We start from the raw sequence: 55,555 nt of genomic DNA, 5'->3' as shown, positions 1-55,555 counted from the left end.
GAGCCGACCTGCTCTGGGAGGCGTACCAGGCCGACCTCGGCGGCGAGGACTGAGCCGGGGGAACCGGCCGGGACGGGCACGCGTCCAACCCCGTATGCGTCGCGTGCTCGCCCTCCTCGGGATCCCGTTGCTGGCCCTCTCCGCCTGCGCCACGCCCGGCGCCGATCCGGGGGTGGCCCCGCCTGCCGGCCCGGATCAGCGGCCCGCGTTCACCGAGCGGGCGCAGGAGGTGGCATCCGGCTGGCGGCCCGTACCGGGCTGGCACGACGGGTACGTCCCGCTCCAGGACGCCACTGTGCTCACCGGCGACCCGGGCACCACCGCGGAGACGAAGACGGCGTTCAACGCCGGCTGGTACCGGGACCAGATCCCGATCCCGGCAGACGTGCCGAAGGACGGCACGATCCGGTTCCCCGACGGCACGCTGCGGGTGCCGCTGGTGAGCGCCGCCGACGCGTACGCCCAACTCCACCAGGGCGATCCGCCGCCCTGCGACGGGCGTCCAGCCGCACCGGATCCGGCACCGACCGGGCGACCCGGCCCGAACGACCCGGTGTCGACCTCGGCGCCCGGCGCGTGCGTGGCGCTCACCGTGACCGGGGTACGGCTGGGCAGCGCGCCGGTGTGGACCAGCCGAGGACGTGCCGAGGTGCCCGCCTGGCTGTTCACCGTGGAGGAACTGGCCGTACCCGTGGCCCGGGTCGCTGTCGCGCCGCGCGTGACCGGCCGGGTGTCCGGCGGCACGGTGCCGAGCAGACCGCTCCCGGCGGGCCTGGCGTCCGCGCAGCAACTACGGGCCGTCGAGGGCAACCGCATCGACTACGTGCTCGGCGTCGGCGCCTGCGACGGCCCGCCCACGCCGCTGGTGCTGGAACGGCCGGACGTGGTGGTGATCGGCGGCGCCGTGGTCTCGCCCACCGGCCCCTGCACCCAGCAGCTCGTGCTGAAGCCGGTCAGCGTCACGCTCGCCGCGCCGGTGGGCGGGCGCGTGGTGCTCGACGCCGGCAGCGGCGCCCCGCTCGTCGTCCAGCCCGGCTGAGGCTCACAGGATCCGCGGCACGTCGGTGCTGATCGCCACCGGCAGCACCGTCGGCCGGTCCGCGCCGAGCGCTGTGGCGAGTGCCGCGCCGAGCCCGTCCGGCGTGGTCACCTCAGCGGCGCACCCGTAGCCGTGCGCCACCGCCGTCACGTCCAACCCGGGCAGGTCCAGCGCCGGCACGCCAGGGGTGTGTTTCAGGTCGGCGAACGCCTTCAGGATCGCGTACTGCTGATTCACCGGGACCACGACGGCGAGCGGCAGCCGCAGCCGCGCCGCCGTCCACAACGCCTGCACCGAGTAGTGGAACGAGCCGTCGCCGACCACCGCGACCACCGGGCGGCCGCGCCCGGTGTCGCGTTCGGCGAGCGCCAGGCCGACCGCCGCGGGCAGCCCGAAGCCGAGGCCGCCGCTTGCCATGGTGAGGTACGAGCGCGGCCGGTCGATCGGCAACCGGCGGCGCAGCGCGGCCAGGTTGGACGGCGACTCCTGCACCAGCACCCCGTCCGCCGGCCACGCGGCGGCGAGCGCGGCGAACAACGCGTCGGCGCTCGGTGGGTCGGCCGGCTCCGGCGGGGCCGGCTGCGGGCGCGGTGACGGCGCCGCCCGGCCGGCCGGCGGCAGCAGCTCGCACAGCGCGGCCATGGTCAGCCCGGCGTCACCGAGCAGACTCTCCCCGACCGGGGCGCGGGCCGCCTCGTCCGGGTCGTCGGTGACGTGCAGCAGCCGCGCGTCGCCGGGCAGGTAGTCGCCCGGGACGTGCGGGTAGTAGCGGAACACCGGCGCGCCCACCACCAGCACCACGTCGTGGCCGCGCAGCGCCTCCGACAGCGGCCCGATCGCGTACGGCAGCACGCCCCGGAAGTGCGGGTGGCGCTCCGGGAAGACGGCTCGCTCCGGCGCCGGGGCGGCCCAGACCGGCGCGGCCAGGCGCTCGGCCAGCGCTACCGCGTCCGGCCAGGCGTCCGACCGGTCCACCGCCGCGCCGAGCACCAGCGCCGGGGCGTGGGCGGCGGCCAGCGCCTCGGCGAAGCCGCGCAGCCGGTCCGGGTCCGGCGCGATCCGGGTGGCGACGGTACGCACCTGCGGCGGCGGGTCGGCCGGACGGTCCCAGTCGTCCATCGGCAGGGAGAGGAAGACCGGCCCGGCCGGTGGCTGCACCGCCGAGGCGTACGCCCGCATGAAGGCCGCCGGGATGTCCTGCGCGCGGGCCGGCTCGTGGGCCCACTTGACGTACGGCTGGGCCAGCTCGACCGCCCGGGGGCTGGCCAGGCGCGGCTCGATCAGCAGCATCTCGCGGGTCTGCTGACCGGCGCTGACGATCAGCGGGGTCCGGTTGTGCCAGGCGGTGACCAGATTGCCCATGCCGTTGCCGGTGCCCGGCGCGGTGTGCAGGTTGACGTGCGCGGGCCGGCCGGTGCCCTGGGCGTAGCCGTCCGCCATGGCGACCGCCGACGCCTCCTGGAGCGCGTGCACGTACTGGAAGTCGTCCGGGAAGTCCTGGAGGAACGGCTCCTCGGTCGAGCCCGGGTTGCCGAAGACAGTGGTCAGGCCGAGCGCGCGCAGCAGGTCGTAGGTCGCCTCCCGCACCGTCGCCATCGCCGGCTGCCTCCGTTCCGCACGCGGATGCCGGAGCCGGCCCGGTGCCCAGTCTCCCGACCAGCCGAATCTATCGGGCCGAAGGCGACTTTTCGGGCGCTTCCCGCGCTCAGGGCAGCGGGAACGGCAGCTTGATCCCGTCCAGGGCGCTCCGGCACCCGCACTCCCGCTCGGCAGGCAGCGCGGCGACGGCGTCCAGCAGCAGCCCGCGCAGCCGGTCGGTGTTCTCCGCGAAGACCCGGAACACCTCCTCGTGGGTGACCGACTCGCCCGCCTCGACACCCGCGTCCAGGTCCGTCACCAGCGCGATGGACGTGTAGCAGAGGGCCAGCTCACGGGCCAGCACCGCCTCCGGGTGACCGGTCATGTTGACGATCGTGCCGCCCATCGAGGCGAACCAGCGCGACTCCGCCCGCGTCGAGAAGCGCGGACCCTCGACCACGACGACAGTCCCGCCGTCCACCGCCGGCACGCCACGCCCGGCCGCCGTGTCGAGCAGCGTGCGCCGCCCGGCCGGGCAGTACGGGTCGGCGAACGACACGTGCACCGCGCCCCTGTCGTAGTACGTCTGCGTGCGCCCGCTCGTGCGGTCGATCAACTGATCCGGCACCACGAACGTCCCCGGACCCAGCTCCGGCCGCAGGCCGCCGACCGCGCACGGCGCCAGCACCTGGCGTACGCCGAGCGACCGCAGCGCCCACAGGTTCGCCCGGTACGGGATCAGGTGCGGCGGGTAGCGGTGATCGCGCCCGTGGCGGGGCAGGAACGCCACCCGGCGACCGCCCACCTCGGCGACGGTGATCGGGCCCGACGGCTCGCCGTACGGGGTGTCCACCACGTGTTCCACCCCGTCGAGCAGGGCGTAGAGCCCCGACCCGCCGATCACCGCCAGCTCGGCCTGCGCCGCCATCCGGCCCTCCCTCGATCCGTCGTGATCACCCGCCCGTCAGACCTTAACCAGCGGGCCGGGTGCAGGCTATGGTGCGTGACATGGCGTTGACAGGGTGGACGGTCGACGGCCGCGGGCCCGTACGGGCGCACGGCTGACGGGTGTCGGACATGCAGAGTGAGGGGCAGGCGATCGGTGGCCGAGCCATGGAGTCGATGACCGGACGACTGCTGGTCGCGACACCAGGGCTCAAGGATCCGAACTTCGACCGTACGGTCGTGCTGCTCGTCGCCCACGAACCCGGCGGTGCCCTCGGGGTGGTGCTGAACCGGGCCACCGAGGTCTCGGTGGCCGACGTGCTCGGCGACTGGAGCGACCTCGCCCGCGACCCGGCGGTGCTGTTCGAGGGCGGCCCGGTGCAGCCCGACTCCGCCATCTGCCTGGCCCGGATGCGGCACCCCGTCCGGCCGGTCAAGGGCTTCCACCGCGTCTCCGGCGCGGTCGGCACCATCGACCTCTCGGTCGACCCGGAGAAGCTGCGCGAGGCGGTCGGCGGGATCCGGGTGTTCGCCGGCTACTCCGGCTGGGGTGCCGGGCAGGTCGAGCGCGAGATCGAGGAGGGCTCCTGGTTCGTGTTCGACGCGCTGCCCGGTGACGCCTTCGTCGACCGACCGGATGATCTCTGGCCGATGGTGCTGCGCCGGCAGGGCGGCATGATGGCGGCGGTGGCCCACTTCCCGCCGGACGTGGCGCTGAACTGACCCCCTCGGCGGGGGACCCCCGCGAGATGACCATGCGGGGCGGCGTGTGTATAGTTCTCTCCGTGCCCGGGCGACCGGGGACGACCGCAAGGGGCCGTGGCGCAGCTGGTAGCGCACCACACTGGCAGTGTGGGGGTCAGGGGTTCGAGTCCCCTCGGCTCCACCCTTGGAACAGCAAACCAGCAGCCTGGTCGACGATTGCTCGACCAGGCTGCTGGTTTGTTTCTCCGGCTGTCGTGCAACCGGATCCTCGGGAAGGGCGGCCTGTGCCGCCAGCAGCAGCCGTCACGGTCGGGACGCCGTCGTCAGGGGCGCAACCTAGCTTCAGCCGTAGCCGGTGGAAAGCTCCAGATGCTTGCCCGCCTGCCGGTCGTAGGTTCTCTACGGCGAGTTGCATGACGACGGCACGCAGACCGCCTTGAGGGCCCTGCCCCTCGGCGAGAGTCCGGTACCTCATTCGTAGTGGTAGCGGCACTGTGCGATCTGCACTGTGTCGTCCATGATCCGGTATACGAGGCGGTGTTCCTGGTCGATGCGTCTCGACCAGAATCCCGCCCAGTTTCCGCGGAGCTGCTCCGGTTTGCCGATGCCTTGGTGGCCGTGGCGTCGGATGTCCTCGATCAAGGCGTTCACTCGCTTGAGCATTTGGCGATCTCGTTGCCAGGTCAGATAGTCTTCCCAGCCTTTGCCGGCGAATTGGACCTTCACGCTGCCGACGTCTCGCCTGAACTGGCGTCGGGGTCGATCAGGTCGTGCATCTCCCCACCCCCGTTGCGCAGCTCTTCGACGGCTTCATTCAGGCGGCGCGCGTTGGCAGGGCTGGCCATCAGGTAGGCCGTCTCCTTCAACGACTCGTACTCGCGTAGCGAGATGATGACCGCGGCCTCCCGGCCGGAGCGGGTCACCACCACCTCCTCGGCGTCGTCCACGACATGGTCGAGCATCTTGGCCAGGTTCTGCCGGACTTCCGAGTAGGGAACGGTGCGCATGTTGCTGCCTCCCAAGCGTTACGTACAATAAATTGTACAAGTTTGCCGGGCTGCTTGTCAGGTGGTCCAACATCTGACCTTGAACTGTCGATCAGGTTCACACGCGGCCTCTGGGCGCGTCCACGGCGGGACGAGCAGCGCACCAACATCTGGATCGCCCCGTGCGCCGCCCACACCATTGATGCAGGCGTCGGAACACTTCACAACGCACTTGTCCCGGCCGGCGACTGACCGATGCGAACCGAGGCACGAGGAGGCCGGTAGTGGGGAGCCCGTTCGGCTGGCGAGAGTTGAAGCTGGTCCTCGCGGTTGTGCTGGGCACCCTCCTGATCGGCGGGGGGATGCTGCTCACCGGTCGGCTGAACGAGGCGATCGACGAGCGGATTCGCGTCGGCGCCGAGACGACAGGCGAAGTGGTCCACGTCGAACGGTTCAGGATCACCCGTTCGTTCTCCGCCAACAGGCTGACTGTGGACTACACGTTCGACGGCGTGCGGCACCGGGAGCGGTTCTCCAGCGAACTCGACGAGAGTGAGTTCCGCGTCGGGGAGTTACTCGATGTACGCGTCGACAGGACGGATCCGACCCGGGCTGCCACGCCTGACGGGTACGCGACGGAGGATCTGCTCCTGCAGGCGCCGACCGTCCTGGCGGGCCTCGGCATCGTCGTGATCGTGATCTCGCTCGCGCTGATCAGAACGGGCCCCCGGCGCGATTAGGTGGGCCGGCGGGATCCGACTGCCGCCCCGACACTTGGGAACCCTCCCCAGGTGTTTGTTGTCTTCCGGCCTCCTCGATGCAGGCATAGTGAATGCATGCAGATGCAGGTTCGGCGGCGGTTCTGCGGCGGCGCAACACAGTCGCCCTTGCCCGCTTCGCCGGCCGATCGGACGGCACGCGCTCCCTGCCCGGCGAGAGTGCCGCCGAGCTGAACGACCAGCGGAAACAGCGCGGGCCGCAGTTGAGCGCAGCGTGATCGTGGGGGATGCGCCGTACCGGCCGACGCCCTGATCGAGGACGGCCCGAAAGTCGGATCATGGGGTGACGCCTTCCGGGGATGATCATGATCGTCCGCCCGTGATCCGACCGTGAGGAGAACACCGTGAACGACGCCATCCGCATCCGCCAGGCTGGTCCGGACGACGCGGCCGTGGTGGACGCCCTGGTCCGGGAGATCGCGGCCCACGAGGGGGAGAGCGAGCATGTCGGCGCCACCCCCGAGCGGTGGCGCGAGGTGCTGGGCCGCGCCGACGTGACGGTCCTGCTTGCCGAGCGGGACGGCGAGGCGCTGGGCTACGTCTCCGCGCAGCGGCGCCTGCACATGTGGAGCGGCGTCGACATCCTCGCGCTCGACGACCTGTTCGTCCGTGCCGAGGCTCGGAACGGTGGCGTGGGCCTGCGGTTGATGACCGCCTTGGCCGAGCGGGCCGCCGCCGAGCGGCTCGTCATCCGGTGGGAGGTGAAGCCGGAGAACGAGGCGGCGCAGCGCTTCTACCGGCGGCTCGGCGGGACGCTCTTCCCGAAGGTGGTCGTGCGCTGGCTGCCGGAGAGCTACCTGCCGTTGGTCGACGACAAGCCGTAGCCGCTCAACCCGTCGCGCGGCCCGCGAGCACCAGCGCCCAGCACAGCGCGCCGAACCCCGCAGTGCTCGCCAGCGCCCGGACCACGTTCCAGGTGACCCAGGCGGACTCGAAGCGCTCGCGTGCCGCAGCCACATCGGCCGTGCCGGCCGCCGCGAGCGCGTCGTTCAGCGGCACGTTCACCGCCACGGTGACGACGAACATCACCAGGTAAAGCGCGAGCCCGGCGACGATCCACGGCAGCGCCGGCCGCGCCGGACCCCGCCACGCCAGCACCGCCGCGAGCGCCGCCAGCACCGGCGTACCCAGGAACGCCAGCAGGAACCAGCCGTTGACGATCGTGACGTTGATGCGCTGCATGGCGTCCACGAACGTGCGGTCGTCCGCGCCGCGCAGCGCCGGCATCACGGCGTATGAGAAAGCGGCGAACAGGCCCGCCATCAGCCCGGCCCCGACTGTGGCGCCGACCAGCGTCAGTTGTTGAACGAGTCGCATGTCCTCATCGAACCGCCGCGCGGTGAGACGGCACATGGTCAGGGCGCGCGATCCTGTGTTCAATCGTCTCGTGGACGCCGTCTCCGGCCTGCTCGACGGTCCCCGCGCGCGGGGTGCCTTCCTGCTGCGTTCGATCCTCACCCCGCCCTGGTCGATGCTGATCCGGGACGAGGCTCCGCTCACGCTCGTCGCCGTGGTGCGCGGGGACGGCTGGATCGTGCCGGAGGAGGGGCAGGCCGCGCGGCTGACCGGCGGTGACGTGGCGATCGTGCGCGGGCCGGCCCCGTACACGGTCGCGGACGACCCGGCCACGGCGCCGCAGGTGGTCGTGCACCCGGGCCAGCGCTGCACCACGCCGGACGGGCGCGAGCTGTTCGCGATGACACGCTGGGGCGTACGCACCTGGGGCAACGGGCCGGACGGCCGGACCGTGCTGCTCACCGGCACGTACCCGGTGCGGGGAACTGTCGGACGGCGGCTGCTGGAGGCGTTGCCGCCGCTCGCGGTGGTCCGGCGCGAGTCCTGGGACACGCCGCTGGTGCCGCTGCTGGCCGCCGAGATCGTCAAGGACGACCCCGGCCAGGAGGCGGTGCTCGACCGCCTGCTCGACCTGCTGCTCATCGCCGCGCTGCGGGAGTGGTTCGCCCGGCCGGGTGCCGCCGCGCCCGCCTGGTACCTGGCGTACGCCGATCCGGTGGTCGGCCGCGCGCTGCGGATGCTTCACCACGACCCGGCCCGGCCGTGGACGGTGGCGTCGCTCGCCGCCGAGGTGGGTTTGTCGCGGGCGGCGCTGGCCCGGCGCTTCACCGCGCTGGTCGGCGAGCCGCCCATGGCGTACCTGACGGGCTGGCGGCTGGCGCTCGCGGCCGACCTGCTCCGCGAGCCCGGCGCCACAGTCGGCGCGGTGGCCCGCCGGGTCGGCTACGGCAGCTCGTTCGCCCTGAGCACGGCGTTCAAACGCCGGTACGGCGTGAGCCCGCGCCGGCACGTCGACCCGGATAGATTGGCCGGATGACTGTCGACCTGTTCGCCGGCGTCCCGGTACGCGATCTCGCGGTGGCGACGGACTGGTACGAGCGGCTGCTCGGCGCCCCACCGCAGTTCCGGCCGAACGACAGCGAGGCGGTGTGGGAGCTGGCCGAGCACCGCTACCTCTACGTCGACGTGCGGCCCGAGCACGCCGGTCACGCCATGCAGACGGTCTTCGTCGACGACCTCGACTCCCGCGTCGCCGCGATCGCCGCCCGGGGCCTGACGCCGACAGCGCAGGAGACCTACGACAACGGCGTCCGCAAGGTGATCTTCCACGACCCGGACGGCAACGAGATCGGCTTCGGCGGCGGCCCGGCCTGACGGTCCGGCCGGGCCGCGTGGATTCGCGGCCCGGCCTGCGACGTCAGCGGGGACGCCGGGTCTTCGGCAGGTCGAACTGGTCGGCCCGGCGGCAGTCCTTCGGGCCGCCGATCGCCTGCGGGCCGACCTCGTCGAGGGCCTTGCGGGCGCGCTGGCGGCCCAGGTTCCAGGCGTACCAGGGGTCGGGCTCGGCGAGGTCGTCGGCGATCCAGCTCAGCGTGCACCGGCGGACCGGGTCGGGGAGCTTGGCGAGTGCCGGGGTGGCGTCTGCGGACAACGCCCGCAGGTACCAGGCGTCGATCTTGCCGGTCTGCTCGTACCGCAGCGTGTTGCGGCGGGCGACGTAGTCCTCCGGGTTGAGCACGGCCAGGCCGAGCAGCATCGCGACAGCCAGCGCGAGCGTGGTGCCGGGGATCCACCGGCCCCGCCACTTGACGCCGGCCGCGATGATCATCAGGAAGACCGTGCCGAGCAGCATCTCGAACGCCATCACGAAGATCCGCTCGCCGGTGAAGCTGTAGACCTTCTGGTACGTCCACATCCGGGACAACGCCGACGCCACGATCACCACGCTGAGCGCGCTGATCAGCCCGAGCAGCACGCGCAGCATGATCCGCTCGACCGGCTGCTCCCGGCGTGCCCAGCGGCTCACCCCGCCGAGCACCGCCACCGTCAGCAGCGTGACGAAGAGCAGCTGCCAGAAGCCGCTGCGCGCGTACTCGGCGTAGCTGAGCCCGGCGACCCGCTGCACGTGCTGCTGCCCGCCGAAGAGCGTGGTGAACTGCACCACCACGAACCCGGCGAACAGCAGCGTGAGCGCGCCGATGGCCGGGGCCCACTCCAGCAGGCCGAGACGGCGCTCACCCTCGCGATCCACGGTGGACAGGTCGGGCGGCGCGGCGAGCGTGTAGAGCGCGGCCACCGCGATCAGACCGCCCACCACTGCGAGGAACAGCCAGCCGAACACCGTACCGATGTTGATCTCGGGGACGAGCGAGCCGAGCGCCTCGGAGAACGCCGCGTCGGCCGACGCGAGCAGGCTGCCGAAGACCACGAGCACCACGACCGTGGCGACCACCGAGACGGTCACCTTGCGTACCGTCGCCTCCTGCGGCGAGGCGGTGATGTGCCGGCGTACCCACGGCAGGCCGCGCAACGCCGCGAACGGCGTCGCCACCAGGCCGAACAGGACCGAGCGCACCAGCCGCCCGCCGATGATCGCGAGGGTGGCGCAGCCGAGCGCGCCGAGCACGCAGAACGTCACGAGCCACCAGGCGTTGCGGAACGCCGGCACGGCGATCAGGGCCAGCGCGGCCGCCGCCCACCCGGCCCGGATGAGCTTGTCGGCGCGGGGCAGATCCGCGGTCCTGGACCGGACCGCCAGCACCACCGCGAGCGTGAGCGTGAGCCAGCCCAGGAACCAGCCCACGCCGACGCGGCCCAGCGGCACGAAGACCGCGCTGCCGACCGCGGCGGCCAGCACCGCGAGCGGCACGGCCCGCCCGGTCGCCGCCTTCGGGCCGGGCCACCGCGCGCCGAGGAATGAGGTCCGCGGCACCTGGGGTCGCGGCGTCCACGTCGGCGCCTGCGGGTGGCCACCCCACCCCATTCCGGGGTACGGCGGCGCGGGCGTCGGCCCACCGCCGTGCGGAGGCGGCGTGCCCGGAGCGCGCTGAGTACCCGGCGCGGGCGGCGGCCCGGAGGTCGGCTGCGCGCCCGGCGCGGTCCATGCCCCGGAGGCAGGCTGCGCACCCGGAGAGGGAACAGGCGTCTGCGCACCGGCGGTAGGCGCCTGCGTGGCGCCGGACGGGCCGGTAACCGCTGGCGTGCCGGGGGAGCCGGCGGGAGTCTCCGGGCCGGCATCCGGGGTGGACGATGCGGCGTCGCCGGTGGCCGGGGCGGCGCCCTCCGCCGGGGAGCGCTCGGCGGCGGGCGCCGTCGCCTGGGCGGGCACCGCCGCCGTCGGGTGGCCGGGCGCCGTCGGCTGGCCGGGCGCGGGGACCAGCGGGAGGAACAACGCGTACCCCTGGGTGCCGGGCGGCACGGTGACCGGAATGGCCCAGCCGGGCTGCCCCTCGGCGCCCGGCCAGGGAGCCGGCGCGGGAGCGCCCTCCATGGTGGGCAGGACCAGCAGGTACGGCTGTGCGGGGGCGGGGACGTCGCCCGGCGCGGACCCGGCCGCGGGGGCGGCGCGGGACGGCTCGGGAGACGGGGCCGGCTCGGACAAGGGACGCTCCTCGATCACAGGGTTTCGTCACTGTAGGGCCCCTCCGGCTTCCGTCGCCGCCCCGGTTGTCCGTTCGGTCATGTCCCCTCGGCCGATCGGCGCGGATCGAACCTTTGGCGGCTCGCGGCCGTACCAGTGCGCGGGAGGTCGATCACATGGCCGCACGTCGCGCGCTCGCCGCGCTCGCCGCCGTCGCCGCGACGGTGCCGCTGGGCGCCGCGCCGGCCGCGGCGCACGGTGCGCCGACCAGTCCGCTGAGCCGGGCCGCCGCGTGCGGGCCCGAGGGTGGCCGGGCGCAGACGCCCGCCTGCCGGGCCGCGATCGCCGCCGGAGCGGCGGTACGCGAGTGGGACAACATCCGGGTGGCCCGGATCGACGGGCGGGACCGGGAACGCATCCCGGACGGTGAGCTGTGCAGCGGCGGGCTGTCCGCGTACCGGGGACTGGACCTGGCGCGCGCCGACTGGCCCGCCACCACGCTCACGGCCGGTGCCCGGCACACGTTCCGCTACCGCACCACCATTCCGCACCGGGGCACGTTCCGGTACTACGTCACCACCGGCTCGTACTCGCCGAAGCGCGTGCTCACCTGGGCGGATCTGGAGGAGAAGCCGTTCCTCGAGGTCACCGACCCGCCGATCCGCGCGGGCGCGTACGAGATGCGGGGGAAGCTGCCCGCAGGGCGTACCGGCCGGCACCTCGTCTACGTCATCTGGCAGAACTCGGACACCCAGGACACGTACTACTCCTGCTCGGACGTGATCTTCCGGGCCGCACGCGGTGAGTCGGATCCGCCGCCGGCAGCGCCGAAGGCGAGCGCGTCGCCTCCGCGTACCCTCGCCGTGCCGGCGGCCGACGACGAGCCGGCGGTGCCGGTCGCGACGGTGACCGACGGCGGACCGCTGTCCCGGCCCCTCGTGCTCGGCGCGGCGGCGCTCGTCGTCGCGCTGCTCGCGGCGGCGGTGGTCGGACTGCGGCGGACCGGCGGGCCGCCGCCCGGGCGGCCGTGCGGTGTCCGCAACCACCGCGCCGGGCGGCGCCGCATCTGGTGACTCAGCCGAGCAGGCTCTCGACTTCGGCCAGGTCGTCACCGGCGAGGTCGAGGTTGTTCAACGCGGCCACGTTGCCCTCCAGTTGCCCGACGCTGCTCGCGCCGATGATGAGGCTGGTCATGCGCGGGTCGCGCAGCGCCCACGTCAGGGCGAGCTGCGCGAGGGTCTGCCCGCGCCGCTCGGCCACCGCGGCGAGCCCTCGGACCGTCGCCATCGTCTCGTCGTCGAGGTCGCTCTCGTCCAGGAAGACGCTCGTGCGCACCCGCGAGTCGGCCGGGATGCCCTTCAGGTAACGGTCGGTGAGCAGACCCTGGGCGAGCGGGCTGTAGGCGATGCAGCCGGCACCGACGCGCTCCAGCGTGTCCAGCAGGCCGTCGTTCTCGGTCCAGCGGTTCATCATCGAGTACGACGGCTGGTTGATCAGCAGCGGCGTACCCAGGTCGCGCAGGATCGCGGCGGCCCGCTCGGTCTGCTCCGAGTCGTAGTTGGAGATGCCCACGTAGAGCGCCTTGCCGGAGCGGACGATCGCGTCGAGCGCGCCCATCGTCTCCTCCAGCGGGGTCTCCGGGTCGAACCGGTGCGAGTAGAAGATGTCGACGTAGTCCAGCCCGAGGCGGCGCAGCGACTGGTCCAGCGACGAGATCAGGTACTTGCGCGAACCCCACTCGCCGTACGGGCCCTGCCACATCAGATAACCGGCCTTGCTGGAGATCACCAGCTCGTCCCGGTACGGCTTCAGGTCGCCGGCGAGCAGCCGGCCGAAGTTCTCCTCCGCCGAACCGGGCGGCGGGCCGTAGTTGTTCGCCAGGTCGAAGTGGGTGATGCCGAGGTCGAAGGCGCGGCGGACGATGTCGCGCTGCCGCTCGAAGGGGCGGTCCGGTCCGAAGTTGTGCCACAGGCCGAGGGAGATCACTGGCAGCTTCAGCCCGCTGCGGCCACTGCGCCGGTAGATCATCTCGTGGTAACGGTCGTCGCTGGCGAGGTAGGTCACCAGGCCATTCTGTCCGGACCGGAGTGCGCACGCAGCAGCCCGGGTACGTTCGGCCTCATGCGTTACGTGCGGCTCGACACCCCCAAGCCCATTTCCAAGATCGGCCTCGGCACCTGGCAGTTCGGCTCCAAGGAGTGGGGCTACGGCCCCGAGTACGAGCGCCGCGCCGCCGAGATCGTCCGGCGGGCGCTCGACCTGGGCGTCACCCTGTTCGACACCGCCGAGCTGTACGGCTTCGGCCGCAGCGAGCGCATCCTCGGCGCGGCCCTGGGCGACGACCGGGCCAAGGTCGTGGTCGCCACCAAGATCTTCCCGCTGCTGCCGGTCGCCCCGGTGGTGCAGCAGCGCGCTGTCGCCTCCGCCGCCCGGCTCGGCGTCGACGGCATCGACCTCTACCAGGTGCACCAGGCCAACCCGGTGGTCGCCGACACCACCACCATGCGCGGCATGCGCTCGCTGCAGGACGTCGGGCTGGTCGGCGAGGTCGGCGTCAGCAACTACGGGCTGCGCCGGTGGCGGTTCGCCGAGGCCGCGCTGGGCCGCCGGGTGCTGAGCAACCAGGTCCGCTACAGCATGATCGACCGCGGGCCCGAGGAAGACCTCATCCCGTACGCGGAGCAGGCCGGCCGCATCGTCATCGCGTACTCGCCGTTGGCGCAGGGTTTCCTCTCCGGCCGCTACGACGCCACGAACCCGCCCGCCGGGGCGGTACGCCGGGCCAACCCGTACTTCCTGCCGGAGAACCTGGAACGCGGCACCGCGCTGATCGCCACGCTGCGCGAGGTCGCCGACGCGCACGACGCCACGCCGAGCCAGATCGCGCTCGCGTACGTGCTGCGGCACCCGAACGTGGTGGCCATCCCCGGTGCCTCCGGGGTCGAGCAGATGGAACGCAACGCCGCCGCCGCCGAGATCGACCTCGCCGACGACGAGTACGCCGCACTGGTGGCCGCCGCGCACGCGTTCCGCCCGGTCACCGGGCTGGCCGCCGTACCCCGGATGGTCCGCGCCCGCCTCGGGAAGTGAGCGGCGCTCCGGCGGCTTCCCTTGTCGCGACATCGACGACGGAGGCCGCCGGCCGTCGGAGCGCGCTAGCGTGGGTCGGGTGACCGCTCCCAACCAGGTTTCCCCGGTCCCGCCCGCCGACCTGCCGAGCACGCTCGGCGAGCTGCGCGCGACCGGCCACCGCTACCGCACGGTCAAACAGGAACTCCGAGACAACCTCCTCGCCCGGATGGGCTCCGGCGAGGAACGCTTCCCCGGCATCGTGGGCTACGAGGACACGGTGCTGCCCGAGGTCGAGCGCGCGCTGCTCGCCGGGCACGACATGGTGCTGCTCGGCGAGCGCGGACAGGGCAAGACCCGGCTGATCCGCTCGCTCGGCGCGCTGCTCGACGAATGGACCCCGGTGATCCCCGGCTCGGTACTCAACGAGCACCCGATGCACCCGCTCACCCCGGCGTCCCAGGCGCTCGTCGACTCGGCCGGTGACGACCTGGCGATCGGCTGGCTGCACCGCTCGATGCGGTACGGCGAGAAGCTCGCCACGCCGGACACCAGCGTCGGTGACCTGATCGGCGACGTCGACCCGATCCGCCTCGCGCAGGGCCGCACGCTCGGCGACCCGGAGACCATCCACTTCGGGCTCGTACCGCGTACCAACCGGGGCGTCTTCGCCGTAAACGAGCTGCCCGACCTGGCCGAACGCATCCAGGTGGCGCTGCTCAACGTGCTGGAGGAGCGCGACATCCAGGTCCGCGGCTACCAGCTGCGGCTGCCGCTGGACCTGCTGCTGGTGGCCAGCGCCAACCCGGAGGACTACACCAACCGGGGCCGGATCATCACGCCCCTGAAGGACCGGTTCGGCGCGGAGATCCGTACCCACTACCCGCTGGACCTGGACCTGGAGCTGGCACTGATCCGGCAGGAGGCCGACCTGGTCGCCGTCGTACCGGAGCACGTGCTGGAGGTGCTGGCCCGGTTCGCCCGCGACGTGCGGGAGTCCCCGTCGGTGGACCCGCGCTCCGGCGTGTCCGCCCGGTTCGCCATCGCCGCCGCGGAGACGGTCGCCGCCGCCGCGTTGCGTCGTTCGGGTCTGCTGGCAGGTGCTGCTGTCTCTGCCTCTGCCTCTGCGGGCGTCGGTGCCGCTGCCTCGGCTGGTGGCGCCGGGGCGGCGTCCCGGCCGGAGGCGCCGGTGGCCCGGATCGGGGACACCGTGTCGGTGACCTCCACGCTGCGCGGCAAGGTCGAGTTCGAGAGCGGCGAGGAAGGACGCGAGATCGAGGTGCTCGCGCACCTGCTGCGTACCGCCACCGCCGAGACGTTCCGCGCCCGGCTCGCCGGGCTCGACCTGTCCGGCTTCACCGCGATCGTCGCCGAGGGCGGCGCCGTCGAGACCGGCGAACTGGTCTCCTCGTCCGAACTGTTGCGCCAGGTCGGGACCGTGCCGGGGCTGGCCAAGGTGCTCGACCGGCTCGGGCTCGGCGACGCCCCCAGCCCGGAGGAAGCCGCAGCCGGCATCGAGTTCGTGCTGGAAGGGCTGCACCTGACCCGCCGGCTCGGCAAGGACGTCACCGAATCCGGGCGCACCGTCTACGGGGACCGGGACTGACAGTGGCCGGCGGCAACCGCTTCCGGTACGGGCAGTGGCGCGGCGGACCCGACCCGCTCGCCCCGCCGTACGACGTGCGCGCCGCGGTGGACGCGGTCGGCTCGGACGTGCTCGCCGGCGGCAGCCTGCGTGAATCGCTGCGCGAGCTGCTGCGACGTGGCCCGCAGGGGCGCGGCGGGCTGGACGACCTGGCCGCCCGCGCCCGCCGCCTGCGCCGGGAGGCGCTGCGCCGCGGCGACCTGGACGGCGCCGTCACCCGGGCCCGGGCGCTGCTCGACCAGGCGCTCGCCGCCGAACGCGACGAGCTGCGCGGCCGCGACGGCGACGACGCCCGGTTCGCCGAGGCCGTGCTCGACAACCTGCCCCGCTCCACCGCCCGCGCGGTGTCGGAGCTGTCCGAGTACGACTGGGCCAGCGCCGAGGCGCGGCAGACGTACCAGCGGATCCTCGACGGGCTGCGCGGCGACGTGCTGGAGCAGCGGTTCGCCGGGCTGCGCGACGCTGCGCGAGCCACCGCCGACCCGGCCGTCCAGCGGCAGCTCGCCGAGATGATGCGCGACCTCAACGACCTGCTCGCCCGGCACGCCCGCTCCGAGGACACCACCGACGCGTTCGCCGAGTTCATGCGCCGCCACGGCGAGTTCTTCCCGGAACGCCCCACCGACGTCGACGAGCTGATCGACGTACTGGCCCGGCGGGCGGCCGCCGGCGAGCGGCTCATGCGGTCGCTGTCGGACCGGCAACGCGAGGAACTCGCCGGACTGATGCGCCAGTCGCTCGGTGACCGGCTCGCCGGTGAACTGTCCCAGCTCGACGCGCACCTGCGGTCGCTGCGGCCGGACCTGAACTGGCAGCGCGGCGAGCGGGTCCGCGGCGACGAGCCGCTCGGCTACGGCGAGGCCACCGGCGCGCTCGACGAGATCGCCGAACTCGACGAGCTGCTGGACTCCCTCGACCACGACCAGCCCGGCGCCACACTCGACGACGTCGACGTGGAGGCCGTCGCCCGCACGCTGGGCCGGGACGCCGCCGACGACGTACGCCGGTTGCGGGAGCTGGAACGCGAACTGCGCCGCCAGGGCTGGGTCACCCGCGACGCGGACGGGCTGACGCTCAGCCCCAAGGCGCTGCGCCGGCTCGCGAGCACCGCGCTGCGGCGCGTCTTCTCCGACCTGACCGCCGGCCCGCGCGGCCAGCACGACCTGCGCACGGCGGGCGCCGCCGGCGAGGTGAGCGGGGCGTCACGCCCCTGGGAGTACGGCGACGAGCAGCCACTGGACGTGGTGCGCACGCTCACCCGGGCGGTACGACGGGCCGGTCCCGGAGTGCCGGTGCCGCTCGCGGTCGAGGACTTCGAGGTGGTGGAGACCGAACGGCGGGCGTCGGCGGCGGTGGTGCTGTGCGTCGACCTGTCGTACTCGATGATCTCGCAGGGCCGGTGGGGTCCGATGAAGCAGACCGCGCTGGCACTGTCGCACCTGATGGCGACCCGGTTCCCGCAGGACGCGCTGCAGATCGTCGGCTTCGGCCGGGAGGCGATGCCGCTGACCCAGCAGGAGCTGGCGGCGGTGGAGCCGGACATGCAGCAGGGCACCAACCTCCAGCACGCGCTGCGGATCGCCGGACGGCACCTGCGCCGCCACCCGGGTGCCGAGCCGGTGGTGCTGGTGGTCACCGACGGTGAGCCGACGGCGCACCTGGACCCGGAGGACGGCGAGGCGTACTTCCACTGGCCGCCGCTGCCGGAGACCATCTCGGCGACGATCCGGGAGGTGGACCGGCTGACCCGGTACGGCGCGACGCTCAACCTGTTCATGCTGGGCGACGATCCAGGGCTGCGCCGGTTCGTGGACGCGGTGGCGCGACGTTCGGGTGGCCGCATGTTCACCCCGGACTTGGACGACCTGGGCGAGTACGTGGTCTCCGACTACTTACGCTCCCGCCACGGCCGCCGCTGACAGCCGGCCGCCCACGGTCGGTTCCTGCGCGACTCGGGTATCGCTCCGGACGCGGTCGACGTGGCCACCCCGCTCCAGCTCGACCGGGCCGCGCGGTGGCCGGCGGTCACGAGTGGGTGACCGCCCACGCCGTTACACCACAGCGCTCTCGACGATCACAGCGCGACCGCAGGCTCTTCGGCATAGGCGGCGTGCAGAATGCGCAGGAATTCCTGGTCCTGGACGAGCGGCTCGTCGCCGAGTCGCGCGACCGCGATGCCCGGCGTCCACGAGTTCACCACCGCGGCCGCGACACGCCCGCCGAGCTCGCCGCACCTGACCTCCTGCGTCCGTTGAGGAACCCTTAGTGCGTCGAGTCGGCGCGTCAGGATCTGCATCGTGACGCCGGGGAGGACCTCGGCGCACGGCCAGATAACGGCCTCTCCGTCCCAGAAGGCGAGGTTCCAGATGGTGGCCTCGCTCAGCCGACCCGATCGGTCGGCGAACGCGGCGTCGTCGAAGCCCCGGGCGCTCGCGCGCCTGAGCAGGAGCGTCTTCGACACCTCGCCGACGTGCTTGACGCGGGGGAGATGCCGCTCGTGCTCGACGACGTCGAGCGAGAGAGGTCCGGACGGCGCAGTCGCGGGATCGGTGACCTTCACCAGCACGTCGAGGTCAACGTCCTCCCCAGCGGGGGCGAACTCTTCCGGCCGCGAGGAGACGAAGCATGTCAGCGACGCGTCCGGGGGAGCGGCCGCCAGAGCGCTGCGCATCTGCTTGAGGATCGTCTCGTCAGCCAGGTGACGGCCGAAGAGCTCGTCGCTGGCGTCCCGAAGACGGGCCAGGTGCAGGTCCAGCCCTCGCACACGATGGTCCCGGACCTGCATCGCGGTGAAGTGGGCGAACCCGGCGAAGGCCAGTGGCGCGAGGTCCGCCGCCTCGGCCGCCCTACCATTGAACAGAGTGATCGATGTGGTCATGCAAGCGACCGTAGGAGTTGACACCAGTGGCAGAGGCAAGCGGCGCGACCCAGGGAGCGGCGCTGCGGATCGGCGATGTCGCGGCTCTCACGTCGGCCACGCCGCGGATGCTGCGTCACTACGAGAACCAGGGCCTCATCGCTGCGGAGCGCTCGTCCGCCGGCCAGCGCCTGTTCGCCCCGTCCGTCGTCGAGCAGGTCCGCTCCATCCGGTGGCTGCTCGGCGCAGGGTTGCCCGTGGAGGCTATCCGCGAGCTCCTCGACTGCATCCACGACACCGACCGCCTCGAACCGTGCGCAGTTCCGCTGCTCGTGGAGCATCTCCAGGCGTACGACGGCCGCATCGCCGAGCTCACGACGACGAGGGACGCGCTGCAGGGGCTCATCGACGCGTCGAACGGGTCATGATCGACCATCTGCGTCCCTGATGGCGGCTCGGACCACCGTCGACACGACGTCGTTCGGTGGCGCTGGTCGAGGATGCGGCGCTCCTCGCCTCCCATGACAGCCCCGGCCGGGCGCAGGCGCTGATCGTGCTCGCCATGGAGGAACTCGCCAAGGCACGCTGGCTGTACGAGGTGGCCGAGCTTGGAGACGTTCACGGCCACGGCCAAGCAGCGCAACCTCGACAAGCAGGCAGGCTTCTGCGTCGATCGGGACGGCGAGAGCATCACCAGCCCTCTCGCCATCACCGCCGGCGACATCGCGAACGCCATCCGGCGCATCGCCAAAGTGGTGCAGATGCACCTGGTTGAGGACCACACCCGTCAACAGGATGCGCCCGATGCTTCATTGGACCCTTGGAGAGGCGCCACAACTCCAAGATCGCCGACCCCCGGAGTCCGAGACGTCGGGGGCTCTCGCAGCGCCGAACCGGCCTAGCTCTCCTCCTCCGAGCCCGCGCGATCTTGCACTTGCATACCCCACGAGCCTCGCAAACAGGGCGTTCCGGGGGCTCAAACTGCAAGATCGCGCGGTGCCCTCACCTCCTTGAGCACGGGTGGGCGGAGTGGGGCGGTCTGCCCGGCGGGGCGGGGGTTCTGGGGTGGGTGTCCGGTTCGGGGGTGGTGGGCGGCACCGTGGAGGCGGAATCGGTGGCGGGTCGGTGGCGTTGTAACCGGGTGAACGACCGAGCAAGGGCTCGCCCCCGAGCGGGGCGGTATCCGTGAAGGCCCGGGAATCATCCCGGCCCGCCGGTCGTTGAACACGTCTCCGGCGCCGCGCAGAGGCACCCCCCGCCCCGCGAGCAGCCGGATCCCCTCGAAGACTTTTGAGCGCCTGACGGTGCCCACGTATCCCGTCCCCCGCGGGTGCGTCGACCCCCGAATGGAGCATTTCTGATGAACACGATTCTGCGTAAGAGCGTTCTGGGTATTGCTGGTCTGGCCTTCACCGGTGGCGTGTTCGCCGGTCCGGTCGCCGCCCACGCCGCAGACACCACCACCCATACCAAGCCGGTTGCGGTGACGGTGCAGGGTGACAAGCTGATCCCGCACGGTGTGCAGGGTGAGCAGTCGCGTATCGAGTTGAACGACGAGCAGACCAAGAACGTGAAGGCGATCATCGCGGCGACGAAGAAGGCCGGCATGGACGAGCGTGCCGCGGTCGTCTCGATCGCCACCGCGTTGCAGGAGTCGAAGTTGGAGAACCTCGGCCACCTCGGTGACCGTAACGACCACGACTCGCAGGGCCTGTTCCAGCAGCGCCCCTCCTCCGGTTGGGGCACGGTGGAGCAGATCACCGATCCTGAGTACTCCACGACGGCGTTCCTGAAGGGTCTGAAGCAGGTCGACGGCTGGCAGGACATGCCGCTGACCAAGGCCGCCCAGACCGTCCAGGTGTCGGCTTACCCCGACCACTACGCCCAGTGGGAACAGCAGGCCGCCGACCTGGTAGCCGAGCACTGGAACAAGTAAGACCAAGAGCTGAAGGCCGGCACCCCGAACCAACGGGGTGCCGGCCTTCACGCGTCCGGGTGAACCGGGCCCGGTAGCCGGGGTGGCCGCAGCGGCCGCGAGGGTTGGATGCGGGCATGGACGAGGTGGACGCCCCGGCACTACGGCAGGCGTACGAGGAGTTGTTCGCGGAGATCGACGCGGGCGGGTTCGGCCCACCGCCCGAGGGCCAGCTGAGCGCCGAGCAGATCGTCGCGCACCTCGCCGCCAACGACGAGCTGATGAGCGAGGCGACCGAGGCGGTGCTGGCCGGGTCGCCGTTCGCCTACTACGACCTGGACACCATCCACCGTCCGCAACTGGACGCGCTGGTCTCCGAGTGCGGCGGGCTGGACGGTCTGGCCGCGTTGTTCCGGGCCACCAGCCAGAAGTTGTGCGCGCTGGCCGAGCGGCTCGGCCCGGCGGCGGAGACACCAGTGGACACGGTGCTACGCGAGGGCTTCGACCTGGACGTGGACGACTCACTACCGTGGGGCAGGGCGCTGGACCTGCACATCCGCGTGCACCTGCCGCTGCACCTCGCCCAGCTCCGCGCCCTGCGCCGCCAGCCCCACCTCGCCTGAGCCGCCCGAACCGTCGAGCCGCCCGAACCGTCGAGCCGCCCGGACCGTCGATCATGCAGTTGTGGCAGTGGACAACTCCGGCATGCCCGGCCTTCCAGGCGCCACAACTCCATGATCGACGAGAGTGGAACGCGGAGTGGAACGCGGGGCAGGAGACGGGCGGAACGTTCGGCGGTAGGCGGTGGGGGATACGCCGACCCGGGTGTGGAAGTGCTGGCGCAGTGCGGCGGTGGTGCCGAAACCAGCGTCCCGGGCGATCCGGTCGACGCTCAGATCAGTCGTCTCCAACAGCACCCGGGCGTGCTCGGTGCGCTGCTGGAGCAGCCACTGCGCCGGGCTGAGGCCGGTCTCGGAGCGGAAGTGCCTGGTGAACGTGCGGACGCTCATCCGTGCGTGCGCCGCCATCTCGCGCAGCGCCACCGGCTCGTGCAGCCGCTGCCGTGCCCACTCGCGGGTGGCGGCGGTGCCGTTGCCGGCGCCGCGGGGCACGGGCCGTTCGATGTACTGGGCCTGCCCGCCGTCGCGCCACGGCGGCACCACGCAGCGCCGGGCGGCCCGGTTGGCGACCGCGCTGCCGTGGTCGGTGCGGACGACGTGCAGGCACAGGTCGATGCCGGCGGCCACCCCGGCCGAGGTGAGCACACGGCCGTCGTCGACGAAGAGCACGTCGGGGTCGAGCGGTACGCCGGGGTGCAGGCGGCGGAAGCGCGACGCGTACGCCCAGTGCGTGGTGGCCGGGCGGCCGTCGAGCAGGCTGGCGGCAGCGAGTACGAACGCGCCGGTGCAGATGGACATGACGCGCGCGCCTCTGTCGTACGCGGCCCGCAGCGCGTCGGTCACCTCGACGGCAAGCGTGCCGTCGTGCAGCGGTGTACCCGAGTGGATGCCGGGGACGATCACGGTGTCGGCGCGCTCCAGCAGTTCCAGGCCGTGGTCGGGGAGGACCTGGAAACCGGCGCTGCTGCGGACCGGCAGCCGGCCGGGGGTGCAGGTCGCCACGGCGTACAGCGGGATGTTGTCGTCGGCGCGGGCGGCGCCGAGGACCTGGGCCGGGGTGCCGAGGTCGAGCGCCACCACGCCGTCGAGGGCGAGGACGGCGACCCGGTGCGGTACGGACATGGCCCGATTATTGCGCACGATGGCTTTCCGGCCACTCGTCGCGGAAACCGCCCGGCCCGAGACTCGGTAGGTGACCCGATTCCGCCTGCACCCGGCCTGGCTCGTCGCCGCCGTCGCCTTCGTCGCGCTGGTCGGCGCGGCCGGTTTCCGCGCCACCCCGGGCGTGCTGCTGCACCCGCTGCACGCCGAGTTCGGCTGGCCGCTGGCGACCATCTCCGCCGCCGTCTCGGTCAACCTGCTGCTGTACGGCCTCACCGCGCCGTTCGCCGCCGCGCTGATGGACCGGTTCGGCATCCGCCGGGTGGTGGCCGGCGCGCTGGTGCTGGTGGCCGCCGGCAGCGGCCTGACCGTGGGGATGACCGAGAGCTGGCAGCTCCTGCTGTGCTGGGGCGTCCTCGTCGGGCTGGGCACCGGGTCGATGGCGCTGGCGTTCGTGGCGACGGTGACCGGGCGCTGGTTCGTCAAGCGGCGGGGCCTGGTGACGGGTGTGCTCACCGCCGGGGGCGCGGCCGGGCAGCTCGTCTTCCTGCCGCTGCTGGCGGTGCTGGTGCGCGACCACGGCTGGCGCACGGCGGCACTCGTCGTCGCCGGGGCCGCGCTGGCGGTCGTACCCCTTGTGGTGTGGTTGTTGCGGGAGTATCCGGCGGACCTGGGGCGGCCCGCCTACGGCGCGACCGAGGTCGTGCCGCCGGCCCGGCCGGCGGGCGGCGCTGCGGCGCGGGCGGTCGGCGCGCTCGCCGCCGCCGCGCGGACGCGGCCGTTCTGGCTGCTCGCCGGCGGGTTCGCGATCTGCGGCGCGACCACGAATGGCCTGGTCGGTACGCACTTCGTGCCCGCGGCGCACGACCACGGCATGCCGGAGACCACAGCCGCCGGGCTGCTCGCCGTGGTCGGGCTCTTCGACATCGCCGGCTCGATCGCCTCCGGCTGGCTCACCGACCGGGTGGACGCCCGGCTGCTGCTCGGCGCCTACTACGCGTTGCGCGGGGCGTCGCTGCTGGTGCTGCCGGGCCTGTTCGCCGGTACTGCGGAGCCGAGCATGCTGGTCTTCATCGTCTTCTACGGGCTGGACTGGGTGGCGACGGTCCCGCCGACGGTGGCGCTGTGCCGGGAGTGGTTCGGCGCGTCCGGCGCCGTGGTGTTCGGCTGGGTGTTCGCCGCGCACCAGTTCGGCGCCGCGCTCGCGGCCACCGGTGCCGGCCTGGTCCGGGACCGGCTCGGCGACTACGCGCTGGCCTGGTACGTGGCCGGTGCGCTGTCGGTCGGCGCGGCCGGGCTGTCGCTGCTGCTGCGCCGCCGTCCCGCCGACGAGCCCGCGTTCGTGCTGCCGGTGGTCTCGGACCGGCGGGCCTGGAGCTACCGGGGGTGACGGGCCGCCGCCACCGGGGGCTGACAGGTCAGCGCCACCGGGGCCGACCGGTCAGCCGGCCGCCCACTGCTGCTCGGGAGCGCCGCTGCACGGCGCCTGCTCCAGCTCGCGGCCGGGCTCGGTGCCCGCGTCGTCGACCTGCGCGCACTTGCCGCTGTGCACTGCGACGAGCAGCGCCGCGCCGTCACCGGCCGCCTGGAACTTCCACTGCTGATTGGCCTGCCCGTTGCAGGACCACTGCTGCACGTCCGTGCCGTCGTCGGTCTTCGCCTCGTTGACGTCCAGGCACTTGCCGCTCGCCGCGTTGACGAGCAGGTAGGTGTCGTTGGTGACCGGCGTGACCACCCACTGCTGCTCCGGCCCGCCGGTGCAGTCGGCGAGCGCCGCCTGGGCGCCCTCGGCCTCGTCACCGGTCACGCCGAGGCAGCGCCCGGACGGCACGCCCCGGATCACCTTCGGCGTGGCCACCGGCGCGGCGGGGGTGCTCGGCGCCGCGCTCGGCGAGGGCGACGCCGACGGCGTGGGCTCCGCCGTCGGTTCCGCGCTCGGTTCGCTCGGCGCCACGGTGGGCACTGCCGCCGCCGGCACGACCGGCCGGTCGGAACCGCCGCCGAGCACACCGGTGGCGAAGAAGGCCCCGAGGAGTACGCCCGCCACGCCGACGCCCAGCGCGACCCGCATCAGCGGGTCCTGGGGCAGCCGGACGCCACGGGCGCCACGGGCGCGGCGGGCTCCGTAGACGGTGCCGGACGGGTCGGAGTGCGGGTCGGCCATGGGGGCATAGTGACCCACCGGGGCCGCCGGGTGCCAGTCGCCCGGCGGCGCGGTGACTCAGCCGACGACCCGGACGTCCTTCCAGAACGCCACCCGGTCGCGGACCATCTCCGCCTCCGGCTTGGGATCGGGGTAGTACCAGACGGCGTCCGGGCTGGTGGCGCCGCCGTGTTCGAGCGTGTAGTAGGAGGCCGTGCCCTTCCACGGGCAGACCGTGTGGGTGTCGGACTCCCGGATCAGGTCCGCGCGCAGCGCGGTACGGGGGAAGTAGTGGTTGCCCTCGACCACCACTGTGTCGTCGCTCTCGGCGACGACGAGGTCGTTCCAGACGGCTTTCGGCATGTCCTCCACGCTATGCCGGTGGCCGCACTACCGGCCACCGCTCAACGCGTCGGCTCCTCATCGGTCACGTCCGCCACCGTCGCGCCGAGCGCGGCCAGCGCGGTGTCCGCGTCGACGGCGACGGCGAGGCCGTGCTCGCCCGCGCCGAGCGTGACCTCCCGGCCGCGCAGCCGCTCGTCGGCGACGACCGGCCAGGCGGTGGTGGAGCCGAACGGCGTGATGGTGCCGCGCGCGTACCCGGTGGCGGCCTTCGCCGCCTCGGCGTCGGGCATCGACAGCCGGCTCACCCCGAGCAGGGCGCGCAGCTTCGGCCAGGAGACCACCCGGCCGCCGGGCGTGAGCACGAACAGCAGGTCGCCCTCGCCGCGGCGGACCACGATCGTCTTGACCACGTCGGGCACCTCGACGCCGCGTGCCGCGGCCGCCTCGGCGAGGCTCGCGACCGGACCGTGGCGGATCACCCGGTACGGCAGGCCGGCGTGGTCGAGAGCGGTCAGCGCGGGATTCGCCATGGCGGTCACGGTAACGCGCGAGTCGACCGCGAGTCGGCGAGGCCACCGTGGACGTCCCACGAATTGTCGTACCCGCGCGTAAGGTGATCTCATGCACGCTGTCCGTGATCATGAACGGGCGGTGGACACGCTGCGGCGCTCCTACGCCGCGGTGCCCGCCGGGGAACCCGTACGGCTGGCCAAGCAGACCTCGAACCTGTTCCGGCCCCGCTCCGCGCCGCGTACGCCCGGCCTGGACGTGAGCGGCCTGACCGGTGTGCTCGCTGTGGACCCGGCGGCCCGTACCGCCGACGTGCAGGGCATGTGCACGTACGAGGATCTGGTCGACGCGACGCTGCCGCACGGCCTGATGCCGCTCGTCGTGCCGCAGTTGCGCACCATCACGCTGGGCGGGGCGGTGACCGGCCTGGGCATCGAGTCCACCTCCTTCCGCAACGGCCTGCCGCACGAGTCGGTGCGGGAGATGGACGTCCTCACCGGCGCGGGGGAGATCGTCACGACCCGGCCGCAGGGCGAGCACGCCGACCTGCACCGGGCCTTCCCGAACTCGCTCGGCAGCCTCGGCTACGCGACCCGGCTGCGCATCGAGCTGCAACCGGTCCGCCGGTACGTGTCGCTGCGCAACATCCGGTTCACCCGGCTGGAGGAACTGGTCGACGCGATCGGTGAGGTGGTCGCCAAGGGCGCCTGGGGCGGTGACCCGGTCGACGCCATGGACGGGGTGGTGTTCAGTCCCGGCGAGGCGTACCTGGTGCTCGGCACGTTCACCGACGAGGCCGACGACGGCCCGTCCGACTACACCGGCCAGGAGATCTACTACCGCTCGCTGCGCCGGCGCACCCGGGACACGCTCACCGCGTACGACTATCTCTGGCGCTGGGACACCGACTGGTTCTGGTGTTCGGCGGCGTTCGGGGTGCAGCACCCGGTGGTGCGGCGGCTGTGGCCGCGGCGCTACCGGCGCAGCGACGTCTACCACCGGATCGTGCGGCTGGAGCACCGGCACCAGGTGGCCGCCCGGGTCGACAGGTGGCGTGGCCGCCCGGCCCGGGAGCGGGTGGTGCAGGACGTCGAGGTCCCGCTCGACCGCACGCCCGAGTTCCTGCGCTGGTTCGCCGCGAACGTGGGCATGACGCCGGTGTGGCTGTGCCCGCTGCGGCTGCGGGAGCCGTCCGGTCCCGGGTCGGCGAAGGCGTGGCCGCTATATCCGCTCCAACCGGGCGAAACGTATGTGAACATCGGCTTCTGGGGGAGCGTGCCCATCGCGGCGGGCGCCGCCGACGGCGACGTCAACCGCCAGATCGAGCGCATGGTGTCGGAGGTGGGCGGCCACAAGTCGCTCTACTCCGACGCGTACTACGACCGGGGCGAGTTCGACCGCCTCTACGGCGGGGACACCTGGCGTGCCGTGAAGGACCGCTACGACCCGGACCACCGACTCACCGGACTGTACGAGAAGGCGGTATCCCGAGCATGAGTCTGACCGACCGAACACCGGGGGCGGCGAGCGCCCCGGCCGGCCCGCCGGCGGGCGGGCGGCGTACCGGACCCACAGTCGCGGACGTGGTCCGCGCGGTCACCACCGGCGACCTGCCCGTCCGGGTCACCGGCTACGACGGCAGCGCGCTGGGCCCGGCCGACGCCGGGATCACCCTGGCGATCCGCACCGAGCGGGGCCTGTCCTACCTGCTCACCGCGCCCGGCGACCTGGGCATGGCCCGGGCCTACGTCAGCGGCGACCTGGGGCTGGAGGGGGTGCACCCGGGCGACCCGTACGAGGCGCTGCGGGTCATCAAGGACGAGGTGCCGCTGCGGCTCCCGGCGATGAGTGAGGCACTCGCGCTGGTCCGGGGGCTGGGCTGGGAACGGCTGCGCCCGCCGCCGCCCCCGCCGCAGGAGGCGGCCCCGCGCTGGCGGCGGCTGATGACCGGGCTGCGTCACTCGCGTACCCGGGACAGCAGCGCGATCTCGCACCACTACGACGTGTCGAACGCCTTCTACGAGAAGGTGCTCGGGCCGTCCATGACGTACACCTGCGCGGTGTACCGCAGTCCCGGCGACACGCTGGAGGAGGCGCAGCGGAACAAGTACGACCTGGTCGCCGGCAAGCTGGCGCTCAAGCCGGGGATGCGGCTGCTGGACGTCGGCTGCGGCTGGGGCGGCATGGTCCGGCACGCGGCCCGCGAGTACGGCGTCAAGGCGCTCGGTGTGACGCTGTCGAAGGCGCAGGCCGAGTGGGCGCAGGCGGCGATCGAACGGGAGGGGCTGAGCGAGCTGGCCGAGGTGCGCCACCTGGACTACCGGGACGCGCCGCGCGAGCAGTTCGACGCGATCTCCTCGATCGGGCTGACCGAGCACATCGGCGTGCGCAACTACCCGGCCTACTTCGGCGCGCTGCGCTCCCGGCTCAAGCCCGGCGGGCGGCTGCTGAACCACTGCATCACCCGCGCCGACAACCGGGCGCCGCACCGCTCCGGCGCGTTCATCGACAGGTACGTCTTCCCGGACGGCGAGCTGGCCGGCCCGGGCCGGCTGATCAGCGAGATCCACGACGCCGGGTTCGAGGTGCACCACGAGGAGAACCTGCGCCAGCACTACGCGCTGACGCTCGCCGGCTGGTGCCGCAACCTGGTCGAGCACTGGGACTTCTGCGTCGGCGAGGTCGGGCCGGGCACCGCGAAGGTGTGGGGCCTCTACATGGCCGGCTCCCGGCTGGCGTTCGAGCGCAACGGCATCCAGCTGCACCACGTGCTCGCCACGCACAACGGCCCGGAAGGGGTGAACGGGTACCCGCTGCGTCCGGACTGGACGCCCTGACCGGTCGTACCGACGAAAGGCCGCGCGGACCGCGCGGCCTTTCGTCGATGCCATTGACAAAGAAGTTTTGTACGTACAAACTGATTTTGCCATGAGAGACGTCCTGTACCTGGAACAGCGCGAGCAGGCCGAGATCCTGCTCAAGCCGCAGCGCATCGAAGTGCTGCGGCAACTCGCCGAGCCCCGCACCTGCACCGAGGTCGCGGCCCGGCTGGAGCAGACGCCGCAGCGCGTCTACTACCACGTCAAGCAGCTCGTCGCGGCCGGGCTGGCCGAGCAGGTGGCACAGCGGCAGGTGCGCGGCATCACCGAGGGCATCTACCAGGCCGTCGCCCGGTCGTACTGGCTCTCGCCCCGCCTGGTCGGCCGCATCGGCGGCACCCGCCGGGCCCGCGACGAGCTGAGCCTGGGCTACCTGCTCGACCTCATGGAGGAGGTCCAGGCCGACATCGCCGCGCTGGACCGCACCGCCCCCGAACTGCCGTCCGTCGGCGTCTCCGGTGAGATCCGGGTGCCCGCCGAGCGACGGCAGGAGTTCCTGCACGACCTGCAGACGACGCTGCAGGACCTGTTCACGCGCTACGGCGGCGCCGAGGGAGACGCCTTCAAGCTCGCCGTGGCCTGCTACCCGAAAGGCGACACGCATGACTGAGCCGATGACCATCCGCGCCCGCCTCGCCGCGCCGGTGGCGACCGTCCGCCGGGCCCTGACCAACCCCGCCGAGCTGCGCGTCTGGCTGGCCGAGCACGTCGAGGTCGAGCTGCCCCGGCGGTACGAGTTCTGGGGCCGCTACACGCCCGAGGGCGACGCGCCACACCAGCGGCTGCTGCACGTCGACGACCGGACGCTGCGCTTCGCGTGGACGCTCGACGGGGTGGAGACCACCACCGAGTTCGAGCTGGAGCCCGACGGCGACGGCACCATACTCACGCTGCGGCAGAGTCACTTCGACTACGCGGAGGCGATGAGCGGCAGCAGCATCCGCGGTGTGCTCCAGACGTACTGGTACCTGGCGCTCGCCAACCTCAACGACCACCTGGACGGCCGGCCGCTGCTGCCGCGTACCGACTTCACCTCCGCCGACCTGCGCGGCGAGCTGCTGATCGACGCGCCGATGGACAAGGTGTGGACGTCACTCACCGACTCGGAGCAGGCGGGCGCCTGGTTCGGCTACCCGATCGGCATCGAGCCCTGGGAGGGCGGCCGGTACGCGATGGGCGGCTTCGACGCCGGTCAGGCCGCGAAGGTGTTCGACGTGACGCCGGGACGGGGGCTCTCCATCGACTGGGGACCGACCGGCGTGACCTCCTGGGAGCTGGACGAGTCCGAGGGCCGGACGAAGCTGACGTTCGTGCAGTCCGGCTTCGACGAGGGCAACCCGCCGTACGGCGCCTGGACCGGCATCGTCTCCGGGTTCGCCGAGCTGCGGCGCTTCCACGAGGTGCCGGACTGGCGGCCGATCTGGCTGACCGACGAGGTTCCCGCCTGACCTTCCGGTGACCCACCCGGGGCCCGCTTAACCCGGGCCCCGGGTGGGTAATGCCGGGCGATGTTCTTCATCATCGGGCTGCGGACCAAGGTCGTCCGGTCCGGCGTCGTCACCCAGGTCTGCCGCAACTGCGGCAACCAGGCCGCCCAGGTGATCACCCGCCGGGTCACCAGGTTCAGCCTCTTCTTCATTCCGCTGATCCCGCTGCGCACCCGGTACGCGCAGCAGTGCACGTTCTGCGGCGCCGAGTACGACATCTCCCGCGCCGAGGCCGAGCGCCTCCCGGTCGGCTGACAGTGACCCGCTTCCTCTACTGGCTGATCGGCCGGCAGCCCGCCACTCCGATCGCCCCGCCGGTGCACACCGCCGCCCGTCCACCCTGCACGCCCGGGCGCCGGCACCGCCGCCGGCGTCGCCGGGTCGCGGGCGCGCAGTCGCCCCGCTCGCCCTGGAACCGCTCCGCCGGCCGCTGAGTCCCGGGTGCGCACACCTATTCTGGGATCATGGGTGGCGTGGAGGAGCGGCTGGCGCAGATCAGGGGAGGTGGGCCGCCCCGACGGCACAACGCCCGCACCATCGCCGCGCTGACCGGCAACCCCGGCTGCCCCCGCCGCGCCGTGCTGGACAGCGCCGGTGCGGACAAGCCGGCGCTCGCCGAGCAACTCGGCTTCCCGGCGAAGTTCGGCCAGTCCCGCTTCGCGATCACCCGGGGCAACGCGTTCGAGGCGCAGGTCAAGGCCGACGGCGGGGCGGAGTTGCTGCGCCTGGTCGCGGAGCGGCTGGGCGTACCGGTCCCGGCCGATGCCACCTGGACCGACCTGGGCGCCGACGACGACCGGCCGGAGCGGTCCCGGGCGGCGCTCACCGCCGGCGGCGACGGCCCGGCGCTGTTCGACCACCCGCTGCTCGGCCTGGACGTGGCGGGCACCCGGGTGCACCTGGAACCGGACCTGGTCGCCGCCCGGCTGGCCGGCCGGTTCCACGTCGTGGAGATCAAGTCGTTTCCGGTGATCGACGGGCAGGCCGACCCGGGCAAGGTCGCCGCCGCCGCGATCCAGTCCGCCGTCTACGTGCTGGCGCTGCGCGAGCTGCTCGCCGCCGAGGGACGCGACCCGGAGCTGGTGTCGCACGAGGTGGTGCTGGTCTGCCCGCGCGACTTCGCCAACCAGCCGGTGGCCAGCCTGCTCGACGTGCGCCGGCAACTGCTGGTGCTGCGCCGCCAGCTGGCCCGGATGGCCCGGGTCGAGGAGCTGCTCGCCGCCGTACCGGCCGGGTTCACAGTCGACCCGGCGGCCGATCCGGCCACGCTCGCCGCCGCGCTGCACCAGGTGCCCGCCCGTTACGCGCCGGACTGCCTGGCCGCCTGCGAGCTGGCGTACTTCTGCCGGCACGAGGCGCGCGGCCGGACCGGCGCGCTGGGCCGGCCGGTCCGCGAGGCACTGGGCGGCGTGGAGAAGGTGGCCGACGTGCTGGCGCTCGCCGAGGGCGTGGCCGCGCCCGAACCGGAGCAGGCGGAGGCCGCCGCGCTGCTGCGGGCCGCCGCGCGCCTGCGCGCCGACGCCCTAGCGGGGCAAACCGCGTGAGTACGCTGCGCGCGCTCGCCCGGGCGCAGGCGGTCGCCACCGGGCGGGCCCAGCCGGTGGCCACCGTCCGCCACCTGCACCTGTCGGAGCGGCCGCTGGTGCTGGTGCCGCTCGCGCTCGCCGGTGAGGCGAACGCCCCGCTGGCCGCGATGGTGGGCGCCGCGCCCGACGAGGCGCGGCTGCTGGTGGTGCCGCAGCCGCGCAACCGGGACCAGCGGTTCGCGTTCGCCGCCGAGCTGGCCGCGATCGTGCTGCCGTACCTGGACGAGTTCCGCGACCTGACCGAGGTGGTGCCGGTGGACCGGGGCCGCGACGTCCGCCACCGGTACGTCGACGCGCCGCAACTGCTGGTGCCGAACCCGGCCGGGATCACGTTCCTGCGGCTGTTCGGCCGCTCGACCCGGTTCCGCCGTACCGACGGCGACTATCCGGTGCACCAGTCGGTGCCGCTGCTCGGCCGCTGGCTGACGTTCTTCGCCGAGCGTGCCGAGCAGCCCGGCTCGTCGGCGTTGCTGGCGCTCACCGACGCGCTGACGTTGCACTGGGCGACCGGGCAGAGCGTGGTGGAGGATCTGCACCTGCCGGCGGTGCTGGGCTGGCTGGACCCGCCCGCCGGGCTGACCGGCGCCCAGGCGGCGGTCCGTGCCGAGGACCCGAAGAACTGCCCGCCGGCCGGGCCGGCCACCGACCCGGACTTCGACAACCGCCGGCTCGCCCCGGCGATCGAGGCGTACACCCGGGCCGAGGACGACCCGGCGGCCCGCGCGGCCGCGTACGACGAGCTCGCCGGTCTGTTGCGGGACCAGCTCGCGCCCACCTGGGAGCTGATGTGGCGCGGCGTCGGGCTGTTGCGGACGCTGCCGGCCGGCGCGCGGGTGACCGGCCGGTGGGCCGGTGACCGGGACGCGTTCACCGCGCACGCCGAGCACGTCGACGCCGGGGGCGGCCCGCAGCCGCGACGCGACGGCGCGGTGGCGGCGGCGCTGCGGTTGCAGCGGCTGGAACGGGCGTCGACCGCGTGGGCGGTGCAGCGCGCCTACGACGATCCGCTGGTGATGGCCGAGCACCGGCTGTCCGGGGAGGCGTTCGTCGGCGAGGTGACGCTCGCCGACCCGGTGCGGGTGGACGACTCCGGCAAGCGGCCGGTGCTGCGCCCGCGCATCCAGGTGGTCACCACCGAGCCGGTGCCGATGCCGGTGGGCGCGACGCTGTACTCCCCGGCCCGCCCGGGGCAGAAGGCGAAGGTCGTGTTCGTGACGCCCGGCGGCGACGGCAAGACCGAGGTGGTGCTGGAACTGTCCGGCGGGATGGGCCGGGGGCTGACCGCGCCGCCCGGCAGCGTCCCCGAGGTGGGCGAGCGGATCTGCCTGACCAGCCTGTCCGACGGGTTCCTGCCGGGTGGCGCGTTCCCGGCGCCGGAGGAGACGCCGTGGACGCACGGCGGGCCGCCCGGCACGGCCGTCGCGCCGCCGGACCCGGCCCCGGCGGAGGACTGGTCCTGACCCGCGCGGCTCAGTCCAGGGCGGCGAGGGCCGTCCGTGCCTCGGCCGCCGTCGGCCGGTCCGGGTCCGCCGCCAGCAGCGCCTCCAGGCTCCGGCGGTACGCGACGTCGTGTGCCCGGTCGGCCGGGGTCTCGACGTCCGGGGCGACGCCGCAGCCCTCCCAGTTGGTTCCGCTCGCCGCGTGCACGGGCCGGGCCACCGGCACCGTCAGTTCCAGGTGGGGGTGCAGCCGGTGCCCGACGCGGGGATGCGCGCCACCCCGGGTGGGCTCACCGACCACTGTGGCCCGGCCGAACTGCTGAAGGTCGTACGCCAGTTCCTCGCCGCCGGAGAACGTGACCGGACCGGCGAGCACGTGCACCGGCTTCTCCGGGGCGTACCGGGGGACCGGCAGCCAGGCGGCGCTCCAGAACTGGCGGGTGGCGCCGGAGCGTTCGTGCATGGTGTGCAGGTGCGTCGGCTCGGCGAAGAACCAGCCGCAGATCAGTGCCACCCCGTCCGGGCTGCCGCCCTCGGTGCCGCGCAGGTCGAGCAGGAGCGCGTCGGTGCCGGCGAGCAGCCGCAGCGCGGCGGTCAGCGCGTCGCCGGCCAGGTCGGGCGGGAACACGTACGGCTGGATCTCCAGCAGCCCGACGTTTCCCGGTAGCCGCTGCACCCGGGTCACGCCGCCCATGCCGAGCGCGGCGAGGCGCGCGAAGTGTGCCCCGGTCGGGTCGTCGGCCTCGTCGGACAGCGGCTGCTCGTGATGCTTGAGCCGCAGGTGCAGGTCGCGGTTGGCCAACTGGAGGTCGGCGGTGACGAGCGCGCCGAGCGTGGCGGCGTCGCCCGCCTCGGCGTACGCGCCGGCGCCCAGGCGCTCGCGCAGCCGGCCGGCGATCCGGTCGGCGACGTCGGGCAGGACGTACTCGTCGGCGACCAGGGCGGCGGCCCGTTCGACGATGGCGGTGATCTGGTCCGGATCCATCGAGTCCCCGTTCTCGTGGTGGGCGAGAAGTAGAGCAGCCGGTTGACAAAAGCGTCAAGAGAACTAGACGCTTTCGCGGTGACCGACGATCCGCTGGAGATCCGCGACCCGGCCCAGTTCAAGGCGCTGGCCCACCCGTTCCGGCACCGGCTGCTGTTCGCGCTCGGAGCCGGTCCCGCCACGCTCAGCCGGCTCGCCGCCCGTCTCGGCGCGGCGAAGGGCACTGTGGCCCACCACCTGGCGGTGCTGACCGAGGCCGGCATGGTCCGCCCGGCACACAGCCGCCAGGTCCGGGGCGGCACCGAGCGCTACCACGAACGCACGTTCCGCCGCCTCGTCGGCGCCGGCACCGACGCGAGTGCCACCGCCGCGCTGCTCGGGGCGTACGCCGAGGAACTCGCCGGTGACACCGACCCGCTCGTGCACCTGCGACACCTGCGGCTCACGCCGGCCCAGGCCCAGCGTCTGCGATCCACGCTGGACGAACTGGTCGGTGAGGCCGAGGAGGCGCCGCCGGGGCAGCCGCGCTACGGCGTGCTGGTCTCCCTCTACCGGCACCCGCCTGCGGTCCGCTGACCGACAGTCGTCGACTCTGGCGGCAGTCCCCGGCGCTGGCTAGGCTTGCGCCGTCCGTCGTCCGGTCCTCGTCGTCGAGGGTGCACGTCTGGAAGAGAGCCGGAGCGCATCGTTGTATCCCAGCACGACGTGAGCCTCGCCGCCGCGGCGCCGGCCCGTCATCCGCTCGTCGGCCGTGTCGGACTTGTCGCGGCCGCTGTCGTCGTACTCGGGGAGATGGCCTGGCTGGCCGCCCGGCTGCCGGGCGCGGCGCTGGTGAGCGACGTCGGCGCGATGGCGGTGTCGAGCTGGGCGGCGGTGCTCTGCGTCGGCGCGGCGCGACGGCAGCCGGCCGTGCTGCGCCGGTTCTGGGAACTGCTCGCCGCCACCATGGTGCTCGCCGCGCTCGGCCGCGCGGTGTGGACAGTGGAACGGCTCGGCGGGCTCGGCCTGCCTCACACTCCGCTGGTGGCGGGCCTGTTCGCCGCCGGCATCGTCACCGGCACCGGCGCGCTGCTGTGCTCCCGCACCGGCCCGCGCAGCGTGATCGGCCGGGCCCGCACCCTGCTCGACGGGGTGATCGTCGGGCTGGCCCTCATCCCGATCGGCTGGGTGGTGGTGTTCCACCGCATCACCGACGCCGAGCTGGCCGACCCGATGCGGACGTTCGGGCTGCTCTACCCGATGTTCGACCTGATGCAGCTCACCATCCTGGTGGCGGTGGCCGGTCCGGGCCGGCCGATGTGGCGGGCGCTCACCGTGATCGGTGCGGGCCTGGCGATCCGGTCCGGCGCGGACGCCGTCTACGTCTCGCTGGTCGCACGCGGCGACTACACGCCCGGGCACCCGGTCGACGTCTGCTGGCCGCTGAGCTACCTGCTGGTCGGCCTGGCCACCCGCTATCCGCCTCCGTCCGACGGGGACGGCGAGGACGACCTGGTCGACTCGCCGCTGCCGCCGTGGTGGCGGGTCGCCTTGCCGTACCTGCCGGTGGGCGGCGCGATCGTCGCGGTCCTGCTGTCCCGGCAGCCCAGCGGGCAGACCCCGCAGGTGGTCTTCGTCGGCATGATGGGCCTGCTCGGGGTGCTGGCGCTGCGCCAGGGGCTGGCCGCGAACGAGAACCTGCGGCTGGTCGGCCGGCTGCGCCGGCTCGCGTACTCCGACCAGCTCACCGGCCTGCCCAACCGGCTGACGTTCGTCCGGCGGCTGCGGCGGGCGTTGCGCGCCGGCGGCCCGGTCGCCGTGGTGCTGCTCGACCTGGACGGCTTCAAGCAGGTGAACGACAGGTTCGGGCACGCCGCCGGGGACCGGCTGCTCACCGCCACCGCGGAACGCATGCGGGACGCGGTCGGCCCGGACGGGATGATCGCCCGGCTCGGCGGCGACGAGTTCGCGGTGCTGGTGGCCGGGGAACGTCAGGTGTCACCGGAGCGGCTCGCGGTCCGGCTCCTGGCCGCCCTGGAACCGCTGCCGGGCGAGGAGGACCTCGGCGTCCACCCGTCGGCGAGCATCGGCATCGCCGAGTACGGGCCGCAGCACACCTCGCACACCGACCTGCTCCGCGACGCCGACATCGCCATGTACGCGGCGAAGGCCGCCGGCAAGGCCGCGTACCGCACGTGCACGCCGGAGCTGCGCGAGTCGGCGGTCAGCCGGGCCGAGCTGATCGCCGACCTGCGCCGCGCGGTGGACGAGGGCCAGTTGCTGATGGAGTTCCAGCCGATCGTCGACCTGGACACCGGCACGGTACGCAGCGCGGAGGCGCTGGTGCGCTGGCGGCATCCCCGGCTGGGCGTGCTGACCCCGGCGCGGTTCCTGCCACTGGCCGAGGAGACCGGGCTGATCGTGGCCATCGACAGGTGGGTCATCCACGAGGCGTGCCGGGCGGCGGCCACCTGGCGCGAGCACGCGCCCGACGTGACCGTGGCGGTGAACATCGCCGCCGCCCACCTGTGCCGGCCCGACCTGATCGCCACCGTCACCGGCGCGGTCGGCGCGGCCGGTCTGCCGCCCCGCGCGCTCACCCTGGAACTGACCGAGTCGGCGCTGATCGAAGGCAGCGAGTCGGTGCTCGACCGGCTGTCCCAGCTACGTGACCTCGGCATCCGCATCGCCATCGACGACTTCGGCACCGGTTACTCGTCGCTGAGCTATCTGCACCGCATCCCGGCCACCGAGCTGAAGATCGACAGGTCGTTCGTGTCCCGGCTGGACGCCGGCGACGCCCGCGCGTACGCCACAGTCGAGATGGTGAACCGGCTGGCCGGCGCGTTCGACCTGGCCGTGGTCGCCGAGGGGGTGGAGACCGTCGCACAGCACGCGGCGGTCACCGCGATCGGCTGCCGGCAGGGTCAGGGCTGGCGGTACGGCCGTCCGGCCGCCCTGACGGACCTGCTTCCCGCGTTGTCCGGAGCGGACGCCGGGCGCTGACCGGCCCGGGGCCACGGGGGCCGAAGGTCCCGGACGGGACAGGGGATTCGACCCTGCTCACCTGCGGTCCGCCACCGCCATTATGGTTCTCGTCAACAAGACGAACACACCCTCCACACGGGAGCTTGATATGAAGCGACGGACTCTCGACCTGCTGTTCAGCATCGGTGGGCTGGGCCTGGCGGTCCTGCTGCTCGTCGTCGGCGTCGTCCTGACGACGAACGCCAACTTCGCCAACGACTACGTACGCGACCAGCTCGGCGCGCAGCACATCACCTTCACCCCGGCGGACAAGCTCTCCGACGAGGAGAAGAAGTCGGACTGCCTGCGCGAGTACGCCGGCCAGAAGATGACCACCGGCAAGCAGGCCGAGTGCTACGCCAACGAGTACATCGGCCTGCACCTGAAGAACATGGCCGGTGGCAAGACCTACGCCGACCTGGGCGAGCCGCAGAGCGCGCTGCGCGAGCAGGTGGCCCAAGCCGAGCAGAGCAACGCCGCCAACCTGGCCGACCTGCAGAAGCAGCTCGCCGAGGTGAGCGCCCAGCGGGAGACCGTGTTCAAGGGCGAGACGCTGCGCGGCCTGCTGCTCACCTCGTACGGCTTCAGCGAGTTCGGCCGCAAGGCCGAGCAGGGCGCCCTGGCCCTGTACCTCGGCGCGGGCCTGCTCCTGCTGCTCTCGGCCGCCGGCCTGGTGCACGCCTTCCGCACTCCGGCAAACGCGACCTTCGCCGCCCCGGAGAAGGAGAAGGTCACCAACTGACCGCACCGACGACGCCCCCGGCCGATCATGGTCGGGGGCGTCGTCGTGTTTCCGCCTTGACCCTCACGCAGCGGAAGGCGGCAGCCTTGGTCGCGGAAGGGAGGGAACCATGGCGTACACGGTGGGGCAGGTGGCGCGGGCGGCCCGGGTGACGGTCCGGACGCTGCACCACTACGACGAGATCGGGCTGCTGCGGCCCAGCGGGCGCACGGCGGCGGGCTACCGCCGCTACGACGAGGCGGACCTGGACCGGTTGCAGCTCATCCGCTACTACCGCGAGCTGGGGTTCCCGCTGGAGGAGATCGCCGAGATCCTGGACGATCCGGACGCCGACCCGGTGGCGCACCTGCGTCGGCAGCACGAGTTGCTGTCCGGGCGGATCGGGAAGCTCCAGGAGATGGTCGCGGCGATCGAACACGCGATGGAGGCGAGGACGTTGGGGATCCAGTTGACGCCGGAGGAGCGGTTCGAGGTGTTCGGGGACTTCGACCCGGACGAGCACGCCGAGGAGGCGGAGCAGCGCTGGGGCGGCACCGAGGCGTACCGGCAGTCGCAGGAGCGCGCGGGCCGCTACTCGAAGGAGGACTGGCTGCGCAACAAGGCGGAGAACGAGGACTGGGGGCGGCGGTTCGCTGCGCTCATGGACTCGGGCGCGCCGGCTGACGGCCCGGAGGCGATGGCGCTGGCCGAGGAGCACCGGCAGCTCATCACGAAGTGGTGGTACGACTGCTCGTACGAGATCCACACCGGCCTGGCCGACATGTACGTGGCGGATCCGCGGTTCACCGCGTACTTCGAGACGCTGCGTCCCGGGATGGCCGCGTACCTGAACGAGGCGATCCACGCCAACGCGATCACCCGGTCCTGACCGGGAGCGGGTGGCAGGATGGCCGGCATGCTCATCGTCGCCGGCACCCTCTACGTCGATCCGGCCCGGCGGGACGCCTACCTGGCGTCCTGCGAGGCCGCCGTCCGCGCGGCCCGGGACGCGCCCGGCTGCGTCGACTTCGCGGTCAGCGCCGACCTGGTCGAGCCGGGCCGGATCAACGTCTACGAGCGGTGGGAGTCCGACGAGCAGTTGCTGGCGTTCCGGGGCTCCGGCCCGGAGGCCGAGCAGGTGACGGACATCCTCGGCGCCGAGGTGCACAAGTTCCGCATCTCCGGCGTCGAGGCTCCCTGACCGTCGCTAGATGAAGACGTCGAGCAGCAGGACGCCGAGGAAGCCCACCACCGAGATGATGGTCTCCATCACCGACCAGCTCTTGATGGTCTGCCCGACGGTCAACCCGAAGTACTCCTTCACCAGCCAGAAGCCGGCGTCGTTGACGTGGGAGAAGAACAGCGACCCGCAGCCGACGGCCAGCGCCAGCAGCGCCACCTCGGGGGCGGCGAGCGTGTCGGCCAGCGGCGCGACGATGCCGGCGGCGGTGATGGTGGCGACGGTGGCCGAGCCGGTGGCGACCCGGATGCCGACCGCCACCAGCCAGCCGAGCAGCAGCGGCGAGAGGTTCGCGCCGTCGGCGGCGTTCGCGACCAGGTCGCCCACGCCGGCGTCGACCAGCACCTGCTTGAAGCCGCCACCGGCGGCGACGATCAGCAGGATGCCGGCGATCGGCGGCAGCGAGCCGCCGAGGAAACCGGAGACCTGGGCACGGCTGAAGCCGGACCGGTAGCCCAGGAAGATCATCGCGAAGATGACGCCCGCCAGCAGGGCGATGATCGGGGTGCCGACGATGTCCAGCGCCTTGCGGCCGGTGGTGTCCTCGCCGAGCGTCAGTTCGCCGATCGCCCGCAGCAGCATCAGCACCACCGGCAACAGCACCGTCACCACCGCCGCCCAGAGCGCCGGGGACCGGCGCGAGCGCCGTCCGACCGGCTCGTCGATCGCGCCGCCGGGCCGCCCGGCGCCCGGGTTGACCAGGTCGTCCTCGGTGACCAGGTCGCCGTCGGCGTCGAGCCGGCCGTCACCGGGCCGGGTGGGGCTGCGGTCGACGGCCGCGTCGCGCCGGGTCGGCAGCAGCTCGGCCGGTGCGGTGGCCGGCACGTACCGGGAGATGAAGTTGCCGAAGACCGGACCGGCGATGATCACCGTGGGGATCGCCACCAGCAGGCCCAGGGCGAGCGTCTGACCGAGGTTCGCGCCGAGCGCGTCGATCGCCACCAGCGGGCCGGGGTGCGGCGGCACCAGGCCGTGCAGCACCGACAGGCCGGCGAGCGCGGGAATGCCGATCTTCATCAGCGGCACGTTCACCCGCAGCGAGACGAGCAGCACGATCGGCACCAGCAGCACCACACCGACCTCGAAGAACAGCGGCAGGCCGATGAGCGCGGCCACACCGGCCATCGCCCAGGGCAGCGCGGTTCCGGAGACCCGGCCGACCACCCGTTCCACGATGCCGTCCGCTCCGCCGGACTCGGCCAGCAGGCCGCCGATCATCGCGCCGAGCGCGATCAGCAGGCCCACCCCGCCCACAGTGGAGCCGACGCCGCCGCTGAACGACGTGACGATCTTGTCGACGGGTACGGCGGCGACCACGCCGAGCACCGCCGCGCCGAGGATCAGCGCGAGGAACGGGTGCACCTTGCCCCACGCGATGAGCAGCACCACCGCGGCGATGCCGAGCAGGGCCGCGAGGACGAGCTGGGTGTCACCGGCGTTCGTGAGCGGTTCCGCGGGTGCGGCGAGCAGTGTGACCACGGCTATCACGCCCTTCGGTCGTCAGCGGGGTGGTGCGGTGGGTGGCGGTTCCGGCGGCAGGCTCGGCGCCATCCGCCGCAGGGACGCGAACGTGGGTACGAGGGCGTCGTACAGCTCGGAGAAGAGGGGGAGCAGCGCCGCGTACGTGGCGGCGGAGGCGGGATCGGGGCGGACCGTCTCCTCGATCCGGACCAGGTCGGCGGCGACCTCGATCGATTCGATCAGGCCGAGCGCCTGCATGCCGAGCAGCGCCGCGCCGAAGCCGGACCCCTCGTGCCCGGCGGGGAACCGCACCGGCATGCCGAGCGCGTCGGCGAGGATCTGCCGCCACAGCGCGCTGCGGGCGAAGCCGCCGCTGGCGCGGACCTCGCGTACCTCGTTCCCGGCGGCCCGGACCGAGGCGAGGACCAGGGCGAGCTGCTGGCAGACGCCCTCCAGCGCGGCCCGGACCAGGTGCGGCCGGCCGTGGCCGTGGGTCAGCCCGACGTACGCGCCGCGCGGCAGCGCGCTCCAGTGCGGTGCCCGCTCGCTCAGCAGGTACGGCAGCATGATCAGCCCGCCGGAGCCGACCGGCGCGGTGGCGGCCAGGGCGAGCAGTTCCTCCTCGGCGTGCTCGCCCAGCTCGGGGGCGAGCGCGTCGTTCGCCCACTGGAGCACGATCCCGCCGTTGTTGATCGCGCCGCCGACCACCCAGCGGTCCTCGGTGAGCGCGTAGCAGAAGACGCCGCCGAGCGGGTCCACGCCGGGGCGTTCCACCATCACCCGCATCGCGCCGCTGGTGCCGATCGAGCAGGCCACCACGCCGGGGCGGACCGCGCCGAGGCCCAGGTTCGCCAGTGGCCCGTCCCCGGCGCCCACCACGAGCGGGGTGTCCGCCGGCAGCCCGGTGGCCCGCGCCGCCTCCGGGGTGAGCCCGGGCAGCACGTAGGTGGTGGGTACGAGCTGGGGAAGCTGCTCCTCGGTGATGCCGGCGATGCGCAGCGCCTCGGCGTCCCAGGCCAGCTTGTGGATGTCCATCAGGCCGGTGGCGGACGCGACCGAGTGGTCGGTGACGAGCGCGTCGGCGAGCCGCCGCAGCACCAGATCCTTGATGCCGACCCAGTGCGCGACCCGCTCGTGCAGTTTCGGTTCCTGCTCGGCGAACCACACCAGCTTGGGCAGCGGCGCCATCGGGTGCACCGGGGTGCCGGTGCGCCGGTGCAGGGCGAGCCCGGACGGCGCGGCCCGCAGGCGTTCGGCCTGCGCGCTGGCCCGCGAGTCGGCCCAGGTGATCGACGGGGTCAGCGGGGTGCCGTCGGCGTCCAGCCCGATCAGGCTGTGCATGGCGGTGCTGAACGACAGGCCGGCCACCGGTACGCGCAGCTCGTCCACGACCGCGCGGATCACGCCGAGCACGGCTTGATGAATGAGGTCCGGATCCTGCTCGGCCCAGCCCGGGTTCGGCTCCTCCAGCGGGTAGCCGATCGAGTGGCTGGCCAGTTGCCGGCCTGTGGTGTCGAACGCGACGGCCTTGGAGCTGGTGGTGCCGATGTCCACACCCACCACCACGGCCGGGTCGCCCACCGGTGCACCTCCTCGCCGCCCGGGGCCGCGCTCCGCCCCGCCGTTGCGGCTGACGTTACCGACGTGCCCCCGCGCGCGCATGACGAAGCGGGACCGCCCGGAGCCGGTGCCACGGAACGTGAATCGACGCGCGAGTTTCCGCCGATTGTGTAGGTCAATCAGCCGATCGGTCTAATTGGCGACTTTCGCGTGTCTTGGTACCCATCCCGCGTCGTTGACATGAATGACACCCCGATTGGTGGGCTCGCGCGGCGGAGGAGTCGGCGTGGCGAAGACTGATTCGACGGGTTCCACATGGCGGTACCGGTGGGCGCACCGGCAGAACGAGCGGCGACAGCGGGCCTTCCGCGCCGCCGACGAGGCGTGGCGACGCCGCGACGACGAGCTGCGCCGCCTGCGTACGCTCGCGGTGTCCTTCCACGGCTCGGCCCAGGCGGGCGTCGGCCTGCCGATGGAGCTTGCCCCCGGCGAGGTGGTCTTCTGGACGCTCCCGGCCGCGCAACTGGTCGAGGTACGGCACACCGCGGTGCTGCCCGCCCCCGAACTGACAGTCGACCCCGACCCACCCGTGCTGCGTCCACGGCGCCCCGAGGGCGTCAAGGTGGTCGACGCCGGGCTCGCCGTGCTCACCAACCGGCGCCTGGTGCTGCTCGGCGGGCGCGGCCGGCGCGACTGGGCGTACGGCCGGATGACCGGCCTGTCCCACGACCCCGGCGCACCGGTCACCCTGATCCAGGTGCTGGACCGGCGGCGTACCTCCGGGTTGCTGCTGCCCACCGGCGCGGCGGCCGACTTCCGGTTCACGCTCACGCTGGCGTTCGCCGACGCGATCGAGCAGCGCGCCGCGGTAGTGGCCGAGCTGGACGAGCTGATCGCGGAGCACACCGCGGCACGGCCCGAACGCCCCGCCGTGCTCACCCCCGCCCAGGCCCGCGTCACCGCGCTGGTGCCCGGCGGCCGGCGCACGGTGGCGGTCGGCGCGGCGCTCGCGCTGATCGTGCCGGCGATGCTCATCGAGTCCAACCCGCCCACCCGGGCCGGCTCGGAGCGGGCCGCCGCCGCGACGCCGGCTGCCAGCGTCACCCCCGCCCCACCGCAGCACGTCGCACCCGCCGTCCAGGTCCGGCCCACCACGAGCCCCGAGCCGTCCCGCGCCCGTCCCGCGCCGTCGCGCGGCACGCCGCAGCCGCCGGTCGAGCGCCGCTGCGGCGCCCCGGCGAACCCCTTCGGGTACGACTTCTGCGGCGGCCAGCGCATTCGCCGGCCGGCTGCCGGGGTGTGCGACTGGTTCGAGTGCGTACCGGGGTTCTGGTCCGACCGCGGCTGGCTGGTGCAGTGCCGTGACGGCGCGGTCAGCCGCAGCGGCGGGCAGCGCGACGTGTGCGCCGGTCACAAGGGGTTCCGCCGGACCGTCTGGCGCTGACGGCGGTCAGGCCACCGGGCGGGGCGTGACGCGCAGCGGCAGCAGCCCGGCCAGCACCAGCGTGGCGCCCACGGGCAGCAGGTCGAGGTTCACCGCGATCGCCAGGAACCCGGCGAGCACCAGTACCGGCGCCCACACCGGCAGCAGCCGGGCCGCCGCCGCCCGGTACAGCAGCACCAGCAGGCCGACCTCGAACAGCAGCGGTCCGCCGTACAGCACCAGGCCGGGCGTGGGCACCGCGTCGGCGAAGCGCGGGAACAGGTCACCGAGGATCACCCAGACGAAGGCGGCGGCGCCGACCAGGCCGGCCGGCGCGGCCACGTCGTCGAGCGTCCGCAACCGCGGCGACCGGGTACGCAGCAGGCCGTGCAGCCCGACGATCAGCGCGGCGAAACCGAGCACGCCGAGCAGGAACAGGGTGTGCCCGGTGTTCCAGGCCCAGGCGCCCTTGTCGCTGTGCCCGTCCAGGCGGTCGAGCAGGCGCAGCAGGCCGTAGCCGAGCAGCAGCGCCGCCGACGCCACGGCGACCGGGCGCACCCACTGGTACGGGCGTGTACGGGAATCGATGAGGCTCATCGCCTCAGCGTTCCGCCCGCCGGTGCGCGGGGCATCCGGGTCCGGTCCCGCACCGGACCCGGATCAATCCGCTCGCCTCCCGTAGGGGTGCCCGGATACCGTCCGGCCGTGTCCCGCACCGTCACGCTGGTCCTGCTCGACGCCGCCGGCCGCCCGCTCGGCGCGCTGCCGCCGTTCGGCGTACCGGAGCCGTGGTGGCAGGAGGTCCACTCGATCGTCGACACGGTCCGGCAGAGCCACGGGCTGGAGGTCGCGGTGCTGCGGCTGCTCGACGCCGACCGTCCCGCGCCTCCCGGCGGCCACGTCCGCTACCTGGCGCAAGCAGTCGACGCGCCCGCCGTACCCCTGGAACCGGCGACCGTGGACCTGGCGCCGCACCCGCTGCGCCAGCCGTGGGCGGACGCCGGCGGTCCGGCCCGCAGCGTCGCATGGGCGACCGGCGAGCTGAGCCGGCTCGGCCGCCGGGTGACGGCGGTGGCGCAGCAGCGCACCTGGAACCTCTCCGCCATCTGGCGCCTGGACACCACCCAGGGGCCGGCGTGGCTGAAGCAGCTCCCCCCGTTCTCCCGCCACGAGCCCATGGTCCTGGCCTTCCCCGGTGATCAAGGAGTTGGTGTCGGTGTCGATCTCCCTGGTGACACGAACTCCTTGGTCAACGGGCCGGTGGTGCTCGCCGCCGATCGGGAGGGGCGGATGCTGCTGGCGGACGTGCCGGGGGAGGACCGGTACGGGGCCGGGAAACGGGAGCGGGCCGCCGTCGCGGCGGAGCATCACTCGGTGCAACTGCGGGCGTGCGGGGTCGTCGACGAACTGGTCGCGGCCGGGGTGCCCGACCTGCGCGGGGCGGGGCTCGCGGGCTGGATCCGGGAGCGGCTCGCCGGGCACGACGTGTCGGCCGCCGCCGGTCTGCCCGACGGGCTCGATCGGCGGTTGCGGCAGGTCGGCGACTGCGGCCTGCCCGACACGCTCGTGCACGGCGACCTGCACCCCGGCAACGTGCGCGGCGACGACGGACGCCGGACGGTGATCGACTGGGCGGACTCGTTCGTCGGCCACCCCGCCTTCGACATTCTGCGCCTCACCGAGGACGTCGACGCGGACGCCGCCGCCCGGCTGGTCGACGCGTGGGCGCGGCGGTGGCGGGCCGACGTGCCCGGCAGCGACCCGCACCGGGCCGTCGACCTGCTCCGGCCGGTCGCGCCGCTGCGGCTGGCCGCCGTGTACGCGATGTTCCTCGCCGCGATCGAGCCGAGCGAGCACCCGTACCACGTACACGACGTGCCGGCCGCGCTGGCGCGAGCGGCGGCGGTGGCGTGCCTCTAGACCCGGCGCACCGGGATCCACAGCTCCGCGTCGGCGGTGCCACCGTCCTCGGCGACCCGGACCCGCGAGATCTCCGGCCCCGGCCTGGTCTCGTACGGGTTGGACGGGAACCACGACGTGAACACCGCCCGCCACAGGTGCTGCACCGCCACCGGGAACGCCCCGGAACTGGAGAACACCGCCCAGTCGCCGGCCTCGACCGGCAGGCTGCGCAGGTCGTCCGGCACGTCCGCGCCGGTGACCGCCGCGTACCAGTAGTCAAGCTCGGCGCCCTCGTCGCGGGCACCGGCCAGCTCGGCGCTGACGTTGACGATCCCGCGCGGCTCCTGGTCGGACAGCGCCTCGATGCGGCGGACGGTGGCCGGGTCGATGCCCCTGACGAACGCCACGATGTGCGGGTTCATCCCCTCGTGCACGAGCGGCACCCGCGCCGTCAACCCGGCGAGCCGGAAGGCGTCCTTGGTCACGATCCGGTAGTCCATGCTGGTGTTCCCTTCGACGACGAGCCGGAAGGACAGCCGGGGCTGGGACCGCAGCACCGCACCGGCCTGCCGGGCCTGCGTCGGCCCGACGCCGTGCACGGCCCGGAACGCGCGGGCGAACGCCTCGTTCGAGCCGTACCCCCAGCGGACCGCCACGTCGAGCAGCGACTCCCGGCCGGCGAGCACGTCGGCGCCCGCCAGCGTCATCCGGCGACGGCGCACGTACTCCGACAGCGGCAGCCCGGCCAGCGCCGAGAACAGCCGGCCGAAGTGGTGTTCCGACACGCCCGCGATCCGGGCCAGCGCGGCCACGTCGAGCGGCTGGTCGAGCCGCTGTTCGAGGTGGTCCAGCGCGGCGTTGAGCCGATCCAGCACCCGATGTTCCTTCCTGGTGACGCCTTCGACGCTAGGTTCCCGGCCGACCGCCGACCCGATCACACCGGACCCGATCCGGTCGCCTCATCGACACTGGCGAGCGTGTCGCATCATGGCGTGGTGATCTTCCGGAAGCGGCACCACAAGAAAAAGAAGAGCCGGGACTGGTGCAACTGCGACGTGCCCACCTGTGACGGTCCGGGCTGCTGCGACCTGGGCCTCTTCTCGATGCTGCTCACCCTCGGTTCGGTGACCGCGGGCGTCGTCGGGCGGCCCGCCGTGGATCGCGCCGGCCGGGCCGCCATCCTCGGTTACCGGCGCTGGCTGTCGCACCGCTGGCCGGCGACCTGTCGCTACACGCCCACGTGCAGCGCGTACGGGCTGGCCGCGGTGGAGCGGTACGGGCTGGCGGTGGGCGGTCGGATGGCCGCCGACCGGGTACGCCGATGCCGTCCCGACGTGCCGCACGGCACCCACGACCCGTTGCGCTGACTCTGATCGGTGCGCCCCGCGTGTCGGCCGGCCGTCACCCGACCGACGTGGGGCTGCCGAAGACGACAGGTACGCCGGGGGAGTAGAGCACGCTCACCGGCGGCCCGTCCGGTGCGGGCAGGCCGCCGGCGGTGACCAGTTCGTCGTCCAGGTCGAGCAGTTCGGCGTGGTGCAGCGGCCACTGCGGATGCCAGTTCGGCACGTGCCGGGTGCTGCCGTACGCGCGGGTGTGCAGGCCCCAGCGCGCGGTGAGGAAGTGTTCCAGCGGCGTCGGCTCGGCGATCGGCGCGCCGACACGCAGCGTCATCCGGCTGGTCGCGCCGGACGGACCGGGCCAGCGGCGGCGGCATCGGTAGGTGAGCGTGTCACCGGAGCGGTCCAGCCGCATCGCCGACCACTTGTACGGCAGGCGCAGGCTCATCTGCGCCACCAGCACGGGCACCAGCCGGGACGCGTCGAGCGAGCGGAACACGACAGCGCGCCGCCCCGAGCCGTCGACGGAGTAGAGCCGGACGTTCGTCTCCCAGAAGGTGCCGAAGTAGGGCACGCCCGGACCACGCCCGAGCCCCAGCCCGACCATCCGGAAGCCGATCAGCCCGACGTAGGTGAGCCCGTCGAACGTGTCCGGCCGGGTGCCTGCGGGCAGCAGCGGCGCCACTCGTTCCGGCGGGACCGCCCAGTGCAGGAACGTCAGGTCGTGCCAGCGCTGCGCCAGCCAGGCCCGGCGGATGGCGCGTACCGGAGCGTGCTCGACCGGCTCGATCTCCACCGGTCCATCGTGCCTCGCCGACACAACGGACTCACTCCGGGCGGTGGCAGACCGCCTCGACGTTGTTGCCGTCCGGGTCGCGGACGAACGCGCCGTAGTAGCCGGCGTGGTATTCCGGCCACTCCTTCGGCGCGTGCAGGACCTCCGCGCCCGCTGCCACCGCCGCGTCGTGGAACGCCCGCACCGTCGCGCGGTCGGCCGCGGTGAACGCGATGTGCACGGGCACCGGCGTGGCGCCGGACGGCGCGGGCTCCACCCAGAAGTCGGGCGCGTCGACGCCGTAGCCGATCGGGCCGGGCTCCATCAGCCGACGCGCGCCCAGCGGGGCCAGCACCGTGTCGTAGAAGGCGCCGCTGGCCGCCAGGTCGCGCACTGCTACGGAGAAGTGGTCGAGCACGTCGCCTCCCGTGGTCGTCGTTGACCGCCTCAGGCTACGAGCCGCATCCGACACTTCCGCCGCCCGGTTTTCGTCGCGCCCGCCGCAGACGGGGCAGCCGTCGCGGTGACGCCAGCCGTCGTCGAGCGCCTGGGCTCGGTGGTCCAGCCTCGTTGAAGACGTATGCCGTCGAGAGCGATATGCCTCAGAGTCATAATCATGACTCTGAGGCATATCGCTTCTGCCTCTATGTGTTTCCGGCGGCGGTAAGGACCGCTGGGTGGGAAGCGCGTCGTCGCCGCGCCGTGTCCGCGACGATCAGCAGGCCGGGCACCGCGCCGAGCAGCCAGATCGCGCAGACCGGCCAGTGGATCAACTCGCCCACCGCGCCCCGGATCTCCGGTACGTCACCCGCACTGTCGCCACCCAGGAATAGGCGGCGGCGTCGCTGCCGTAGTCGCCCGGCGGGACGGAGACCGGCTCGGCCGCCCGGATCATCGACGAAAGTCCGCGAGCCGTCCGAAAGGGATTGCTCACGCAGCGTAGGATCGCGTGCGACACAGCCGAACACACGGGGGAAACGATGTTCGAGCGCCTGGGCAGATTCGTCGTGGGCAAGGCCTGGTGGGTGATCGGCGGCTGGGTCGTCGCCGCGATCGCGATCATCGCCGCCAGTCCTTCGCTGAGCGACATCACCTCCGCGGACCAGGAGAGCTTCCTGCCGCGTTCCTACGAGTCGGTGCAGGCCACCGAGTTGGGCGCGAAGTCGTTCCCGCAGGCCGCCCCCGCCACCGCCACAGTCGTGGTCAAGCGCAGCGACGGCAAGCCGCTTACCCCGGCCGACGAGGCGCGCGTGGGGCAGCTCGCCACCGCGCTCAAGGCCCGGAACATTCCGCAGACCTCCGGCTACCTCACCGGCCCGCAGGCAGTCGCGCCGGACAAGTCGGTGCAGGTGGTCACCGTCGGTCTCGACGCCGACAGCCCCGACGACCCGGGCCTGCTCGACGCGGTACGCGACCTGCGCGCCGCCCTCGGGCCGGACCTGTCCGGCAGCGGCCTGACCGCGGGGGTGGCCGGGGACGTGGCGAGCTTCGTCGACAACGAGGACACGTTCAACGACGCGTTCGCCGTCGTCGGCGTCGCCACCATCGTCCTCATCATCGGGCTGATCCTGATCATCTTCCGCAGCCCGATCGCCGCGCTGCTGCCGGTGGTGGTCATCAGCGTCGTCATGTCCGTCACCACCGGGCTGGTCGCGGCCGCCGGCAAGGCGTTCGACCTCAACGTCAGCCAGGACCTGCAGACCATCCTGCTGATCGTGCTCTTCGGCATCGGCACCGACTACATCCTGTTCCTGCTGTTCCGCTACCGCGAGCGGCTGCGCGCCGGCGACGACAAGCGCACCGCGATGGTCGTCTCGGTGCAGCGGGTCGGCGAGGTCATCACGTCCGCCGCCGGTGCGGTCATCGTGGCGTTCCTGGTGCTGCTGCTCGCCTCGCTCGGCTTCTTCGGTTCGCTCGGTCCGGCGCTCGCCATCGCCGTCGGCGTCATGCTCGTCACCTCGCTGACCCTGATCCCGGCGCTCGTGTCGCTGCTCGGCCGGTGGGTGTTCTGGCCGTCGAAGGCGTGGCAGCGCCCGCCCAAGGCGACCCTGTCCCGGCGGCTCGGCGCGGTCGTCGGACGCCGCCCGGCGATCGTGGCAGCGGCCTCCGGCGCACTGCTCGTGGCGCTCGCCGCCGGGGTACTCGGCTACAAGGCCGACTACGACTTCGGCGCCGGCTTCCCGCAGGACACCGAGTCGGCGCGGGCGGCCCAGGACCTCCAGCGCGGCTTCGCCGCCGGGGCGCTCGCGCCCACCGAGGTCTACCTGACCACCGGCAACGGCACCCCGCTCACCGAGCAGCAGGTGAACGACTTCGCCGCCGCGTCGGCCCGCGCACCGGGCGTCGGGCAGGCGCAGCCGCCGGAGCGCAGCGCCACCGACCCGAGCGTCGTCCGGATCAACCTGCTGCTGAACGAGAACCCGATGTCGAACGAGGCGATCACGCTCGTGCGCGACGACCTGCGAAAGGCGGTGCACGAGGCGGCTCCGCCGGGCACCAAGGCACTCGTCGGCGGCACCACGGCGATCTTCGCGGACATCAACTCGGCGAACAACAGGGACCTGTCGGTGATCCTGCCGGTCGCCGCACTCCTGATCGCGATCATCCTGGCGCTGCTGCTGCGCAGCCTCGTCGCGCCGGTCTACCTGGTGATCGCGGTGCTCCTCAACTTCGCCGCCACGCTCGGCGCCACCGTCTACGTGTTCCAGGGACTCCAGGGCAACCCGGGCGTGACGTTCCAGCTGCCGATCATCCTCTATCTGTTCGTGGTGGCGATCGGCACCGACTACAACATCCTGATGATCGCCCGCCTCCGGGAGGAGGCGCGCGAGGGCCACGAACCGCACCAGGCCGCCGCGATCGGGGTGGAACACGCCGGCCCGACAGTCGCCGCCGCAGGGCTGATCCTGGCCGGCACGTTCGGCGTGCTGATGCTCGCGCCGATCTCGTTCCTCCAGCAGATGGGCTTCGCGGTGGCGATCGGGATCGTGCTGTCCGCGTTCGTCATGTCGATGTTCTTCGTACCGGCGCTGACCGGGCTGATCGGCCACAAGGCGTGGTGGCCGGGGCACGGCGACGAACGGCGCAACGGCGGCGGCCGGCACGCGGCACCCGAGCCGGCGGACGCGGCGTCGGCCTGACTGTGACCCGCCCCGGCGCGGCTCAGCCCTCGCCGGGGCGGACCAGCCCGCTCTCGTATGCGATGACGACGAGCTGCGCCCGGTCGCGGGCGTTCAGCTTCTGGAGCAGCCGGCTCACGTAGGTGCGGGCGGTGTCCGGGCTGAGGAACAACGCCTGCCCGATCTCGGTGTTGGACCGTCCGGCACCCACCTGCGCGAGCACGTCCCGTTCCCGGGCGGTCAGTCCGGCCAGCCGCGCCGGGTCGGCCACCGGTGAACGGGCCGCCGCGGCCAGCACCCGCCGGGTGACGGCGGGGGAGAGCAGCGCGTCGCCACCGGCCACGGTCCGGACCGCGTCCCGCAGCGCGTCGGGCGGGGTGTCCTTGAGCAGGAAACCGGCCGCCCCGGCACGGATCGCCTCGAACAGGTACTCGTCGTCGTCGAACGTGGTCAGCATGACCACCTGCACGTCGGCCAGCGTCGGGTCGGTCAGGATCCGCCGGGTCGCCGCCAGGCCGTCCCCGCCGGGCATCCGGACGTCCATCAACACGATGTCGGGCCGCTGCTCCCGTACGACGGAGAGGCCGCTGCCGCCGTCGCCCGCCTCGCCCACCACCTCGATGTCAGGCGCCCGGTCGAGCAGCGCGCGCAGACCGGTGCGGACCAGGTGCTGGTCGTCGACGAGGACGACGCGGATCGGGTTCACGCGGCGACTCCCGTCAGTGGCAGGTGGACCGACACCCGGAAACCGGCGGTGCCGCTCGTGCCGGTGCTGCCGGTTTGGACGGTGCCGGTTTCTACGGTGCCGCCGAGCAGGGCTACCCGCTCGGCCATGCCGCGCAGGCCCTGGCCCGTCCCGTCCCCGGCGGGCGGACCGCCGCGACCGTCGTCCACCACCTCCAACGCGAGCCGGCCGGGCGTGGCGCGGACCGTCACGGTGACCCGGGTGGCCTCGGCATGCCGCAGGACGTTCGTCAGCGCCTCCTGTACGACCCGGTAGACGGTGCTGCCCACCACCGCCGGAAGCGTGTCCACCGGACCCTCGATCCGCAGGTCGACCGCCAGTCCACCCCGGCGTACGCCGTCCACGAGCGCCGGGAACTGGTCGAAGCCGGGGACCGGTTCCCGCGGCCCGGGTTCGCGGCGCAGCGTGCCGAGCGTCGCCCGCAACTCCGCCATCGCGCTGCCGCTCACCGACCGGATCGCTGCGAGCGCGTCCTCCGCCTGCGCCGGATCGCTGTCGGCGAGCGCCTCCCGGGCGACTGCCGACTGCAACGTGATCACCGACATGGTGTGCCCGAGCGTGTCGTGCACCTCCCGGGCGATACGCAGCCGTTCCGCCTCGACCTGACGGGCTGCCTCCCGGTGCCGCTCCTCGTCTGCGGCGACCGCCTGCCGGACCAGGGCCGCCCGCAGCGACCGCCGGTTGCGTACCGCGTCGCCCAGGGCGATGACGGCGAGCAGCAACGCCGCCTCGGAGCCGAGTTCCGTACCGACGACCACCGCGATGTCGTCCCCCTCGGCCAGCCGGGCGACCACCGACACGGCCAGCAGGCTCCCGGCGACCACGGTGGCCGGGACGACCCGCCCGCGCTCGGACACCCGGTAGAGGACGGCGGCGGCAGGGGCGGCCACCCCGACGGGCGGCAGGTCCAGCGCGTAGTACCCGAGGATCACGACCGCCGTCGCGACCAGCGCCGGCAGCGGCCACCGCCTCGCGCACAGCACCAGCCCGCCGAGCACCGCGCCGACCACGACCGCGAGCGCCGCGCCGCCGGGCGACTGCTGGTCGGCCGCCACGGCCACCACGACCAGGCCGAGCGTGGCCGCCGCGAGCAGCACGTCGGCGCGGGTGGGCGAGGTGTCGGGCACGCCTTCGAGCCTAGGTCCGCGCGGACCCTCACCGCTGTCGTCCGCAGGCGTCAGGGACGACCCCGAGGCGTACGCCGAGAAGCGACACCCGGTCGCGCGGCCACGCGGACGACGGTCGAGAACTGCCGACCTAGCGTCGATGGCATCCCCGAAACGTGAGGAGAACCCTCGTGGTACGCACAAGACTGACCTGGCTCGCCCTTATTATCATGGTTTGGGCGTCGATGATGTCGTTCGGCGGGGTCGCCGCCGAGACAGTCATGCTCTACCCGAACATCTTCAACGACGCGCCCGCCTCGCTCGACCGGGCCCGGGAGTTCCTCGTCCACGGCGGCCCGCACGACTACTTCCCGCCGCTCGGCGCGTCGGTGATCCTCAGCAGCGTCGCCGCCACGCTGCTCACCTGGCGCGACCGTCGGCTGCGCTGGTGGGTCGCCGGTGCCACCGCCGTCTTCGTCGTCTGCGAGTTCCTGTTCTCCGCCGTCTTCTTCTGGCCGCGCAACGAGATCATGTTCGTCGACCCGCCCGGGACGCACTCCGCCGAGTACCTGCGTCAGGTCGCCGCCGAGTTCGTCGCCGGCCACTGGGTGCGCCTCGCCGGAGGTGCGGTGACGGCCGTCCTGGCGTTCGTCGCGCTGCTGAAGTTCGTGCGCTCGACCGCGCCGGGCTCGGTGTCGGCTCCCGCACCGACGTCGGCTTCGGCCTCGCCGGAGGTGACGCGATGAGCGCGGGTCGCCGTACCCTCGGGTTCCCCTGGCCGGCGTTGGTCGCGCTGGCCGCGCTGGCCGCCCCGCGCGTGGCGCTGCACGACCTGGGCGTGGTGCCGGAGGGCACGATCGTGGCCGCGCTGCTGGCGGTCGTGCCGCCGCTGTGCTGGGTGGTCGCCGTGCTCTGGCGGCGGCCGCCGCGCCCGTTCCTGACGCTCGTCGTGGTCGGGGCGCTGTACGGGGCGTTCCTGGCGGCCGGGCATCAGGTGTTCTGGGATTCGTCCCTGGGGATGGACGCGCCAGGGCTGGCCGGGCTGGAGCCGGAGGCGCGGGAGGCGTTGTTGCGAGGCGCGACGGTGATGTCGAGCCTGGTCACCGGCACGATGGTCGGGGTGATCGCGGGTGGGGTGGCGGTGCTGTTGTCTCGGGTGCTGCCAGCCCGACGTCGTGAGCAGGCCGACGCCTCTCGTCCGTTCGCCTGACTTGGCAAGCGGACGGAAGCCTCCTAGCTCAGGCGGCTATCGCCCGCGCGGCGGCGTACATGTCGGCGGGAAGCGGCTGCCGCAGTTCCCAGAGGATCCGCATGGGCCGGTCGCCGCTGTGCTCCCGGTACGTCATCGGACCCGCGTACAGGTACGGCGGTGCGCCCAGGTCACGGTCGGCGATTTTGGTCTCGCGGACGAACAGGTGCACCGTCGAGCCCTGCACGACGTGGTTGACGTACCGCTGCCCGGTGGCCGAGCCCGATGACGTGGTGCTCTGCGACTCCCACTGGAACAGCCTGTCCGTGATAGCGCGGTCGGCGTACATGGTGGTGGGCGAGTAGTGCTCCTCGGACTTGACGAGCGTGACGAAGAACAGATCCGCGCGCTCGTCGGGCAGCCACTTCACGCCCTCGCGCAGCGAGCCCGGGTTGGTCATGCCGAAGGCCGCGCACGCCTCGTTGCGGCTGTAGCGGGCGTGTACCCGCAGCGGTACCCGGCCCGGGGTAGGTGGCTCGGTGACCCGATGGATGCGGTCACGCAGCACGTCAACTACCTGCCGCAGTTCGGCGCAGCGCGCCGGTTCCGCCCACAGCCGCTTGAGCCGGGCGTCGCGTTCGGTCAGCGGCACCGACGGCCCCCACAGGCTGAAGTGCAGCATGTCGAGCAGCCGCCCGGCGGTGGGGCGCTGGCCTGCGGCGAGCTGAGCGATCAGGTCCAGCCGATCGACATCGTCGGTGTGGAGCATCCGGCCGATGGCTCGGCTCAGGTCACGGTCGTCCGGGCCGCCTTCGGCCGGGTCGAGACCGGCGAGGCGCCGCAGCCCAGCCCAGCCACCGATGCTCGCCGATCGGTAGACGTCCTCGATTTCCAGGCCGGTCTCGCGCAGGAAGTCGGACAGGCTCACGTCACCGAGCTGCCGCAGCTCGGCCACCAGCGCGTTTTTCGACGTCGGCAGCGCCGACTTGAGGTTGGCGAGCACGATCTCCTTCGCCACCCGGTCCAGTTCGATGTGGCAGCCGCTTGGTAGCGAGGGGAAGTCGTCCCGGACTGCGGCTTCGACCGCCCGCCGGCTGACCCCGGCGAGGGCACGCCAGCGCATGTCGAACCGGAAGTTCGCGTGCTGGCCGCCGATGAAGTCGAGCACCGTCAGGCACGGCTTGTCGTCGTCCAGCCGCAGACCTCGGCCCAGTTGCTGGAGGAAGATCGTGGCGCTTTCGGTGGGGCGCAGCATGAGGATGGTGTCGACCATCGGCAGGTCGACGCCCTCGTTGAACAGGTCGACGGTGAAGAGCACCTTCAGCTCGCGCTTGCGGAAGCGGTCGATCAGCACGTGCTGCTCTGGCCGGTTGACCTGCGATGTCACGGCCGCCGACGGCACACCGTGCCGGGTGAACCAGTCGGCCATGAACTCGGCGTGGCCGATGCTCACGCAGAAGCCGAGCGCGCGCATCCGTCCGACATCAGCGATGCGGCGGACCGCGTGCAGGATGAGCCGTGCCCGAGCGTCGTTGCCGGTGTAGACGCCGTCCAGCTCGCCCTTGTCGTACCCCTGCCCGCGCTTCCACCGCACCCGTGTCAGGTCCACGTCGTCGTGCAGGCCGAAATACTGAAACGGCGCCAGCAACTGCCGTTCGAGGGCCTCCCACAGGTGCAACTCCACCGACGCGCGGCCGTCGAACCACCGGCGCACGTCGCGGCCGTCGCTCCGCTCGGGGGTCGCGGTCAGACCCAGGAGTACGCGCGGCCGAAGCCGCTCCAGCAACGCCGTGTACGTGGCCGCCTCGGCGTGGTGGAACTCGTCGACGATCACCATGTCGTACGCCCCGGGGTCGATCTCCTGCCGGCGCAGCGACTGGATCGAGGCGAAGACGTGCTTCCACCCATGCGGCCGATCGCCACCCACAAGCGTCTCGCCGAAGGTTCCGTCGCCCATGACCTGGCGGAACACCGACCGGCTCTGCCGCAGGATCTGCTCCTGATGCGCGACGAAGAGCAGCGAGTCGGCGTGGCCCGCACGCCGGAGCCGGCGGTAGTCGAGCGCCGCTACCACCGTCTTGCCGGTACCGGTGGCCATCACCACCAGGTTGCGCCAGCGTCCGTGGACCAGACGCTCGGCGTCGAGGTCGTCAAGAACCTCCTGCTGGTACGGGAACGGCCGCACGTCCAGGTTCGCGATCTCGGTCGGGGCGTCGTCGGCGCGTTCCCCGCGCAGTGCGACACGTAGGCGCTCGGCATCGGTTGCCGGGTCGTAGGTCTCAAACGCCGAGTCGTTCCAGTAGTCCGCGAACGTCGCCTCGAACGTGTCGATGACGTGCGGCTGCTCCAGATTCGAGATGCGGACGTTCCACTCCACGCCGTCGACGAGCGCGGCCTTGGAGAGGTTCGACGAACCGACGTACGCGGTGGTGGTGCCGTTGTGCCGCCGGAACAGCCACGCCTTGGCGTGCAGGCGGGT

Annotated in this window: 56 protein-coding genes, 1 tRNA gene and 1 pseudogene (2 of these 58 cut by a window edge); 36 read left to right on the top strand and 22 right to left on the bottom strand. The window is 73.0% G+C overall.

Annotated features, from left to right (window positions below; all coding sequences use genetic code 11):
• Together OC439_RS21415 and OC439_RS21410 are read left to right on the top strand one after the other, a co-directional pair.
• Nucleotides 1-53, top strand: partial view of a hypothetical protein gene (locus OC439_RS21415; protein ID WP_262014978.1) — the 3' end only. The gene continues 376 nt to the left of window position 1, outside the view; the window shows 53 of its 429 coding nt (coding positions 377-429); its start codon lies beyond the left edge, outside the window; it ends in the stop codon at nucleotides 51-53.
• Nucleotides 54-94: 41 nt separating this feature from the next.
• Nucleotides 95-1,039 carry a hypothetical protein gene (locus tag OC439_RS21410; RefSeq protein WP_262014977.1) on the top strand — a complete coding sequence of 315 codons (945 nt, stop codon included), beginning with the start codon at nucleotides 95-97 and terminating at the stop codon, nucleotides 1,037-1,039.
• 3 nt (nucleotides 1,040-1,042) lie between these two features.
• On the opposite strand, the gene mdlC is transcribed toward OC439_RS21410, so the two are convergent.
• Together mdlC and OC439_RS21400 are read right to left on the bottom strand one after the other, a co-directional pair.
• Nucleotides 1,043-2,635: a benzoylformate decarboxylase gene (gene mdlC, locus OC439_RS21405; RefSeq protein ID WP_262014976.1), complete on the bottom strand. Its 1,593-nt coding sequence runs from the start codon at nucleotides 2,633-2,635 to the stop codon at nucleotides 1,043-1,045.
• Nucleotides 2,636-2,744: 109 nt separating this feature from the next.
• On the bottom strand, nucleotides 2,745-3,545 hold the full coding sequence (locus OC439_RS21400; RefSeq protein WP_262014975.1) for an S-methyl-5'-thioadenosine phosphorylase: 801 nt from the start codon (nucleotides 3,543-3,545) through the stop codon (nucleotides 2,745-2,747).
• Nucleotides 3,546-3,694: 149 nt separating this feature from the next.
• Here OC439_RS21400 and OC439_RS21395 point away from each other — a divergent pair, with 149 nt between their 5' ends.
• Together OC439_RS21395 and OC439_RS21390 are read left to right on the top strand one after the other, a co-directional pair.
• Nucleotides 3,695-4,285: a YqgE/AlgH family protein gene (locus OC439_RS21395; protein WP_091418814.1), complete on the top strand. Its 591-nt coding sequence runs from the start codon at nucleotides 3,695-3,697 to the stop codon at nucleotides 4,283-4,285.
• 90 nt (nucleotides 4,286-4,375) lie between these two features.
• Nucleotides 4,376-4,448 (top strand) — tRNA-Ala (locus OC439_RS21390).
• 290 nt (nucleotides 4,449-4,738) lie between these two features.
• Here the strand turns inward: OC439_RS21390 and OC439_RS21385 are convergent.
• Nucleotides 4,739-4,993, bottom strand: coding sequence for a Txe/YoeB family addiction module toxin (locus OC439_RS21385; RefSeq protein ID WP_262014974.1), 255 nt, complete (start codon nucleotides 4,991-4,993; stop codon nucleotides 4,739-4,741).
• A complete protein-coding gene (locus tag OC439_RS21380) occupies nucleotides 4,990-5,274 on the bottom strand; it encodes a type II toxin-antitoxin system Phd/YefM family antitoxin (RefSeq protein WP_262014973.1) in 285 nt (94 codons plus the stop codon). Before OC439_RS21380 ends, OC439_RS21385 begins: the two co-directional genes overlap by 4 nt.
• A gap of 263 nt (nucleotides 5,275-5,537) precedes the next feature.
• Between OC439_RS21380 and OC439_RS21375 the strand changes: the two genes are divergently transcribed.
• Together OC439_RS21375 and OC439_RS21370 are read left to right on the top strand one after the other, a co-directional pair.
• A complete protein-coding gene (locus tag OC439_RS21375; protein WP_262014972.1) occupies nucleotides 5,538-5,993 on the top strand; it encodes a DUF3592 domain-containing protein in 456 nt (151 codons plus the stop codon).
• A gap of 383 nt (nucleotides 5,994-6,376) precedes the next feature.
• Complete coding sequence (locus tag OC439_RS21370; RefSeq protein WP_262014971.1) at nucleotides 6,377-6,856, top strand: GNAT family N-acetyltransferase; 480 nt, start codon at nucleotides 6,377-6,379, stop codon at nucleotides 6,854-6,856.
• Nucleotides 6,857-6,860: 4 nt separating this feature from the next.
• On the opposite strand, the gene OC439_RS21365 is transcribed toward OC439_RS21370, so the two are convergent.
• Entirely contained in the window at nucleotides 6,861-7,349 is a 489-nt protein-coding gene (locus OC439_RS21365) for a DUF1772 domain-containing protein (RefSeq protein WP_262014970.1), read from the bottom strand.
• 70 nt (nucleotides 7,350-7,419) lie between these two features.
• Between OC439_RS21365 and OC439_RS21360 the strand changes: the two genes are divergently transcribed.
• Both OC439_RS21360 and OC439_RS21355 read left to right on the top strand, forming a co-directional pair.
• Nucleotides 7,420-8,364 carry an AraC family transcriptional regulator gene (locus tag OC439_RS21360; protein ID WP_262014969.1) on the top strand — a complete coding sequence of 315 codons (945 nt, stop codon included), beginning with the start codon at nucleotides 7,420-7,422 and terminating at the stop codon, nucleotides 8,362-8,364.
• Nucleotides 8,361-8,702 (top strand): VOC family protein, encoded by a 342-nt coding sequence (locus tag OC439_RS21355; RefSeq protein WP_262014968.1) that lies wholly within the window; start codon nucleotides 8,361-8,363, stop codon nucleotides 8,700-8,702. The genes OC439_RS21360 and OC439_RS21355 overlap by 4 nt, the downstream gene beginning before the upstream one ends.
• Before the next feature lie 43 nt (nucleotides 8,703-8,745).
• On the opposite strand, the gene OC439_RS21350 is transcribed toward OC439_RS21355, so the two are convergent.
• Nucleotides 8,746-10,929: a DUF4153 domain-containing protein gene (locus tag OC439_RS21350; RefSeq protein WP_262014967.1), complete on the bottom strand. Its 2,184-nt coding sequence runs from the start codon at nucleotides 10,927-10,929 to the stop codon at nucleotides 8,746-8,748.
• A gap of 155 nt (nucleotides 10,930-11,084) precedes the next feature.
• On the opposite strand from OC439_RS21350, the gene OC439_RS21345 reads away from it, so the two are divergent.
• Entirely contained in the window at nucleotides 11,085-11,981 is an 897-nt protein-coding gene (locus OC439_RS21345; protein WP_262014966.1) for a lytic polysaccharide monooxygenase, read from the top strand.
• A 1-nt stretch (nucleotide 11,982) separates the two neighbouring features.
• On the opposite strand, the gene mgrA is transcribed toward OC439_RS21345, so the two are convergent.
• Complete coding sequence (mgrA, locus tag OC439_RS21340) at nucleotides 11,983-12,972, bottom strand: L-glyceraldehyde 3-phosphate reductase (RefSeq protein ID WP_262014965.1); 990 nt, start codon at nucleotides 12,970-12,972, stop codon at nucleotides 11,983-11,985.
• Between the two features lie 57 nt (nucleotides 12,973-13,029).
• Between mgrA and OC439_RS21335 the strand changes: the two genes are divergently transcribed.
• The 3 genes from OC439_RS21335 (at nucleotide 13,030) to OC439_RS21325 (ending at nucleotide 17,541) form a co-directional block, all read left to right on the top strand.
• Entirely contained in the window at nucleotides 13,030-13,998 is a 969-nt protein-coding gene (locus OC439_RS21335; protein WP_047894557.1) for an aldo/keto reductase, read from the top strand.
• A 70-nt stretch (nucleotides 13,999-14,068) separates the two neighbouring features.
• On the top strand, nucleotides 14,069-15,583 hold the full coding sequence (locus OC439_RS21330) for a magnesium chelatase (protein WP_262014964.1): 1,515 nt from the start codon (nucleotides 14,069-14,071) through the stop codon (nucleotides 15,581-15,583).
• A 2-nt stretch (nucleotides 15,584-15,585) separates the two neighbouring features.
• The gene (locus OC439_RS21325; RefSeq protein ID WP_262014963.1) at nucleotides 15,586-17,541 is read left to right on the top strand and encodes a vWA domain-containing protein; all 1,956 of its coding nucleotides are present in this window, start codon (nucleotides 15,586-15,588) and stop codon (nucleotides 17,539-17,541) included.
• A 155-nt stretch (nucleotides 17,542-17,696) separates the two neighbouring features.
• On the opposite strand, the gene OC439_RS21320 is transcribed toward OC439_RS21325, so the two are convergent.
• Nucleotides 17,697-18,500, bottom strand: coding sequence for an aminotransferase class IV family protein (locus OC439_RS21320; RefSeq protein ID WP_262014962.1), 804 nt, complete (start codon nucleotides 18,498-18,500; stop codon nucleotides 17,697-17,699).
• A gap of 26 nt (nucleotides 18,501-18,526) precedes the next feature.
• On the opposite strand from OC439_RS21320, the gene OC439_RS21315 reads away from it, so the two are divergent.
• The 5 genes and pseudogenes from OC439_RS21315 (at nucleotide 18,527) to OC439_RS21300 (ending at nucleotide 21,017) form a co-directional block, all read left to right on the top strand.
• Nucleotides 18,527-18,907 (top strand): MerR family transcriptional regulator, encoded by a 381-nt coding sequence (locus tag OC439_RS21315; RefSeq protein WP_262014961.1) that lies wholly within the window; start codon nucleotides 18,527-18,529, stop codon nucleotides 18,905-18,907.
• Between the two features lie 56 nt (nucleotides 18,908-18,963).
• A pseudogene (locus OC439_RS30385) lies at nucleotides 18,964-19,062 on the top strand (AbiV family abortive infection protein); the annotation flags it as partial.
• Nucleotides 19,063-19,087: 25 nt separating this feature from the next.
• Entirely contained in the window at nucleotides 19,088-19,381 is a 294-nt protein-coding gene (locus OC439_RS21310) for a hypothetical protein (RefSeq protein ID WP_262014960.1), read from the top strand.
• A gap of 458 nt (nucleotides 19,382-19,839) precedes the next feature.
• Nucleotides 19,840-20,415, top strand: coding sequence for a hypothetical protein (locus OC439_RS21305; protein WP_262014959.1), 576 nt, complete (start codon nucleotides 19,840-19,842; stop codon nucleotides 20,413-20,415).
• A 116-nt stretch (nucleotides 20,416-20,531) separates the two neighbouring features.
• Nucleotides 20,532-21,017, top strand: a complete 486-nt coding sequence (locus tag OC439_RS21300; RefSeq protein WP_228531604.1) for a hypothetical protein — start codon at nucleotides 20,532-20,534, stop codon at nucleotides 21,015-21,017.
• Between the two features lie 51 nt (nucleotides 21,018-21,068).
• Here the strand turns inward: OC439_RS21300 and OC439_RS21295 are convergent, their stop codons facing one another.
• On the bottom strand, nucleotides 21,069-22,136 hold the full coding sequence (locus OC439_RS21295; protein ID WP_262014958.1) for a GlxA family transcriptional regulator: 1,068 nt from the start codon (nucleotides 22,134-22,136) through the stop codon (nucleotides 21,069-21,071).
• Between the two features lie 70 nt (nucleotides 22,137-22,206).
• On the opposite strand from OC439_RS21295, the gene OC439_RS21290 reads away from it, so the two are divergent.
• Nucleotides 22,207-23,505, top strand: a complete 1,299-nt coding sequence (locus OC439_RS21290; RefSeq protein WP_262014957.1) for an MFS transporter — start codon at nucleotides 22,207-22,209, stop codon at nucleotides 23,503-23,505.
• A 51-nt stretch (nucleotides 23,506-23,556) separates the two neighbouring features.
• Here the strand turns inward: OC439_RS21290 and OC439_RS21285 are convergent, their stop codons facing one another.
• The 3 genes from OC439_RS21285 to OC439_RS21275 are packed head-to-tail and all read right to left on the bottom strand — an operon-like array spanning nucleotide 23,557 to nucleotide 25,133.
• A complete protein-coding gene (locus OC439_RS21285; RefSeq protein ID WP_262014956.1) occupies nucleotides 23,557-24,279 on the bottom strand; it encodes an RICIN domain-containing protein in 723 nt (240 codons plus the stop codon).
• 57 nt (nucleotides 24,280-24,336) lie between these two features.
• Nucleotides 24,337-24,621 (bottom strand): DUF427 domain-containing protein, encoded by a 285-nt coding sequence (locus OC439_RS21280; RefSeq protein ID WP_262014955.1) that lies wholly within the window; start codon nucleotides 24,619-24,621, stop codon nucleotides 24,337-24,339.
• Nucleotides 24,622-24,662: 41 nt separating this feature from the next.
• Entirely contained in the window at nucleotides 24,663-25,133 is a 471-nt protein-coding gene (locus tag OC439_RS21275; RefSeq protein WP_262014954.1) for an aminoacyl-tRNA deacylase, read from the bottom strand.
• Between the two features lie 91 nt (nucleotides 25,134-25,224).
• Between OC439_RS21275 and OC439_RS21270 the strand changes: the two genes are divergently transcribed.
• From OC439_RS21270 to OC439_RS21240, 7 genes are all read left to right on the top strand, one after another.
• Nucleotides 25,225-26,610, top strand: coding sequence for an FAD-binding oxidoreductase (locus tag OC439_RS21270; protein ID WP_262014953.1), 1,386 nt, complete (start codon nucleotides 25,225-25,227; stop codon nucleotides 26,608-26,610).
• The gene (locus OC439_RS21265) at nucleotides 26,607-27,950 is read left to right on the top strand and encodes a class I SAM-dependent methyltransferase (protein ID WP_262014952.1); all 1,344 of its coding nucleotides are present in this window, start codon (nucleotides 26,607-26,609) and stop codon (nucleotides 27,948-27,950) included. Before OC439_RS21270 ends, OC439_RS21265 begins: the two co-directional genes overlap by 4 nt.
• 91 nt (nucleotides 27,951-28,041) lie before the next feature.
• Complete coding sequence (locus tag OC439_RS21260) at nucleotides 28,042-28,602, top strand: winged helix-turn-helix domain-containing protein (protein WP_262014951.1); 561 nt, start codon at nucleotides 28,042-28,044, stop codon at nucleotides 28,600-28,602.
• Complete coding sequence (locus OC439_RS21255) at nucleotides 28,595-29,440, top strand: SRPBCC family protein (protein ID WP_262014950.1); 846 nt, start codon at nucleotides 28,595-28,597, stop codon at nucleotides 29,438-29,440. The genes OC439_RS21260 and OC439_RS21255 overlap by 8 nt, the downstream gene beginning before the upstream one ends.
• Nucleotides 29,441-29,500: 60 nt before the next feature.
• Nucleotides 29,501-29,734: a zinc ribbon domain-containing protein gene (locus OC439_RS21250; RefSeq protein ID WP_262014949.1), complete on the top strand. Its 234-nt coding sequence runs from the start codon at nucleotides 29,501-29,503 to the stop codon at nucleotides 29,732-29,734.
• A gap of 209 nt (nucleotides 29,735-29,943) precedes the next feature.
• A complete protein-coding gene (locus OC439_RS21245; RefSeq protein WP_410054943.1) occupies nucleotides 29,944-31,023 on the top strand; it encodes a hypothetical protein in 1,080 nt (359 codons plus the stop codon).
• Nucleotides 31,020-32,525, top strand: coding sequence for a hypothetical protein (locus OC439_RS21240; RefSeq protein WP_262014948.1), 1,506 nt, complete (start codon nucleotides 31,020-31,022; stop codon nucleotides 32,523-32,525). The genes OC439_RS21245 and OC439_RS21240 overlap by 4 nt, the downstream gene beginning before the upstream one ends.
• A gap of 10 nt (nucleotides 32,526-32,535) precedes the next feature.
• On the opposite strand, the gene OC439_RS21235 is transcribed toward OC439_RS21240, so the two are convergent.
• Nucleotides 32,536-33,489: a S41 family peptidase gene (locus OC439_RS21235; protein WP_262014947.1), complete on the bottom strand. Its 954-nt coding sequence runs from the start codon at nucleotides 33,487-33,489 to the stop codon at nucleotides 32,536-32,538.
• Nucleotides 33,490-33,567: 78 nt separating this feature from the next.
• Between OC439_RS21235 and OC439_RS21230 the strand changes: the two genes are divergently transcribed.
• From OC439_RS21230 to OC439_RS21210, 5 genes are all read left to right on the top strand, one after another.
• A complete protein-coding gene (locus OC439_RS21230) occupies nucleotides 33,568-34,065 on the top strand; it encodes an ArsR/SmtB family transcription factor (RefSeq protein ID WP_262014946.1) in 498 nt (165 codons plus the stop codon).
• Between the two features lie 129 nt (nucleotides 34,066-34,194).
• Nucleotides 34,195-36,474, top strand: a complete 2,280-nt coding sequence (locus tag OC439_RS21225) for a putative bifunctional diguanylate cyclase/phosphodiesterase (RefSeq protein ID WP_262014945.1) — start codon at nucleotides 34,195-34,197, stop codon at nucleotides 36,472-36,474.
• A 130-nt stretch (nucleotides 36,475-36,604) separates the two neighbouring features.
• A complete protein-coding gene (locus OC439_RS21220) occupies nucleotides 36,605-37,237 on the top strand; it encodes a hypothetical protein (RefSeq protein ID WP_262014944.1) in 633 nt (210 codons plus the stop codon).
• A 109-nt stretch (nucleotides 37,238-37,346) separates the two neighbouring features.
• Entirely contained in the window at nucleotides 37,347-38,105 is a 759-nt protein-coding gene (locus OC439_RS21215; RefSeq protein ID WP_262014943.1) for a MerR family transcriptional regulator, read from the top strand.
• A gap of 27 nt (nucleotides 38,106-38,132) precedes the next feature.
• Nucleotides 38,133-38,417, top strand: coding sequence for a putative quinol monooxygenase (locus OC439_RS21210; protein WP_262014942.1), 285 nt, complete (start codon nucleotides 38,133-38,135; stop codon nucleotides 38,415-38,417).
• A 6-nt stretch (nucleotides 38,418-38,423) separates the two neighbouring features.
• On the opposite strand, the gene OC439_RS21205 is transcribed toward OC439_RS21210, so the two are convergent.
• Nucleotides 38,424-39,935, bottom strand: coding sequence for a GntP family permease (locus tag OC439_RS21205; protein ID WP_262014985.1), 1,512 nt, complete (start codon nucleotides 39,933-39,935; stop codon nucleotides 38,424-38,426).
• Nucleotides 39,936-39,956: 21 nt separating this feature from the next.
• A complete protein-coding gene (locus tag OC439_RS21200) occupies nucleotides 39,957-41,498 on the bottom strand; it encodes a gluconokinase (protein WP_262014941.1) in 1,542 nt (513 codons plus the stop codon).
• 265 nt (nucleotides 41,499-41,763) lie between these two features.
• On the opposite strand from OC439_RS21200, the gene OC439_RS21195 reads away from it, so the two are divergent.
• The gene (locus tag OC439_RS21195) at nucleotides 41,764-42,921 is read left to right on the top strand and encodes a hypothetical protein (protein WP_262014940.1); all 1,158 of its coding nucleotides are present in this window, start codon (nucleotides 41,764-41,766) and stop codon (nucleotides 42,919-42,921) included.
• A 6-nt stretch (nucleotides 42,922-42,927) separates the two neighbouring features.
• On the opposite strand, the gene OC439_RS21190 is transcribed toward OC439_RS21195, so the two are convergent.
• Nucleotides 42,928-43,497 (bottom strand): hypothetical protein, encoded by a 570-nt coding sequence (locus OC439_RS21190; RefSeq protein WP_262014939.1) that lies wholly within the window; start codon nucleotides 43,495-43,497, stop codon nucleotides 42,928-42,930.
• Between the two features lie 108 nt (nucleotides 43,498-43,605).
• Here OC439_RS21190 and OC439_RS21185 point away from each other — a divergent pair, with 108 nt between their 5' ends.
• Nucleotides 43,606-44,820, top strand: coding sequence for an aminoglycoside phosphotransferase family protein (locus OC439_RS21185; RefSeq protein ID WP_262014938.1), 1,215 nt, complete (start codon nucleotides 43,606-43,608; stop codon nucleotides 44,818-44,820).
• On the opposite strand, the gene OC439_RS21180 is transcribed toward OC439_RS21185, so the two are convergent.
• Nucleotides 44,817-45,677: an AraC family transcriptional regulator gene (locus OC439_RS21180; protein ID WP_262014937.1), complete on the bottom strand. Its 861-nt coding sequence runs from the start codon at nucleotides 45,675-45,677 to the stop codon at nucleotides 44,817-44,819. The two genes, OC439_RS21185 and OC439_RS21180, sit on opposite strands and share 4 nt — an antisense overlap.
• 120 nt (nucleotides 45,678-45,797) lie before the next feature.
• Between OC439_RS21180 and yidD the strand changes: the two genes are divergently transcribed.
• Entirely contained in the window at nucleotides 45,798-46,169 is a 372-nt protein-coding gene (yidD, locus tag OC439_RS21175) for a membrane protein insertion efficiency factor YidD (RefSeq protein WP_262014936.1), read from the top strand.
• 34 nt (nucleotides 46,170-46,203) lie between these two features.
• Here yidD and OC439_RS21170 read toward each other — a convergent pair whose 3' ends face one another.
• Nucleotides 46,204-46,938 (bottom strand): YqjF family protein, encoded by a 735-nt coding sequence (locus OC439_RS21170; RefSeq protein ID WP_262014935.1) that lies wholly within the window; start codon nucleotides 46,936-46,938, stop codon nucleotides 46,204-46,206.
• 31 nt (nucleotides 46,939-46,969) lie between these two features.
• The gene (locus OC439_RS21165; RefSeq protein ID WP_262014934.1) at nucleotides 46,970-47,335 is read right to left on the bottom strand and encodes a VOC family protein; all 366 of its coding nucleotides are present in this window, start codon (nucleotides 47,333-47,335) and stop codon (nucleotides 46,970-46,972) included.
• 562 nt (nucleotides 47,336-47,897) lie between these two features.
• On the opposite strand from OC439_RS21165, the gene OC439_RS21160 reads away from it, so the two are divergent.
• The gene (locus OC439_RS21160; RefSeq protein ID WP_262014933.1) at nucleotides 47,898-50,057 is read left to right on the top strand and encodes an MMPL family transporter; all 2,160 of its coding nucleotides are present in this window, start codon (nucleotides 47,898-47,900) and stop codon (nucleotides 50,055-50,057) included.
• A 22-nt stretch (nucleotides 50,058-50,079) separates the two neighbouring features.
• Here OC439_RS21160 and OC439_RS21155 read toward each other — a convergent pair whose 3' ends face one another.
• Both OC439_RS21155 and OC439_RS21150 read right to left on the bottom strand, forming a co-directional pair.
• Nucleotides 50,080-50,742: a response regulator gene (locus tag OC439_RS21155; protein ID WP_262014932.1), complete on the bottom strand. Its 663-nt coding sequence runs from the start codon at nucleotides 50,740-50,742 to the stop codon at nucleotides 50,080-50,082.
• Nucleotides 50,739-51,908: a sensor histidine kinase gene (locus OC439_RS21150; RefSeq protein WP_262014931.1), complete on the bottom strand. Its 1,170-nt coding sequence runs from the start codon at nucleotides 51,906-51,908 to the stop codon at nucleotides 50,739-50,741. The genes OC439_RS21155 and OC439_RS21150 overlap by 4 nt, the downstream gene beginning before the upstream one ends.
• A 224-nt stretch (nucleotides 51,909-52,132) precedes the next feature.
• Between OC439_RS21150 and OC439_RS21145 the strand changes: the two genes are divergently transcribed.
• Nucleotides 52,133-52,633, top strand: a complete 501-nt coding sequence (locus OC439_RS21145) for a DUF1772 domain-containing protein (protein ID WP_262014930.1) — start codon at nucleotides 52,133-52,135, stop codon at nucleotides 52,631-52,633.
• Complete coding sequence (locus tag OC439_RS21140; protein ID WP_262014929.1) at nucleotides 52,630-53,097, top strand: hypothetical protein; 468 nt, start codon at nucleotides 52,630-52,632, stop codon at nucleotides 53,095-53,097. The genes OC439_RS21145 and OC439_RS21140 overlap by 4 nt, the downstream gene beginning before the upstream one ends.
• A gap of 28 nt (nucleotides 53,098-53,125) precedes the next feature.
• Here the strand turns inward: OC439_RS21140 and OC439_RS21135 are convergent, their stop codons facing one another.
• On the bottom strand, nucleotides 53,126-55,555 hold the 3' portion of the coding sequence (locus OC439_RS21135) for a DUF3427 domain-containing protein (protein WP_262014928.1). The gene runs 645 nt beyond the window's last position; 2,430 of the gene's 3,075 nt are visible here — the last part of the coding sequence; its start codon lies beyond the right edge, outside the window; the stop codon is at nucleotides 53,126-53,128.

The organism is Micromonospora sp. Mcm103, assembly GCF_024519755.1.
Lineage (GTDB): Bacteria > Actinomycetota > Actinomycetes > Mycobacteriales > Micromonosporaceae > Micromonospora > Micromonospora aurantiaca.
The sequence above is the reverse complement of the archived record's forward strand: the minus strand, read 5'-3'. Positions and strand labels throughout refer to the sequence as shown.

What these genes read in the sequence shown, in the direction of transcription:
- OC439_RS21260 (WP_262014951.1), top strand. Translation starts at nt 28,042, where the DNA reads ATGAGAGACGTCCTGTACCTGGAACAGCGCGAGCAGGCCGAGATCCTG.
- OC439_RS21235 (WP_262014947.1), bottom strand. Translation starts at nt 33,489, where the DNA reads ATGGATCCGGACCAGATCACCGCCATCGTCGAACGGGCCGCCGCCCTG.
- OC439_RS21400 (WP_262014975.1), bottom strand. Translation starts at nt 3,545, where the DNA reads ATGGCGGCGCAGGCCGAGCTGGCGGTGATCGGCGGGTCGGGGCTCTAC.
- OC439_RS21275 (WP_262014954.1), bottom strand. Translation starts at nt 25,133, where the DNA reads ATGGCGAATCCCGCGCTGACCGCTCTCGACCACGCCGGCCTGCCGTAC.
- OC439_RS21215 (WP_262014943.1), top strand. Translation starts at nt 37,347, where the DNA reads ATGGCGTACACGGTGGGGCAGGTGGCGCGGGCGGCCCGGGTGACGGTC.
- OC439_RS21245 (WP_410054943.1), top strand. Translation starts at nt 29,944, where the DNA reads ATGGGTGGCGTGGAGGAGCGGCTGGCGCAGATCAGGGGAGGTGGGCCG.
- OC439_RS21365 (WP_262014970.1), bottom strand. Translation starts at nt 7,349, where the DNA reads ATGCGACTCGTTCAACAACTGACGCTGGTCGGCGCCACAGTCGGGGCC.
- OC439_RS21380 (WP_262014973.1), bottom strand. Translation starts at nt 5,274, where the DNA reads ATGCGCACCGTTCCCTACTCGGAAGTCCGGCAGAACCTGGCCAAGATG.
- OC439_RS21220 (WP_262014944.1), top strand. Translation starts at nt 36,605, where the DNA reads ATGAAGCGACGGACTCTCGACCTGCTGTTCAGCATCGGTGGGCTGGGC.
- OC439_RS21140 (WP_262014929.1), top strand. Translation starts at nt 52,630, where the DNA reads ATGAGCGCGGGTCGCCGTACCCTCGGGTTCCCCTGGCCGGCGTTGGTC.
- OC439_RS21345 (WP_262014966.1), top strand. Translation starts at nt 11,085, where the DNA reads ATGGCCGCACGTCGCGCGCTCGCCGCGCTCGCCGCCGTCGCCGCGACG.
- OC439_RS21210 (WP_262014942.1), top strand. Translation starts at nt 38,133, where the DNA reads ATGCTCATCGTCGCCGGCACCCTCTACGTCGATCCGGCCCGGCGGGAC.
- OC439_RS21355 (WP_262014968.1), top strand. Translation starts at nt 8,361, where the DNA reads ATGACTGTCGACCTGTTCGCCGGCGTCCCGGTACGCGATCTCGCGGTG.
- OC439_RS21280 (WP_262014955.1), bottom strand. Translation starts at nt 24,621, where the DNA reads ATGCCGAAAGCCGTCTGGAACGACCTCGTCGTCGCCGAGAGCGACGAC.
- mdlC (WP_262014976.1), bottom strand. Translation starts at nt 2,635, where the DNA reads ATGGCGACGGTGCGGGAGGCGACCTACGACCTGCTGCGCGCGCTCGGC.
- OC439_RS21410 (WP_262014977.1), top strand. Translation starts at nt 95, where the DNA reads ATGCGTCGCGTGCTCGCCCTCCTCGGGATCCCGTTGCTGGCCCTCTCC.
- OC439_RS21145 (WP_262014930.1), top strand. Translation starts at nt 52,133, where the DNA reads ATGATGTCGTTCGGCGGGGTCGCCGCCGAGACAGTCATGCTCTACCCG.
- OC439_RS21335 (WP_047894557.1), top strand. Translation starts at nt 13,030, where the DNA reads ATGCGTTACGTGCGGCTCGACACCCCCAAGCCCATTTCCAAGATCGGC.
- OC439_RS21395 (WP_091418814.1), top strand. Translation starts at nt 3,695, where the DNA reads ATGCAGAGTGAGGGGCAGGCGATCGGTGGCCGAGCCATGGAGTCGATG.
- OC439_RS21250 (WP_262014949.1), top strand. Translation starts at nt 29,501, where the DNA reads ATGTTCTTCATCATCGGGCTGCGGACCAAGGTCGTCCGGTCCGGCGTC.
- OC439_RS21270 (WP_262014953.1), top strand. Translation starts at nt 25,225, where the DNA reads ATGCACGCTGTCCGTGATCATGAACGGGCGGTGGACACGCTGCGGCGC.
- OC439_RS21160 (WP_262014933.1), top strand. Translation starts at nt 47,898, where the DNA reads ATGTTCGAGCGCCTGGGCAGATTCGTCGTGGGCAAGGCCTGGTGGGTG.
- OC439_RS21190 (WP_262014939.1), bottom strand. Translation starts at nt 43,497, where the DNA reads ATGAGCCTCATCGATTCCCGTACACGCCCGTACCAGTGGGTGCGCCCG.
- OC439_RS21320 (WP_262014962.1), bottom strand. Translation starts at nt 18,500, where the DNA reads ATGACCACATCGATCACTCTGTTCAATGGTAGGGCGGCCGAGGCGGCG.
- OC439_RS21285 (WP_262014956.1), bottom strand. Translation starts at nt 24,279, where the DNA reads ATGGCCGACCCGCACTCCGACCCGTCCGGCACCGTCTACGGAGCCCGC.
- OC439_RS21295 (WP_262014958.1), bottom strand. Translation starts at nt 22,136, where the DNA reads ATGTCCGTACCGCACCGGGTCGCCGTCCTCGCCCTCGACGGCGTGGTG.
- OC439_RS21300 (WP_228531604.1), top strand. Translation starts at nt 20,532, where the DNA reads ATGGACGAGGTGGACGCCCCGGCACTACGGCAGGCGTACGAGGAGTTG.
- OC439_RS21255 (WP_262014950.1), top strand. Translation starts at nt 28,595, where the DNA reads ATGACTGAGCCGATGACCATCCGCGCCCGCCTCGCCGCGCCGGTGGCG.
- OC439_RS21265 (WP_262014952.1), top strand. Translation starts at nt 26,607, where the DNA reads ATGAGTCTGACCGACCGAACACCGGGGGCGGCGAGCGCCCCGGCCGGC.
- OC439_RS21305 (WP_262014959.1), top strand. Translation starts at nt 19,840, where the DNA reads ATGAACACGATTCTGCGTAAGAGCGTTCTGGGTATTGCTGGTCTGGCC.